Genomic DNA, 57,671 nt, shown 5'->3' with positions numbered 1-57,671 from the left:
GCCAGAACTTGTTCATACATTAAATGGTTCAGGTTTAGCTGTTGGTCGTACATTAGTTGCTGTACTTGAAAACTATCAGCAAGCTGATGGCAGTGTTGAAATTCCAGAAGTACTGCAACCTTACATGAAAGGTTTAAAAAGCATAGGTTAGCTTTATATTAAGTAAATAATAAGCCACTTGGTATTACTGTGCTTTATCCCATGAAAATCCGATGTTTATCATCGGATTTTTTTATTCAAAATAAAATGAATGTTAAATACAAAAATCAGGTCATATAGCTATCAAAGCTTTTAATTATTTTTTGCTAATTTTATTAAGGACATTTCGTGATACGCAATCTGGCTATTCAAGTGGTTATATTTGTTGGAATTTTTAATCTTGTTTCATGGTTTAAAACAACGTCTATGTTGTCGACTGATACACAAATGGCAGAAGAGTCGTTGGTCCTAAATACCATTATGGATACGCCTATTGAGTTATTATCAAATAACAAAAAGACAGTGATTTATTTTTTTGCGCCTTGGTGTCAAATATGTCATTTGAGTATTGAAAATCTTGAAGAGTTTTATCTTGAGAATCAAGATGTTAATGTAGTGGCTGTGGCTTTAGATTATATGGATGTTGATCAAGTAAGAGGCTTCACACAAGAGCACCAATTAACATTTCCTATTGCCCTAGGTACCGAAAAAATCAAACATAAATTTAGCATAGGTGCTTATCCTAGTTATTATGTTTTTGATGAAAATAATAGAGTGATTAGCAAATCAGTAGGCTATTCAACTGAAGCTGGAATGTATTTACGAACGCTTTAGTACTTCTGATTTGCTGAATGATTGTGTACACTGATATTTTTAAATTTCCAAAAGCTTACATTCTATGCAAATAACCTCTAATTTCGACAGCGGAAATATCCATGTCGTAGATGCTTCTAACCCGTCAAATATTCAATTAGAAATCAAGCAAGATCATCAATCAGAATACTTTCAGTGGTTTCATTTTAAGTTACATAACACTAATCGTTGTGAACACGTTTTACATATAACCAATGCTGCTCAGTCTGCTTATGTTAAAGGCTGGGAAAACTACCAAGCCGTTGCATCTTACGATCGACAAGAATGGTTTCGTGTACCAACTACATTCGATGGTAAACAGTTAACCATTACGTTAACACCTGAATTTGATTCCGTTTACTTTGCTTACTTTTGCCCTTATAGCTACGAACGCCATCAAAATCTTTTACATTCAGCACAATTAAATACACATTGTCAGTTAGACGTTTTAGGTCAAACCTTAGATGGTCGTGATATGTCATTACTTGTCGTTGGTGAGCCAAGTGCTGATAAAAAGAATATTTGGCTAACAGCAAGGCAACATCCAGGTGAAACCATGGCAGAATGGTTTATGGAAGGCTTTATCGACCGATTACTTGATAACGATGATGGTGTTGCACGCGCTTTATTAAATAAAGCGGTATTTTATATTGTGCCTAACATGAATCCTGATGGTAGCGTTCGAGGTCACTTAAGAACAAATGCTGTGGGTGTTAACTTAAATAGAGAGTGGCAAACTCCGACTTTAGATAAAAGCCCTGAAGTATTTTTAGTTCGTGAGAAAATGCTAGAAATAGGTGTGGATCTATTTTTAGATGTACATGGTGATGAGGCATTACCTTACAACTTTTTAGCTGGTGGTGAAGGTATTCCATCATACGACGCACGCCTTAAAAATTTAGAAGACAAATTTAAAGCTATTCTTTTGGCTACAACACCTGAATTTCAAGACGACAAGGGGTATGAGAAAGATGCACCTGGTCAAGCAAACTTAACCCTTGCATCAAATTGGGTTGGTGAGCAATTCAAATGTTTAGCGTACACGATTGAAATGCCGTTCAAAGATAATGATTTATTACCAGATCCTGCGGTTGGTTGGTCTGATGAAAGAAGTAGTTTATTTGGACGCGACTTTTTAACCGCTATCTATCACGTGAGTGATGATATATAAAACCTCCATTAAAAAATAATAATAGAACAACTTAAAACATAATAAAGAAAAGATATCAGGGAACACAAGTCAGAGTTTTTTTGGGAAAAGCTCATTTTTCAATAAGCCTAAAGGTTTATTGAAAGTGACTTTAAAAGATTATCCATTATGTGAAACATGATGTTTAAATTAAAAAATAAGAACGATAAAAATAGGTAGGAGAATTTAGTGCAAGAATTAGTCAATACACTCAATGGTTTTATTTGGAGTCCGGCATTAATTTATTTATGTTTAGGAGCGGGCGTATTTTTTACTGTACTTACTCGATTTGTACAGTTACGTCAAATAAAAGAAATGTGGCGCTTATTAGTTTCAGGTAAAAGCTCAGCAAAAGGTATTTCATCTTTTCAAGCTTTAGCTGTGTCGTTATCTGGTCGTGTTGGTACAGGTAATATTGCTGGTGTTGCTGCTGCAATTGGTTTTGGTGGACCAGGCGCTGTATTTTGGATGTGGGTTGTTGCATTTTTCGGAGCGGCAACTGCTTATATTGAATCTGCAAATGCACAAATTTATAAAGAAGAAGACAACGGTATTTATCGTGGTGGTCCAGCTTATTATATTGAAAAAGCTATGGGGCAAAAATGGTATTCGTGGGTATTTGCTTTATCTACAATTTTAGCATGTGGTGCATTACTTCCAACTGTTCAATCAAATAGTATTGGTGAAGCTGTTGTGATGGTGTTTGGTACTGGCGATATCATTCATACAGCTATTGGTGATATTGCTCTAACTAAACTACTTACGGCGCTTGCTATAGTACTAATGCTTGGTTTTATTATTTTTGGTGGTATTAAACGTATCGCTAGCTTTACACAAGTTGTTGTGCCATTTATGGCGTTTGCTTATATCATTATTGCTTGTGTGATCCTTGGGTTACATATTGATCGCTTACCTGGCGTATTTATGCTGATTGTAAATGATGCTTTTTCTCCAATGGCTGGTGTTGGTGCTGCAATTGGTTGGGGTGTTAAACGTGGTATATATTCAAACGAAGCAGGTCAAGGCACAGGTCCTCATGCTGCAGCAGCAGCTGAAGTAGAACATCCTGCACAACAAGGTTTAGTACAAGCATTTTCAGTGTACATCGATACCTTATTTGTTTGTTCTGCAACAGCATTTATGATTTTAATTACAGAGTCGTATAATGTGCAGTTGGAAGGAACAACAAGCTTTATTGTGCAAAACATAGCAGGTGATATTGCAGCAAACAGTCCAGCCTTTACTCAAATTGCTGTAGACAGTATGTTTTCTGGTTTTGGTAAGCCGTTTATTGCCTTAGCATTATTCTTCTTTGCCTTTACTACTATTCTTGCTTATTACTTTATTGCTGAAAACAACGTTGCTTACATTCGTCGTACTGTAAAAATACCAGGTATGATGTTTGCTCTAAAAGTACTTATTATGGTTGCTACTTTTTATGGAACCGTAAAAGCAGCAGATATTGCATGGGGTATGGGCGATGTTGGCGTTGGTTTAATGGCTTGGTTAAATATTGTGGGAATTATCATTATATTCTTCATCGCTAAACCAGCAATTGCAGCATTAAGAGATTATGAAAAACAACAAAAAGCGGGTGTAGAGAAATACACATTCGATCCAGAATCTCTTGGAATTAAAAATGCAACATTTTGGGAAAAAAGATTTAAGAAAAATTCTTAAATTTTACCTAAAATCTTTAAATTAAACGCCCATCGAGGCGTTTTTTTTTGTAGAATACAGGGGAATTTATTGTGTGAGAAAATTATGGCCGTAATTAATTGTCCTAGCTGCAAAAAGAAAATATCTGATAAAGCAAAAACCTGTAATCATTGTGATGTTCAAATAGCTGGTATCGATCAAGACAAATTAGCGCTTATCAAGCAAACGAATGCTATCAAGCAACAACAAAGCTTAATGACACATTCTTTCATTGCCATGTTGCTATTCTGTGGTGGCTTTTTATTCTTTTATCTAAAAGATGCTCAGCCAGGCACTATTGAATATATCGCTTCAATCGCGAGCACTGTACTGGGTTTTATTTTATATCTTGTTACTCGTGTAAGACTTCTTCTATTAAAGCGTAGTAAATAACCTGACTTCGATATTAGGTGTTCATAGCTAATATCAATTTCTTAGAACTTAATCTGTACTAAACTTAGCACTAAATTGTTTATGTATATTACGTTCTAATATTAATAAAACACTAATACTCCTGGTAAAAAATATCGTTTATCAGGAGTTAATTAAAATCACTTTGACTCCTAAATATTAATGTAATTAACACTGGGTAGAGTACACGTATGAATATTATACAGCTTGTTGAGAATATGGATGAAAGCATGTATTTACGACTTAAACATGCAGCAGAAACAGGTAAATGGCCAGAAGGTACAAAAGTAGAACAAGCTCAGCGAGATTCAGCCTTGCAAATTGTAATGGCATATCAAGCTAAACACTTAAACTCAGATGAAATGTTAACAGTTGGTGCTGATGGTGAAATAGTCACTAAAACCAAACGTGAACTTAAAAAAGAGTTTTCCGATCAAAACAATATTGCTAGGTTTTCTGATTTATGATTTTTTCTAATTTTTTCAAAGCAAAATGGCAACACAAAGACAGCAATGTACGTATTACCGCTATAAATAATGACTTAGATGTAAATACACCTGAACACCTTGTGATTCTTAAAGATCTTCTACAACATGACGAAAGCGAACTTGTAAGACGTACCGCATTAATCAAATTAGCTGATTTTGATATTTTTTTAAACGAAAGCGAAAACAACACAAATAAAAAGATAAAAGAATTCTCACGAAAACAAGTCACTCAAATATTAACGGGTGAGCATAGTATTTCTTTATCAAACGATAAGAAGCTTCAATATATTCAAACAGCAAACAGCTTATTGGGTTTAGAAGCTTGGTTAACATCAGAAACTGATACAAGCTTGGTAATTGCATTATTTGATAAAATTAATAAACCTCAGTTATTAATGTCTGTATTTTCTCAAAAACCGCAAGCAGAAATTCAGCACCACTTATTAAAACAAGTGACTGAAAAATCTCAGCTTGAAAAACTGCTTAAAAAAGCTTGTAACGAAGACATTTCAGCAAAGATAACTGACAAAATAACTGAAATAGACCGTTTAATTGAATTACCGAAAACCATTAGTAAAAAAGCTCAACTTAATTTATCTAAGTTTTTAGCTTTAACTGATGTTGCTGATTATGGCGTAATGTTAAGTAAAAAAGTGCCATTAGTTGATGAATGGCAAAGCTTGTTACTTGAGTTTGATTATTTAGCCAAAGAAGATAGAGACATTTTCATTGCTAAACACAAAACCATCGAAGCGCAAGTAGAAAAACTTTTTGCACCTAAAGCTGAAGCTTACCAACAACAACTTATTGCTGAAAAACTTGAACAAGAGCAAAAAGAAGCAAAAGCGTTTTTTAATACTGAAATTGCTAAAATCAGTCAGTCATTAACTACTGCTATTTTTGAGCAAGCTGAAGTTGATGAAACACTGTTTGAATTAACTTTTACAAGTCTGATGCAGCAACTAAATGATTCCGTATTAAGCAATGCTGACAAAGGTTATCTTTCAAAAGCGTTAAAACAAGAACAACATAAACTAACAAAAATACCACTTATTGCTCAGTCAGTTACTGATGCAACCCAGTTAATCGCTAAAATATCTCAATTAGCTTTACCTACTAATAACCAAGAGTTTAACGAACGTCAGCCAATATTTAATGATTGGTTAGAGCAATGGCGTGCGGTAGAAAAGCAATCATCAGGTGTTTTGCCTGAATCTATAACCAATGCACAAAAAGAAATAGCCTCTTCATGGAATAAAGGTTTAGCGCCATTTGTAGCCGATCAAAAAGCTCAATTAAACCAAGCTCAAAAGAAAATTAACGAATTAAAACGTATTATTTCTAGTGGTAAATTTAATATTGCTTTTGGTGTATTTAAACGCATTGAAAAAATAGTTGAGCAACTGTCTGAAAAGCAAAAAATCAGGATCCAAAAAGACTTTGATGCTGTCAGTGAAAAGATGGCAGAACTGAGTGATTGGGAACACTACATTGCAACGCCTCGCAAACAAAAACTTATAGAAGATATACAGCAATTAGTTAAAGTGCCTCTTGATAATCCGAACGACCAAGCAGCTAAAGTTAAAGAATACCGTCAAATATGGAATTCTTTAGGTCATGCTGAAGATGATGTTGAGCGCCAGTTGAATAATGAATTTAATGAATATTGTGAGCAAGCTTTCGCTCCTTGTCGCTTGTTTTATAAAGAACAAGAGAAAATTAGAGAGCAACATTTAGCTGCTCGTTTAGCTGTTATTGAAGACGTTCGCGCGTTTAGTCAGTCTTATGCTCAAGAACCTATAGATTGGAAGCATGTAGATGTTCAACTCAATAAATTTCAACAAAAGTGGCAAAGCGCTGGTGAAGTTGAACGTACTAAATATAAAGAAATTCAAGCTCAATATAATGACCTTGTTCAGCCTATTAAAAAGTTATTACGTGCTTATAACGATGAAAATGCTGTTTTAAAGAAAGCTTTAGTGGCAAGTGCAATTGAAGCTTCTAAAAGCGACGATGTTTTTGCAGCCATACAAACAGTAAAAGGTTTGCAAAATCAGTGGAAAAACATTGGTTATAGTGGTGTTAAGCATGAAAATAAGCTTTGGAAAGAGTTTAGAGCCATAAACGATACTTTGTTTAGTAAACGTGATGAGTTAAATGAATCCAACAAGGCACAGCAACAAACTTTGTTAGATCAACTTAATACGCAATTAGACGATCTACAGAATATTGTAAAAACTAATGAAAGCATTAAAGAGTTAGATGTATCTAAATCGAATGCTCAAGCAATATTAGTTCAAGCCTTATCAATTAAACCAATTAATAAAAAGTTTGTTCATAAAATTGAAGCATGTATAAAAGAAATTGAACTGAAAGTTAGTTACATACATAGCAATAAAGATAAGCAAACTTGGCAGGCTATTTTTAGCGTTTTAGAAATCATAGCTAAAGATGAAGTGAATGTTGAAGAAATGCAAGAAACCGAAGCATTTATGCAATTATCAACGGCATGGAAGAAACGTCTAACGGATGTTGCACAACAATCTAAAACTGTTGATAGGCAGGAAGAAACATTAAAGCTTGAGATCTTTGCTGGACAAGAATCTCCTGAATCATTCAAATCGCAAAGAATGCAAGTTCAAGTGCAATTAATGCAAGAGCAAATGGTTTCAGGTAACAGTGTTGATTTGCAAGCTGGCTTTATCTCATGGTTACAGAAGGGCAGTATTAACTCTACCGATTTAAGCTTAATTGAACGTATAAAGCCTATTTATTGCTAACTTTTAGAGTGAATGATGTCTTTTAAACCAACACAATTGAGTTGGTTTTTTTTACTTTGTTTTATAGCGATATTTAAGCGTTTTTAATAGGTAACATTTACCTTATGGCAAATAATTATAATTGTAGGTTATGTGTAAGTTAGTTATATTATTTTTAAGTATTGGATTTACTTCTTCAAGTATTTACAAGATTTTTAACTTCACTTTTTTATAAAAGGAATTATGTTTTGCGTATATCAGCTTCTATTCTGTTCATTGCTTTTTGTTTCATATCATCCTCTTCTTTTGCTCAACAGACCAAAGAAGAACGAGAACTATCGAATATACTCACCCAAACGGCTAAAGTTGTCACTGAAAAACTACCTATGATAATTGATAGTGATACTCGATTAGATTCTGTTGCTACAGTAGGAAATCAATTTATCTATACCAACACATTAACTCAATATATTGCAGAGCAAATGGATGCTGAACAGTTGGATATAGTTATTCAAGAAAATGTTATTGATACTATATGTTTAAATAAGGATATGAAAGGCTTTATCGATTTAGGTGTAGTATTGATTTATCGATATTTAGGAAAAGAAGGTAAATTTATTACTGAATTATCTCTTGATACTTCTACATGTAAAAAAGCTTAATAAATGATCATTTAATCGGTTTAATTCTATTTAACCTCAACTTGGGGTGATGGATTTAATAACGCATTGATTCATTTAAGTATCGTTTAGCGTTATTTGGATTAAGATCATAAAAAGCTTTAATTTTTTCTACATGATTAAATTTGTGTGATTTTCAAAGTTTTTATATAAACCAATAGCTAACTACTGGGCGTATAAAGACGTGGTTTTTATTCCCGATAAAAACCAGATGCCTGCATTCATGCAGGTAATATAGATAGGCGATTAAATAGCATTGTTGAGTAAAACATCCTAATCCGAGCTGAGGTTATTTATATGTAATTGTCTTATTATGTAACAGTTTTTATTTTCCCCTTTAAGCCCATATTTACTCGTCTCATTAGGTGCTTCAAATATATTACGAAGCAAAATAACTTAATCTATTCTCAGGTTAAGTTATCATTCATACATAAAGCAGTGATTAGACCACTGCTTAGATTTCTTAAGAAAATCACCTTTTAATCATCGTTGAAGCAAAGCTTTGCACAACAGATATAACGACATCTTGGAAAAATTAATGGAACAATTAGATACTCATACAGTAGGCTCATATTTAGACAAGCAATTAGACTTTATTATTGAATTAGATAGGCTTAAAGGTGTTTACAGACAAGCATTGGTGAAGTCTGATAAGAATAGGTTTGAAAATAGTGCTGAGCACAGTTGGCATATCACATTAACCTCTCACATCTTGCATGAATATGCGGTAGAAGAGGTAAACATCTCGCGTGTTATGTGCATGTTATTGGTTCATGATATTGTTGAAATTGATGCAGGAGATCTTTTCGCTTTTTCAGATGAAAAATCTCTTGCTGAACAAGCTAATAAAGAAATTGCAGCAGCAGAACGTATTTTTGGTTTGCTACCGGATAAACAATTTCAAATGTTTAACCAATTATGGCTAGAGTTTGAAGAAGCACAAACGGTAGATGCTCGATTTGCTAAAGCCATAGATAGTGTTTTACCTCTTCTACAAAACATGAGAAATGAAGGTGGAAGTTGGGCAAGACACAAAGTAAAAAAATCTCAAGTGCTTAAACGTAACCGTTTTCTTGAAGGTTTAGCACCTAAATTATGGCTGTATGTAAATAGTCAAATTGAACATGCAGTTAGCCAAGGCTGGTTGCTTGATGACTAGTACCCATTTGAATAGTAAATAGAGTGGGGTCCAATAGCGAGGTTAAAGTTTTACTTCTAGCGTTATGATATTGCAAGGTTGATACAGATAAAGCTGATAACTTACACTCAGGAGCTATGAAGCTTTAAATATAGGCCGTTTAATTCTAGCTAAGCGTTAATTAAGCAACTTGGTATTTTTTCTAATAATTTATAAACTGCAATAAAGATTTGAACGATTGTTTCTAGTTTACATTTTTTATTTTCAGCTATTTAAACACTTATAGAGATAACTATTTATGAGATTTAATCTTAAAACACATTTTGTGAAGTGCAGCCCTTACTTTCTTATCTTTATTGTTGCTTTAGCTTTTAGCTTTAATGTAAACGCTCAAACACTATCCGATAAAATAAAAGGGCAAGAACAACTGCTTGGCTCACGAATTGGTGTATCAGTTTTCGATGTTTCTGCTAATAACTTATGGGATCATAACGGAGATATTCGTTTTCCGTTAATGAGTACTTTCAAAGTACTTGCTTGTGCAAAATTATTATCTGATGCGGAGAAAGGTTTGCAGTCTTTAGAGTCAACTACTGTGATTTCTGCAGCTTCTTTGATTGAATGGTCTCCAATTACTAAAAATAAGATAGGAGAAAAAATCACTTTAAAACAGGCGTGCGAAGCCGCGATGACGATGAGTGATAATACAGCTAGTAACATTATACTTGCGGGCATTGATGGTCCTAAAGGTTTAACGCAATTTATGCGTTCAATAGGCGATAACATTACGCGTTTAGACAGAATAGAACCTGAGTTAAATGAAGCACTTGACGGTGATAATCGAGATACATCAACACCTAATGCTATGGTAAAAAGTTTACATACTTTATTATTTGGTGATGTATTATCACAACGTGCCAAATCTCAACTAAAGCAGTGGATGCTAGATAATAAAATTACAGGTGATTTGTTCCGTTCTGTTCTTCCTAATGGATGGTTAATAGCAGATCGTTCAGGTTCTGGTGGCTTTGGCTCAAGAGCTTTAATGGCTGTGGTATGGAGTGAAACGAGATCACCATTGATTATCAGTATTTATTTAACACAAACAAAAGCCACTTTGCCTGAACGTAATAAAGCTATTGCTGAAATAGGAAAAGAAATATTTGCCCTTTATGAGAATTAACAGAAATTTGATACATTATGGCTTTTGATCGAGGTTTAGAAGAACGACTATATGAATACTTCGAAACGAGGAATGATTTAGTCGTTAAGAAGATGTTTGGAGGTTTATGTTACATTCTTTCTGAACATATGTGTTGTGCGATAATTGGTGATAAAATTATGGCGCGTGTTGGGCCTTATCATTATTCTGATTGTTTAGATAAACCTCATGTCACTGAAATGGACTTTACAGGAAAGCCTGTAAAAGGTTTAGTTTATATATTACCTGACGGTTTTGAGTCTGATGCTGAATTAAAGTATTGGATAAATCTTTGCGTAAGTTTTGTCGACTCATTGCCACCAAAACCACCTAAGAAAAGCAAGCGAAAAAAGCTCCCTAAAATTAAAGAAATAGAGTCATGAAGTTGAATCTTATAGGTTGAGTTTAGAATTAATTAAAGAGTGTTTTATGGATTTAAGTACATGGTTATTGTACATCAGTGTTATCAGTGTTTTGCTCTTAAGCCCTGGACCTTCAGGTTTATTATGTTTATCTGACGGCTTAAAATTTGGCCACAGAAAAGCAATCCCAACGGTTTTAGGCGGTGCAACTTCAGCGCTTCTACTTATGACTATTTCTGCGATTGGGATCGGAACTGTCTTAGCTGCATCAACAACTCTTTTTCTTGTTATTAAACTGCTTGGTGCAGCCTATTTAATTTACTTAGGTTTGATGGCTTGGAAAGAGGGGGGAATAAAGTTAGAAGTTAACAACGAAAATATTAAGCCAAAAATTAACTATTCTGCTTTTAAGCGTTACCAAAAAGGTTTTATGGTTGGTATAAGTAACCCAAAAGATTTATTGTTTTTCATCGCTTTATTTCCAAGCTTTATGAATGCCGAACTACCTGCTTTAGAGCAATATATTATTTTGGCCAGTACTTGGTTTGTGCTTGAGTGTATATCTATGTTTATGTACGTTTGTTTAGGTTCAAAAATCAGTCCTTTTCTCTCTAAGTCGTCTAACATTAAATGTGTTAATCGCTTGCTAGGTAGTGTGTTTATATTTTTAGGCGGCGCTTTAACTTTATCGACGGTTATCGGAGAAGAAAGCTAATCAAGATTAAGATAGCAATATTTAGAGGTATTCAATAAGTTAATCACTATTTATCTTGCTCTATGAGACAATAGCTTACATTGAAATATTTATAATAAAAACTAAGGGTGTTTATGCATTCCGATCAATTAATAAAATCGTTATCAAAAACAGGTGCTGAAGATCTAGCGTCTTCATTGCAATGGATTAATCCTCTTCCAGATGATGCAGCTGAGTTATTAAAGAAAATAAACATAGCATTAGGTATTGTGAAATTTTCACAGTCTAGACGAGCGGAGGAGAAAGGCTCTAAATCCTCTAATACTCATCTAGATGCTTTAACACGTTTGAAAACTGAAATAGAAAGTATTTTAGGTAAAAATTAAGGTATGGGTTTTGTCATAAGGTAGTTAAACTGAATGCTGTTTTAGCTACTTTATTCAACCAAAATATCTAAATAATAAACAAAGTCGGCTCAACATATCTTCATACTTAGCTATTTTAAATATCATACTGTTAATAAATACTTCTAATTCCTAATCCTTTAGCTCAAGCTTTTTTATGTCTTCGTTCGTAAGGCTAAATACCTTATTTCAATTGTTTTTATCGAATGTGATAGAAATGTTATAAATTTAGGATAATTAACCTCCTTTATTATTGATGATTCTCGTATATTATTTGTAATACTGTTTTTATTCTTGGATCAAATAATGCGTGTTCTTTTATTTTATGTTTTAACTTTCTATACAAGTTTCTCGAATGCTACTTCCATTGACTGGAAGGTTAATTCGATACGATTTACTTTTTCAAAGCCACAAACCTTTCATTCACTTATTTACTCACAGTCCGATCCAACTAGAGAGAAAGTGAATTTTGAATTAGAACCTGTTAACAACGAAAGATTCGGCGTTTTTGTTGACTTAAACGGTATTGAAATTGGATATGCAACAGACTTTATTAACGATAGAACTCAAACTGAAACGGAAGATTTTCTATTTTCATATAAAGGCTTTAAGAACTCTAAAATCACCTTAAACTACCAAACACTTGAAGGTTTTAACACGAATGCACTCAATCTTTTGAATGAGTCGCAGCGTGAGACTCGTTTTTCTTCTAATATAGAATCAACTAAATTTGAGTTATTTGGTGTACACGATTTATATACATTTTTTGGTGAGTCACTCTTTGACCATTTCTTTTTAAATCGTCCTAAATTGAGCCAATCGACTGAATTTGGTCTGAGTTTAATTAGTAGTTGGTCATATAAAAATTTGTTGTTAGAAAGTGATGAAAATTTAATTTTTCAGCCAGACTATTTAGATAATATAGGAACAGTAAAGAAAATTAGAGCTGAATCATTAGATTTTTCTATTGGGCCACTTTTATCTGTAAATTTAAAAAATAATATACATATGTTTGCTGAAGCTAAATTTGGTAAAGGCTACTTTCGCAATTTAGAAGAAAATGAACAACTCAAACGTTCAGGAAATGAAGATGTTTATTCCCTTGGTGGAGGCATTTCTTGGACAATGAAATCTAAGAAAACTGTATTTCTTTTAAGAGGCTGGCAAAAGAAAGGAAGGCATGTAGAAACTTTCTTTGGTGATCTTTCTGCTGTTCATTACTTTTAGCTAAAGGCTTAAGCAATAAATACATAAAGAAATTGGCATTAAAAAAGCAGCCTTTATTTGGATATAGGCTGCTTTGACGTATTTACGCATGTTTTCAATAAACTCAAAAGGATGATGAACTAGCCTTTAAGCACTTCAAGAACAACTTCGTGATGGTTTTTGGTTTTAAACTTATTAAATACATAGCTTATGTTGCCATCTAAGCCAACTAAAAAGCTTAAACGATGAATACCGTCATATTCTTTGCCCATAAATTTCTTTAGCCCCCAAACCCCAAAGTCGTCAGCAACTTTATGTTCTGGATCTGAAAGTAGTGTGAAGTTTAATTCATCACGAACACAGAACTTGGCTAAACGTTTAGGTTCATCAGGGCTTATACCAAAAACTACAGTGTTTAAAGCTTCAAGGTCTGCTTTACTGTCTCTCAAGCCTTGCGCTTGAACCGTGCAACCCGGTGTCATAGCTTTAGGGTAAAAATAAACGAGAACTTGTTTTTTACCTATGTAAGAAGCTAAAGATACTTCTTTTTCGTTTTCATCCAGTAAAGTAAAAAGTGGTGCTTTATCACCTACAGTAAGTGTGTTCATAATAAACCTTATATACAGTTAAAATGTAAAACGTGTCACGCTTATTTACATCTAAATTAAGAAGAAAAATATTTTAGTAGATTTTGGTTTGCTGGTTTAATACAGCCTTGCACGCCTATTTGAGCACATAACTCGATAAAATCACTTTCAATTGTGTCGATACTAGTATCTTCGGTTAAGGCGATTAAGATAGTTGCATTAGTGGTATTATCTTTTGGATTGATTTTAGATTTTAAAGAAGAAATATCGATTTTACGTGCTGTTAGGAATGCTGTAATTGATTTAAGTATACCTGGTTGATCTATGCCAGCGTATTCAACTTCGTAATGATGAGTAAAATCTAGCGACTTATAACCTGAAGTACGCTTCATCATAGTGATTAACTCTAATTTTTGAGACACGATAGGAAATTTTGACTCAATTAAGTTAATCGACTTAGCACTGCCTTCAAGCAGCATGATTAACGTAAATTCTTCACCAAAAATAGCCATTCTACTGTCAATAATATTACAGCCACATTTGCTCGCTAGTTTTATGATTTCGCTAACGCTACCTGTACGATCTGAGCCCATAGCGTTTAGCACTAAATATTGAGACATTAATGAAGTAACCTTTTAATATTTGATGGTTTAATCGTTTTTCAGGAGGCTATTGTATCTCATATTATTTTTATTAAACACTAGGGAGGATACATTAAAGGGAGGTTTTTTCGTCTATTAGTTTTATATTTATTCAGTTAGTGCTTGATGAATTATCATTTATATAATTATAGGGCTTTTTGTAAGATAAATAAGCTAACAATTATACTTTTGTTATTTCTAACTAAATAGACCGAATTATGTACTTTAACAGCAATTATATGTGAAAAAGTGACAACTCCGTGAGAATATTTAACATTTATTAATATGGTTTCTTGTGTTTGTAAAAACAGGCAAGTACCATGTTGTATTATTTTGGCGGCTAGTAGTAGATTGAGTTTTGTTTGAACTTAATTCTTTATTTGTTATCAAAGCCATAGTTCAAAAAATTAATTATTAAATAATAAGTCAGTTTAAATAAATGCTTACTTAACTTACTTATCAACATGTATTTCTCATCGGTTAACATCATATTATCTAATTAGCCGTGATAGAAAAGATTCAGATGGTATCCGCAGGAGTTTTAATGAATCGTAAATTATTTTGTTTATCGCTATTAAGTTTAACTATAACAGCGTGTAGTAATGACATTAGCAGGACCCAAGCTGAAGGGAATTTTGATTACGCCACCAGAGACGAAGCTAAACCTTTAACAACGCCTGCTGGCTTAGTTGAACCTAGACAAAAGCATGAATTTTTTATTCCTCAAGTTCCAGATACTAATTCACCTGTTGGTGAAGAAATGGATATTAGAGCTCCTTCTTTAGTTATACCTATGGCTGCTTCTTCAAGAATTGAAGGTAATGAAGGAAACCCTCAAGTTTGGTTTGACCAAGTTATTGATGATCAAGTTCTATTAGACTTCATAAGAGATGCCGTTAAATCTCAACTCAAAACTGATGGTGTAGGACTGAAGCCTGTTGATGATAACAACCTTGTATTTGAGTCTGATTGGTACGTGAAAGAAAAAGAGGGTGGTTATTGGTTCTTTAAAAGTGTTGTAGAAACTGAATCTAAACGTTTTAGATACACACTTGAAGAGAAGTCACACGGTAGAAGTGTGGCAATTAGTGTTGAATTAATTGATTACAAGAAAACTGATTTATTAAACTCTACCACTGATATTAATTCAATTGAAAAGCATCGCGCAGAAATGGCGATGTTAAACACCTTGATTGGTGAAGTTGATTACCAATACCGTATTTATTCTCATAAATTACTGCAAACTAAAGCGAAGCAAATTGATGCTTCTTTAACTACTAATGGCGATAACGAACCTGCTATTTTAGTTAATATGGATTTAGATTCTGTGTGGACTAATGTTCCAACTTTCTTCAGAGAAAATCATTTTGAAGTAACAGATTTAAATGAAAGTAAAAATATTTACTTCACAACTTATAAACGTCCTGAACCTAGTTTCTGGGATAATTTGTGGAGTGATGAAGAAGCAACACTTAACATTCCTGATGGTAAGTACAAGTTCTTATTTAAAGAGTCTGAAGAGAAAACGATAGTAACGATATTAGACGAAGATGGTGAGGCACTAACATCAGATACTTTAGATATTATCCTACCTGCTATTAAAACAGGCTTATCTTTTGATAGTTTATTCTAAAGATTAATATAAAAGTTAGGTTAATTATGTATGTAAAGCTCTACCTCGGTAGAGCTTTTTTGTTTCTTGTGTTTACTCGTGTAAATTAACCTTAACTCGGCTTAAATTGAATAATGATAGGAAGAAATAGTTATAAATATAGGTGCTAAAAATAAAATAAAGAAGAGCTTATTTTTTATAAGGTGAGCTAGGTTTGTTTTCAACAGTTTGTAATTTATGTTCTGTTTTATTATTACGCGGTAACGTTTCTTTTAAATCGTTTAAGCCTTTTTTGCGTAAAGGTGTTTTCGCATTTTTTTGTAAGGTACTTAAGTTACCGATATAAAACAACACCACACCGATAATTACGATAGGAATAAGCCATTCACCCATTTTACGTTCCTTTATTTATGTTTTGTACATACTGCGAAAAGATATTCGGTAATTTACTTAAAATTGCCTGTTTACCTAGTATATCTGCTTGTGTGATGGTTTGCGCTAATGTTTCTACTGAAATATCACATAAACAAGATTGCGCTATAGGTGCAAAGGATAAGTGCCAAGGTTCTATTGCGACGCCACCTCGATCTTTATCATATGGATGAAAAAAACCAAATGATGCAGCATCTTTTTCTAACCATAGGCTGAGCTGTTCAAATGGTCCACCTTGTTGGTATTCCCAAGGCTCTAATTGAAGTTTTTTATCGTTAGCTAATAAGTTATCAGCGTAAATATCTATATCGCTACCCCAATGGTGCCGGCTGGTTCCTGGCAATGCGGAATAGGTTAATATAGCATCAACTTTTTCATCATCAGACAGTTCACTTAAATTAACCACTTCATTGTTTATATTTTTAGTAGCAAGTTCTCCATTAAACTTTCTATTCCAAATGGATAATTGCCTGTCAAAGCTGCGATAACCACTGGCAATTTTTAACTCGAAACCTTTTGTTAACGCAGCATCACTTAATGACTGCCACGCTAATTTCATTTCTTTATGAATACCAATGCGATCTGAAAGCCAAGTGATATGTGAATCACTCAGCCCGCAAAGTTGTTGGTGATCAAGTGACATACTGTTTATTTACCTAAAACATTGACTAGTGTTTGATAATAAATATCAACTAGGTTGTTTAAGTCATCACACGAAACACTTTCATTAACCTGATGTATTGTTGCGTTACATGGCCCTAACTCTATAACTTTAGCGCCTGTAGGTGCAATAAATCGTCCATCAGATGTACCACCAGCAGTCGATAGTTCAGTAGGTTTACCCATAGTACTTTCAATTGCATCTGTAACAGCATCTAACCATGGACCTGGCTCTGTGATGAAAGGTTTACCGTTAAAAGTCCAGTCAATCGTGTATTCAAAGTCATATTTATCAAGTATCGAATGAACCTTATCTACAATCTTTTGGTCGGTTAGCTCAGTACTGTAACGTAAGTTGAATAATGCGGTAATATGGCCTGGAACTACGTTAGTAGCACCTGTGCCTGAATTGATGTTTGAAATTTGAAAGCTTGTAGCAGGGAAGAAGTCGTTACCATTATCCCACTCGCATTGGCTCAGTTCAGCTAAAGCTGGCATAGCACTATGAATTGGGTTTTTTACATGTTCAGGGTAAGCCACGTGACCTTGTTTACCATGAATTGTTAATTCACCAGATATAGAGCCTCTTCGGCCATTTTTAATAATATCGCCTACGAGATCGGTACTTGATGGTTCACCAACAATACAATAAGTGATTTTTTCATCTCGTGCTTCTAAAGTATCGATAACACGTGTTGTACCATTAATAAATGGGCCTTCTTCATCACTGGTAATAAGGTAAGTAATTGAACCTTTGTGATTTGGATAGTCAGCTACAAATCTTTCTGTTGCTATGATCATGGCAGCTAAACTACCTTTCATATCAGCAGCACCACGACCATATAACATTCCGTCTATAATGGTTGGTTCATAAGGGGGGGTATCCCATAAGTCTAAATTACCAGCAGGAACAACGTCGGTATGACCAGCAAAACAAAATACAGGATCTTGTGTACCTTTTCTTGACCACAAATTTGTCGTGTCTTCAAAAACCATTGTTTCGTTATTAAAGCCTAAAGCGCCTAAACGGCTAGATATCAAATCTTGGCAACCAGCATCTTCAGGTGTTACTGATTTTCTTGAAATAAGGTCTTTAGTTAGTTCAATAACGGGTGTGCTATTACTCATAATAAGTTTTCCTGATATAAATCGTCTTTAAAGCCAACACACGTTACGTCATTTCTGATCAGTATAGGGCGCTTTAATAATGTAGGTTGTTCTAATACTGCTTTAAACATAACGTCATCAGTTAAGTTGTCTTTTATTTCAGCAGGTAAGTTTCTAAATGTGGTACTGCGTTTGTTTAGTAATACATTCCAATCACTGCGCTCTACAAAAGAAGAAAGTAACTCTGGTGTTAAACCATCTACTCTAAAATCATGAAATGTAAATTCTATATTGTTTTTTTCTAACCATTTAAGTGATTTTTTTACCGTATCACAGTTTTTTATGCCGTAGATGGTTGTCATCATTAACCCTTGCTTTGTATTTTAAAATTTAAATGAAGTTATTAACTCTTTATTTAATAAAATTATTTTAGCATTAAAGCTTTATCAAAGGGTAGAGCACTAATGTGTTAAGAAGGATCTAAAAGATATAAAGGGATCGGTTTTGTGTATAAAATTAAGGAATTTACTGGTGAAATGATCCTGTTATTCATTAATATAGCAATGATATCCACAAAACCTGTGGATATCATTGTTAGCAAGTCTTTATATTGCTAATAACCTGCTGTTTTTAATTGATTTAACCTAGTTGTGTTGTTTTTGAACGGTTATTTTTTTGTTGTTTTTATCCACAGATTTTGTATTCATTATCTTCTAAATTTAAGGTGACTTAATTAAATTGTGGATGAAATGACTTTATTTATTGTAAATGTGTATAAATCTACATTTGTTTACCTTAAATTTTATTGATATTCAGATCGAATTAGATAAATTTTGGATCCTTTTAGCTCTTTTTTTATCTACAATAAATTGTAATTTTATCGTTATTTTACCTGATAAATCTTTTATTCTGTTTTTATAGTGCAAAAGGAAAATAATATTTAATAACAAAGTACTAAGAAGTCGTTATAATATATATAATTGATAAAAACTATATCCTTACATGTTGTTTATTTTTTAACTTAATTTAGTTTAATTGAATAAGCTATTGTGAACCTATTGATGAAGTTTGGAGAACTCATGGACAAAAAAGTTAGCTCGCGCAGTACTATCAACAAAGCCTTACGTCTTAATCTTGATGAAAAGAAATACGGTACTATTGTAGAAATAGGTGCTGGACAAGAAGTTGCTAGGCAATTCTTTTTAGCAGGAGCAGCTGCAGGTACTATCGCTAAAACGATGTCTGCTTATGATATGAAGTTTTCGGATGCTATATATGGTGTACAAGAAGATAGACGTTATGTAAGTAAAGCTCGTGTAAAAGCAATGATGACTCAAGAGTTTGATTTGGTTGTTGATCGAGTTGGTGATATTCGTTCTAAATCATCTCGTTATTTTTCATATGCAGCAACGGTAGCAGCAAAAAGTTTTAATCGTAAAAACGAATGTCATGCTTGGTGTGGTGTTCGAGTTCAAATGTACCCAGGTGCAGAGCCGTCAAATATCACCATTCATGTTCGTATGCATGATGAAAATGCTGAACTACAGCAGGCAGCGTTGGGAGACTTAGGTGTAAATCTAATTTATGCCGCTTATTATTATTTTGAAAATCCTAAAAACATTATCGATTCGTTAACAGATAATATTGGCAAAGATCGTATAGAAATTGATGCCATTGAGTTTGAAGGGCCATATTTTGAAGATATAGATAACCGTGCTATTAATCTTCACTTAATTCGTAGTTGGAAAACACGTGCCATTATGTTCAAGCCTGATGGTTCAGTAACTGTTCCTGCAGATATGTTGTACAAAAAGAATGTATTAACTATTCGTGGGTCGTTTAAGCCTGTTACTAAATTAAATGTCGACATGATCGAGCAAGGTAAAAACTCTTTTAATGCACTTAATAATTTAGATGGAAAAACTACAATAGCTATTGCTGAAATATCGTTAAATGATCCATATGGTAATGATGCTAAGGTCCCAGAGGCTGATATTATTGCCCGAGTTAGATTACTTAACTCATTAGGTTATAGCGTAATGATTTCAGATTATACACGTTACTTTTCTTTACGTGCCTACTTCCGTCAATACACACAATTACAAATTGGTATTGTGGTAGGTATGATGAATATGCGACAAATATTTGATGAGCAATATTACCGTGGGGTTGAAGGTGGAATACTTGAAGCTTTTGGTAAGCTATTTCCAGATAACACGCGCATGTTTGTTTACCCTGAGCTTGACGAAGCAGGTGAGTTAACTGACTTCTCTAAAGTGAGAGTGCCAGATCACTTACGTTATTTATATAAACATTTATTAGAGAATAACTTTATTTCTGGTATCGAATGTAGCGATACTGATTTATGTCGCATTTATTCTAGAGAAGTATTAAAACAATTAATGGCTGGAACACCAGGATGGGAAAGTTCCGTTCCTGAAGCTGCTGTTGAAGAGATTAAAGCTAACAAATTGTTTGGTTGCAAATAGGTAGGTTTATCTTACTACCTCTGTAATCAGGTTTGTAGCTTGTTATTATAAAAATGCTCAACTACCAAGTAGTTGAGCATTTTTTTATATCTTTATTTATTGTTACTTTTACGATTCTCATGAAAAAGTAGTATTAATTACCTTAATGAAAACTCTATTTCACTTTAAAAGAACTTAGCTTCTGTAATAAATTCTCTCCCATGTCATTTAATTCAGACGAACGTTGTGCGGCTGAATCTGTTCCTTCAAGAGATTCGTGTGATAAGTTTGAAATACGTTGCACACTTTCATTAATTTCATTGGCAGATAATGATTGTTCTTCAGCTGCAGTGGCTATTTGCATATTCATGTCGTTAATTCGTTGGATAACTTCTGAAATTTTATCCAACGAATCATTAGCTTGGTTAACATGAGTGGTTGTTTCAATAGCTTTTGTTGCACTTGATTCTATAACGGATACAGCTGAACTACTGCCTTGTTGAAGTTTATAAATCATTTTTTGTATTTCTTCCGTAGATTGTCCTGTTCTGCTTGCTAATGTTCTTACTTCATCTGCAACCACAGCAAAACCTCTACCATGTTCACCGGCTCTTGCTGCTTCTATCGCGGCATTAAGTGCAAGCAAATTAGTTTGGTCGGCTATACTTCTTATAACATCAAGCACTGTTCCTATGTTTTCTGTTTCATCAGCAAGGGTTTTAATGACTTCAGAAGCTTCTTGTACATTCACAGATAACGCTTCAATTTCTTTTACAGTATTAATTACTATATTCTGGCCTTCATCGACTAACGCTTTACCTTGATTTGTTTCATGTGCTGCTGATTCAGCATTTTTAGCTATTTCGTTGATGGTCGCTTGCATCTCCTGCATTGAATTTTCTAATTGTCCTGTTTGATCATTTTGCTGCTCAGCTAAGTACTTAGCTTTTTGATTTAGGTTATCTAATGACTTTGCATTATCCTTAACTTGTGTAGCACTTGAGTCTACGTCAATCACTAAGCGTGATATTTTTTCAGAATACTTATTAAAGCCACGCGTTAAACTGGTTAGTTCGTCATTTCCTTTAACTTGTAAACGCTTGGTTAAATCACCTTCACCTTCACTAATGTCAGTGATCATATCAACGGTTTCATTAAGAGGTCTAAGGATAGAGCGTTGAATAAACACAGTGAAAATAATAAAAATAATAAATGCAATAGCACCAATACTTGAGGTGAGTATTGCCATAGACGCAAATTCAGCATCTACATCATCAAGATAAATGCCTGAACCTACAATCCAGCCCCATTCATTAAAACCTTTAACATAACTTATTTTAGCTACGGGTATTTCGCCTGCTTGCTTAGCCCAGTAATATGGAACAAAACCTTCTTTTTGTTTTTTCACGATATCAACCATTTCTTGAAACAGTTTTAAACCGTTTGGGTCTTTAAATTCAGACAGATCCTTGCCGATTAATGCTGGTTTGATGGGATGCATTACCATGGTTGCAGAGTAATCATTAATCCAATAGTAATTGGTTTTATCGTAGCGAAGTGCATTGATGGCATTTTTAGCTGATTTTTGTGCTTGCTCTGTGCTTATACCTTCGACTTTTATTCGATTAAAATTATGGTGAATAATTTCGTAGGCGACTTCAACTAAGTTTTGAGTTTTTTCGTATTTTTGTTGTAAGAGTGATGTTTTAAATGCATTTAAAGTAAGCAGTATTGAAATGAAGAACGATATAAATACAATCACTAAATTTAGCTGTAAACGACGTTTAATTTTTATGTTTCTGATGTTCATATCAAGCCCCAATTATTTAGAACAGCTTTTTAGCTGATTACATGTAAATATAAGTCATGAAATGTGTTTTAGCCATTTTATAGGACGTTTGACAAAGAGAAGTCTTTAACTTTATATATTGAATATATAAAGTTAAAGAAGCAGTTAACCTCAACAAGGATTAACTGCTTAAATTAGTACTAGGACAGATTGTTAGTTTTTACGAAATATCTTTGATGAGTACAGAGGTATCACAGCGATTAAAACCTTGTTTTTGTAAACGTTCATAAGAAGCATCTACCATTTTAGCTACGGGTAAATTTACACTTAATTTTTCAGCTTGCTCTAAACATATGGCTAAATCTTTTCTCATCCAATCTATAGCAAAGCCAAAATCAAACTCATCTGCAGCCATAGTATGAGCTCGTTGTTCTAATTGCCAAGATTGTGCTGCGCCGTGCTTAAGCACATCTCTGACTGTAACTAAATCTAAACCTGATTTCTTTGCTAAGGTTAATCCTTCACTCAAGCCTTGTAATATACCTGCAATACATAATTGATTGACCATTTTACAGGTTTGTCCTGAGCCAACGTTACCTAATAGGGTAACTTGTTTAGCGTAGATATTAAGTGTACTTTCAATCTGTTGAAATTTTTCTTCATTACCACCAACCATTATGGTTAATGCACCGTTTTTTGCCCCAATTTCGCCACCAGACACTGGCGCATCTAAAAATACATTACTTTGTTTGAGACAAGCTTCAGATATTTCTTTGGCAACTTCAGCTGATGTGGTTGTATGATCAACTAAAATAGCACCAGACTCTAATCCGGCTAATATTCCATTTTCACTCAAACAAACATCGCGTAAATCATTGTCGTTACCAACACAGCACATAACTAATTTTGCACCTTTTACTGCATCTTTAAGTGAAGATGCAGTAGTACCGTTATATTCGTTTTTCCACGCTAGAGCTTTTGCTTGTGTTCTATTATAAACGGTAACCTGTAAGCCATTTTTTTGTAAATGACCTGCCATATAATATCCCATAGTACCTAAACCAATAAATGCTACTTTCATTGAATTCTCTCCGTTAAAAAACTTATTAAAGCAATAGAATTATTTAACCAGTAAGTACTTAAATATGCGATGAGTTTTGTGTTATTTCATCACTTTTGAATAAACAATCGTTAAAACAGTAAATATTATACCGCTTCAAGTAGTACAATGGGGTGATTGTACTACTTGAGTTATTGGTATTCTTTATTTACTAAGGGGAAGGGATGATTGAATCGTTGAAATGGTTAGAAGGCTTTGATCATAAAAAAACTAACTTTAGTCTACATCAAGCGCTTCTTTTACAAATTAGCTCGGCTATCGAGCAAGGTGAATTAAAGGCGGGTGAAAAACTTCCTACTCATAGACAACTTGCTTCACTATTAGGTATTGCTGTAGCTACCGTAACTAAAGTGTATAAAGAAGCTGAACGAAAAGGTTTAATTATTGGAAAAGTTGGTAAAGGGAGCTTTATATCATCTTGTCCTATATTGCCTCATGCTATTAAAGCGAATGATCTTAAAAGTATTAACCTTTCTATTATTAAGCCACAAGTTAATATATCCAATAAACAACTTACCGATCAGATAAAGCAATTGAGTGAACAATCTCAGTTATCAGACTTAATGGATTACAACATGGCTGGTGGCAGTTTAACTGACCATCAAGCAGCGATTCATTGGCTTAGTACTCAAAGCGTTTTGCTCGAGGGTAAGAAGGTTTCAATATGCAGTGGAGCACAGCACGGTTTGATGGTACTCATTAATACTTTAACTGAGTATGGTGACTGTATTGCTGTTGAAGAGTTTTGTTATCCAGGGATCATTTCTTTAGCTGAACAATTTGGCAGAAAACTTATTCCTGTGGCTATGGATGATGAAGGAATGAATCCTAAATCATTAGAAAATGCGATTGCACAGTATGATATTAGATTAATTATTGTTGTTGCTTCTCATCAAAACCCAACAGCATCTGTCATGTCTATTAAACGTAGAAAGGCTATTGCTGACATAGTGATTAAACACGACATTTGGCTGGTTGATGATGATGTGTATGGTTTTTTGAGTCCTGAGTTACCAGCCATGTCTAACCTTGCACCAGTACATGGTTTTTATTTAAGCAGTTTATCTAAATGTATATTTCCTGGGTTACGTGTTGGTTTTATTGTGTTCCCTGAGGCTTTTAAACAGCGAATTGAAGCAACGATACGAAATACAATATGGATGCCAGTGCCACTTACTCTAGCGATAGCAGCTAAACTTATATTTTCAGGACAGGCATTAGCTATTCAACATCAGCAAAGAGATATCGCTTGTAAACGGCAAGTCATTGCTCGACATATATTTAATGATGATGAATTATTGGTAAACATAAGCTCGCAAATGAATAGCTTCCATCTGTGGTTAATTTTACCTGAATATTGGAGAAGTGAAGACTTCAGTAAAGTTTTAGAAGAAAGGGGGGTACTAGTTTCAAATGCTGATTATTTTAAAGTTAAAAGTACAGCAATTAACTCTAAAGCGACTAAAGTTCTTAATAGTTTTACACCTCACTCCGCTGTAAGAATTTCATTAATGGCAGCCAAATCAGAAGATGAGTTAAAATTCGCATTACACCTAATTAAAAAGCTTTTAAAAGAGAGAGCTAAAAATTTACCAAACATTCGTTAAGAGCGATTACTTGTTCTTTAAAAATTTAATATTCGATTGAAAGGTCGATCTCACATCAAAATTTGAATATTATAAACATATCTTCAATTAAATTATTGAATTAGGAATTTTCATGAAAAAATTATTACTGGGTGCTGTTGTCGCTCAATTGTTACTAAGTGCTTGTAGTACATCTTCTTCAGGAAGAAACCAGATTATGCTTTATTCAAATACAGAATTAAGCAAAATGGGAGCAACATCTTTCGAACAAATGAAAGCAGAAATTAAAATTAGTAAAGACCCTGCTACAAATCAATTTGTACAATGTGTTGCTGATGCCATTACCGTGAATGTTCCTAAATCAGCTCATGATGGTGATTGGGAAGTTGTTGTGTTCGATTCTCCACAAATAAACGCTTTTGCTTTACCTGGCGGTAAAATAGGTGTTTATACTGGTATTTTAAATGTTACTGAAAACCAAGATCAACTCGCAGCCATTATGGGGCACGAAGTAGGGCATGTTATTGAACATCACTCTAACGAGCGTTTGTCTTCTAATCAAGTGGCTCAAGGTGGCTTAGCATTAGCAGGTGTGGCGCTTGCTATTCAACAAAATGAAAATCAAGCACTTTGGATGGCTGGATTAGGCTTAGGCGTTCAATATGGTATTTTAATGCCATATGGAAGAACCCATGAAAGTGAGGCTGATATTGTAGGGCAAGACTTAATGGCTAAATCAGGCTTTGAACCGAGTGCTAGTATTCGACTTTGGGAAAATATGGCAAAAAATTCAACCTCATCTCAGCCTGAATTTTTGTCAACACATCCATCTAATGAAACGCGTATAAAACAGTTAACAGATCATTTGGCGGAATCTAAAAAACTGATGGTAGGCACTAAAGCTCCGTCTTGTGTAAAGCCAAGTTATATTCCAATTTCTGAAGTGGCTGAAGCAGCGAAAAGTTAAGATTACATATAATATTTTTAGACACAAAAAAGGCGTAAAACTTAAGGTTTTACGCCTTTTTATTATGCTAAATGATTTTATTTTACCGAGATCTAATTATTTAGTCGCTCGCCAGAATGCATAACCACCGACAAAAAATAATACCATAGGATAGAAAGAGCTAAGCACTACTTCAACCGGTGATATTTTCAGTGTAGCGCCTAATAATAAAGCTTGAGCGCCATAAGGCAAAAGACCTTGGCTGATACAAGCATATATATCTAAAATACTGGCTGAATGAGCTGGTGGTAAATCACCATCAGTAGCCAAGTTTTTAGCGGCTTCCCCTGTTACTATAATAGAAACCGTATTATTTGCAGTGAAGAAGTTACAAGCAAAAGCTAAACCAGCAATACCTATACCCGCTGAACGTTTTTTATTATTAGGACAAAGCTTATTCGCTAATGATTTTACGCCAGAAGTTAATGCAGCTAGCCCACCTTGTTGTTTAATTAATTCACTTAAACCACCAATAAACAAAGCTAATATCATGGTGTCTTGCATACCTGAAAAGCCAGCATTTATGTCATTAACCCAACTCGATATCTGGTAGTCATTACTTAGCATTCCAATAATAGCCGCTAAAATAATCCCTACTATTAATACAATAAATACATTAACACCAGATAAAGCTAAAACTAGAATGACCATGTAAGGTATAAGACCAATTAAAGAAATATCTTTAGCTTGTTCAAATGGAATATCTTCGCCAATAACAAAAAATATCACTAAACAAATTAGTGCAGCAGGGATAGCGAACTTAAAGTTAACCTTAAACTTATCGTTCATCTTTGCACCTTGGCTTCGGGTAGAGGCGATTGTGGTGTCAGAAATAAAAGATAAATTATCACCAAATATAGCACCAGAAATAATACAACCAGCAACTATACCCGCGTCTAAATTAGCAGTTTCAATAAAACCTAATGCAATTGGAGCAATCGCTGCGATGGTGCCCATTGATGTACCCATTGCAGTAGATAAAAATGCAGCAACAATAAATAAGCCAGGTAAGAGAAGATAATCAGGGAATACTGATAAGCCAAGCTGCACACTTGCATCAACACTACCTGTCGATTTAGCCACTGTGGCAAAAGCTCCAGCTAACAAGTAAATAACGCACATGGTAATGATATTGTTATGACCTGCACCATCAATAAACTGGTTAATTTGAGTGTTTATCGAGGCTTTACCCAGAAATATTGCAAATAAAATGGCAGGAATTATCGCAATACTGGCAGGCAGTTGGTAAAAAGCAAAGTCAACACCATTTAAAGTGAGAACAATTCCAGTCCCTAAAAATAATCCTAAAAATACGCCAAAGGGTAATAAACTAATTAAGCTTTTTTCTTCAGATGTTCGTGCATGTGAATTGGTGTTTGAAGTCATAATCTAATCTAATAAGAGTGCAGATTGGTATTATTAACTTTATTGTTCAAAGGCTCAAGTGTTAGGAAATGTATTCAAGCTTATATTCTCTCTATATTCAGCTTATGCTTATCTGATTTTTAAATAACGCAGAATTTTTAGATATAACGGTAAATGTTCAATTGAGAATAACTTCGCTTTATATATGGCGCTTTACGTTGAATTATTTGTTAACAATATCTCCGAAAATCTATCTTGTATTCAAGTCTAAATCGTCTATCTTCAAGTGGCTTGGATATATGTTCTATGCTATCATTTCGCGCGAAATTTATTTAAAGCTAATCGGTGTTTAAAAGTTAGCCAATTAACGTAAGTTAAGAGGGTTAATTAATTATTTAAACATGGAAAAGCCAAGCTAATATAAAAGAGACCCAATAATGTCTGAAAACAAATTTGAATCAATCGAAGCACGTGTAAGTTACGGTGTAGGTCGTCAATTAGGTGACCAATTACGTAACAACCCTTTTAAAGATTTCGACGTAACAGCGGTACAAGCTGGTATAGCTGACGCTATTGCAGACGTTGCAAGCCAAGTAAGCGAAGAAGACTTAAATGAAGCTTTTGGTATTGTCTCTAAAAAATTACAAGAGCAAGAGCAAGAAGCAGCTAAAGAATTAGCAGCTGAAGGCGAAGCATTTTTATTAGAAAATGCTAAGCGTGATGAAGTAACTGTTACTGAGTCAGGTTTACAATACGAAGTAATCGCAACAGGCGAAGGCGAAAAGCCAACAGCTCAAAGCACTGTTCGTGTGCATTACCATGGTTCATTAGTTAGCGGTGATGTTTTTGATAGCTCTGTAGATCGCGGTCAACCTGCTGAATTCCCAGTTGGCGGTGTTATCGCTGGTTGGACTGAAGCATTACAATTAATGACTGAAGGTTCTAAGTGGCGTTTATACATTCCATTTAACTTAGCATACGGCGAGCGTGGTTCTCAAGGAGCTATCCCTCCATACGCGACGTTGATATTTGAAGTTGAATTATTAGCTATTGTTAGCTAGTTATTATTTTAAAGCCCTCCGTTGAGGGCTTTTTTATATCTGTTTAATTTATATTAAGCACATTGTTATTAGGTATATTTTAGGTTAGTCGATTAATGAATGTAGAACACGAGTTAAATGAATTATTTACACGCTATGTTAATGCATTCAAGCAATACGATATGGCAGCAGCATTAAGTTGTTATCATTTACCTTGTACACTACATACACCTGAAAAAATTGCCTACTTAGAAAACGAAGAAAAATTTAAACAAGAATTTATAGATATATTTACTATTTTAAAGCATGCCAAAATTTCAAAGATAGTTGCCGATAAGGCCAGCTATCAATATTGTCAAAAGCATTCTTTAGATGTATGTATAAATTGGTTGTTTTATGATGAAAATGACGAACTCTTCACTGACTTTAGCGCCTTTTATCATATCGCTAATGATGAAAGTTCAGAAGGTATTGGCAAGATAATTAGTGTTGTTTCGCATGAGATACAAAATTCAATTGAATTAGCGCAACCTTTCAAAATAACGTAAGCATTTTAGATATTTGATTATAAGAAATAAAGAGATAAAGAATGAAAGTAAAAGTAGCCATATTAGGGTGTAGTGGTCGCATGGGCCGCAATTTAATTCAAGCAGCGATAGAACATGAATCCATTGAATTAGTTGGTGGTAGTGTAAGAGCTTCATCTTCGTTTGTTGATTTTGATTTAGGTGAACTAGCTGGTATTGGTGCTATAGGCTCTAAAACCTCAGTTGATCTAAATGAGCTACTTGAAGCTGATGTCTTTATTGATTTTACCTCAATAGAAACCACACTTGAGAATATAAAATGGTGTCAACAACATAATAAAGCTTTAGTTATTGGTACTACAGGCTTTAATGACCAACAAGTGGATGAAATTAAACAATCTGGTGAGCAAATCCCAGTGATACTTGCGCCTAATACAAGCGTAGGAGTTAACTTGTTATTCAAGCTTTTAGAGATCACCGCTAAAGCCATTGGCGATCATACTGATATTGAAATATTTGAAGCTCATCATAGATTTAAAAAAGATGCACCGTCTGGAACCGCAGTAAAAATGGGGCAGGTGATTGCTGACACTCTAGGTAGAGACCTAAATAAATGTGCTGTATATGGTCGTGAAGGTATCACTGGTGAACGTGATAAAGAAACCATTGGTTTTGCTACTGTAAGAGCTGGCGACATAGTAGGTGAACATACTGCATTTTTTGCTGATATTGGTGAGCGCTTAGAAATCACTCATAAGGCAAGTTCACGTATGACATTTGCTTTAGGTGCTATGCGTGCCGCATTTTGGTTGAGTGAAGCTGATAATGGCTATTATGATATGCAAGATGTATTAGGTTTAAAATAACGTATTTTTTAAGATAACTGCTACTTTTGGCGGTTTTGAATAAAAATTCAAATAAAAGCTTGTTTTTTACATTTTTAACTAGACGAAAATGCAATTCAAGCGTAAAATAAGTGGATTTTGTCAAAAATTCAGGTCTTTTAGTTTATAGGGCGATTTTTTGGCATTTTTTATATCTAACATTTAGTAAATATACTAGATGTTACCTTTATACTTAATAATAGAATTTATTTAGTTGTTTATTATTAAGTTTGTTTTCTTCTTTACGGAGGTTAAATTGACTAAATCTGCCATTTTAGTGCTTGAAGACGGCACTGTATTTAAAGGCACCGCTATCGGTGCAGATGGGGCGGCTGTTGGAGAAGTAGTATTTAATACTTCAATGACTGGTTACCAAGAAATTCTTACTGATCCATCATATGCAGAACAAATTGTTACGCTTACTTATCCACATGTTGGTAATACCGGTACTAACTCAGAAGACGAAGAGTCGGGTGATATTGTAGCAAAAGGTTTAGTTATTAGAGATTTACCTTTATTAGCAAGTAATTTTAGAAATGAAGAAAACCTAAGTGAATACTTAGCTCGCAATAATATTTTAGGTATTGCTGACATTGATACACGTAAGCTTACACGTATATTACGTGAAAAAGGCGCTCAAAACGGTTGTATTATTGCTGGCGACCTTGCTGAAGGCGAAGCACTAGACGAAGCCAGTGCACTTGCTCAAGCAAAAGCATTTCCAGGTCTTAAAGGTATGGATTTAGCTAAAGTTGTTTCTACTAAAGAACAATATGAATGGACAGAAGGTAGTTGGGTTTTAGGTCAAGGCTTTGTTACCCCAGCTGAAAAACCATATCATGTTGTTGCATACGATTTTGGTGCTAAACGTAATATTTTACGTATGTTAGTTGACCGTGGTTGTAAATTAACTGTTGTACCTGCTCAAACGCCTGCATCAGAAGTTTTAGCCATGAATCCAGATGGTGTGTTTTTATCTAATGGACCAGGTGACCCAGAGCCATGTACTTATGCTATTGAAGCTATTAAAGAAATTTTAGCTACTAACCTACCTGTTTTTGGCATTTGTTTAGGACATCAATTACTTGGTTTAGCAAACGGTGCATCTACTATTAAAATGAGTCATGGTCATCACGGTGCTAACCACCCAGTAAAAGATTTTAGCCGCGATGTTGTGATGATAACTTCACAAAACCACGGTTTTGCTATTGATGAATCAAACATGCCGGCAAACATAAAAGTAACGCATAAGTCGTTATTTGATGGCACTATTCAAGGTATTCATTTAACTGATAAGCCTGCATTTAGTTTCCAAGGCCATCCTGAAGCGAGCCCAGGTCCGCATGATGCGGCACCTTTATTTGACCACTTTATTGATTTAATCAAAGCTGCTAAAGCTTAAGCTAAGACAAGAGAGAGAAAAGAGAATGCCAAAACGTACCGATTTAAAAAGTATCTTGATCTTAGGCGCTGGACCAATTGTTATTGGTCAAGCATGTGAATTTGATTATTCAGGTGCACAAGCTTGTAAAGCGTTACGCGAAGAAGGTTACCGAGTTATTTTAGTTAACTCTAACCCAGCAACCATAATGACTGATCCTGAAATGGCAGATGCTACTTACATCGAGCCGATTCATTGGGAAGTTGTTCGTAAAATTATTGAAAAAGAACGTCCTTGTGCTGTATTACCAACAATGGGCGGTCAAACTGCGCTTAACTGTGCATTAGAATTAGAAGCTAAAGGTGTATTAGCTGAATTTAATGTTGAAATGATTGGCGCAACGGCTGATGCAATCGACAAAGCTGAAAACCGCGAACGTTTTGACCAAGCCATGAAAAATATTGGTCTTGATTGTCCTCGTGCTGAAATTGTTCACACAATTGATGAAGCGCATGCTGCAAGCAAAAACTTAGGTTTCCCTTGTATCATCCGTCCATCATTTACTATGGGTGGAACAGGTGGCGGTATTGCATACAACATCGAAGAATTTGATGAAATATGTACCCGTGGCTTAGATCTTTCTCCAACCTCTGAATTATTGATTGATGAATCATTAATTGGTTGGAAAGAGTATGAGATGGAAGTGGTTCGTGACAAAAATGATAACTGTATTATTATTTGTTCAATTGAAAACTTTGACCCTATGGGTATCCATACGGGTGACTCAATCACCGTTGCACCAGCTCAAACATTAACAGATAAAGAATACCAAATCATGCGTAACGCTTCTGTTGCGGTACTGCGTGAAATTGGTGTTGAAACAGGTGGTTCAAACGTTCAGTTTGGTATATGTCCAAATACTGGTCGTATGGTTATCATTGAAATGAACCCACGTGTTTCTCGTTCATCAGCATTAGCCTCTAAAGCTACAGGTTTCCCAATTGCTAAAATTGCAGCCAAGCTCGCTGTAGGTTATACCCTTGATGAATTACAAAACGATATTACGGGTGGTGCAACTCCAGCATCATTCGAACCAACAATCGATTATGTTGTTACTAAGATCCCACGTTTTAACTTTGAAAAATTTGCGGGCTCTGAAGACAGATTAACAACACAAATGAAATCTGTTGGTGAAGTTATGGCGATTGGTCGTAACCAGCAAGAATCATTGCAAAAAGCATTACGTGGACTAGAAGTAGGCGTAAATGGTTTTGATCCAATTGTTGATGTGACTAAACAAGGTGCTAAAACGAAAATAATGCATGAGCTGCAAGAAGCTGGTGCAGATCGTATTTGGTATGTTGCTGATGCATTCCGTTTAGGTTTAACTATCGAAGATGTTTTCAATGCAACTAAGATTGACCGCTGGTTCTTAGTACAAATTGAAGATTTAATTCTCGAAGAGAAGAGTGTTGCAGAAGGTGGCATGAAGTCATTAACACCTGAGCGCTTACGTAAACTTAAACGTAAAGGTTTTGCTGATTCTCGTCTTGCTGATGTTATTGGTGTTAACGAATCTGAAATTCGTAAAAAGCGTCATGCAGCTAATATATTCCCTGTATACAAACGTGTAGATACTTGTGCTGCTGAATTTAGTTCAGATACTGCTTACATGTATTCAACTTATGATGAAGAATGTGAAGCTAACCCAACAGATAATGACAAAATCATGATCTTAGGTGGCGGACCGAACAGAATCGGACAAGGTATTGAATTTGATTACTGTTGTGTTCACGCAGCATTGGCTTTACGTGAAGACGGCTACGAAACAATCATGGTTAACTGTAACCCTGAAACGGTTTCTACAGATTACGATACGTCTGATCGTTTATACTTTGAATCAATTACCTTCGAAGACGTGCTTGAAATTGTACGTATTGAAAAGCCAAAAGGCGTTATTGTTCAATACGGTGGTCAAACGCCTCTTAAACTAGCTCGTGCATTAGAAGCTGCTGGCGTACCAATTATTGGAACATCTCCAGATGCGATTGACCGCGCAGAAGACAGAGAGCGCTTCCAACAAGCTGTTGACCGTTTAGGTTTGCTACAACCTGAAAACGCAACAGTAACATCACTTGATGAAGCGATGGCTAAAGCTGAAGCGATTGGTTTCCCACTGGTTGTTCGTCCTTCATACGTATTAGGTGGTCGTGCAATGGAAATTGTTTATGACCTAGATGATTTACGTCGTTACATGACAGAAGCCGTGAGTGTTTCTAACGATTCTCCAGTATTACTTGATCACTTCTTAGATGATGCGATTGAAGTAGATATTGATGTAATTTGTGACGGTACGGATGTTGTTATTGGCGGTATTATGCAACACATTGAACAAGCGGGTGTTCACTCAGGTGATTCAGCATGTTCATTACCTGTTTATAGCTTAAGCCAAGAAGTGCAAGACGTAATGCGTAAGCAAGTAACAGATTTAGCTTTTGAGTTAGGTGTTATTGGCTTAATGAATACTCAAATGGCTGTTAAAGATGGCGAAGTTTACCTTATTGAAGTAAACCCTCGTGCTGCTCGTACGGTTCCATTTGTATCAAAAGCAACAGGTGTACCTTTAGCTAAAATTGGCGCACAAGTCATGGCAGGTAAAACCTTAAAAGAATTAGGTATTACGGAAGAAGTTATTCCACCGTACTTCTCTGTTAAAGAAGTTGTTATTCCATTTAACAAATTCCACGGAAGTGACCCATTAGTTGGACCAGAAATGCGTTCTACAGGTGAGGTTATGGGTGTTGGTGATACGTTTGAAGAAGCCTTTGCAAAAGCTAACTTAGGTGCTGGAGTATCGGTTCCTAAAGATGGTCGCGCCTTAATCTCTGTTCGTAACAGTGATAAAGGTCGTGTAGTTGATTTAGCTAAGAAAATGGTTGAATTAGGCTATGAGCTTGATGCTACTCACGGTACTGAAATTATTTTACGCGAAGCTGGTGTTCCTGTTCGTCGTGTAAATAAAGTACAAGAAGGGCGTCCACATATTCTTGATAGAATTAAAAATAGCGAGTATAGCTACATCATAAACACCACTGAAGGTCGTAAAGCGATTGAAGATTCTAAAGTGTTACGTGGTGGCGCATTACGCTATAAAGTTGCCTATACAACAACATTGAATGCAGCCTTTGCAGCTTGCCAAGCTCATGCCGCAGACGATAGAAATACGGTTAACTCTATTCAAGAATTACATCTACGTTGTAAGTAGTTATTACTAAGGTAATATCTAACTAGCTTTATTATGAGTAGTGATTTACTATGTTAAATCACTACTCTACATATCTTTTTTTATAAAGCCGTTGGGATTATAATTTCCCGTAGAGTAAAATTTATTTTTAAAAGTGGTGTTTCTAACGAAAGACCACTTTTTTATTTGTTATTAAAGATTAAGAAGAAATAAAATGACCAAATATCCAATGACACTTCTTGGTGCTGAACAGTTAAAAGAAGAGCTTAGAATTTTAAAAACAGAAAAACGTCCACGTATTGTTAAAGACATTGCTGACGCGCGCGAACATGGTGACTTAAAAGAAAATGCTGAGTACCATGCAGCAAAAGAAGAACAAGGTTTTTGTGAAGGTCGTATTCAAGATATTGAAGGGCGTCTTTGTAATGCTCAAATTATTGATGTAACAAAAATCCCTAATCACGGTAAAGTGATTTTTGGCGTAACGGTTACTTTATTAAATATTGAGACTGAAGTAGAAGTTAAATATCAAATTGTTGGTGATGACGAAGCAGATTTTAAAACGGGTCGTATCTCGTTAAACTCTCCAATAGCTCGTGGCTTAATTGGTAAAGAAGTGGATACTGAGATTGAAATAACAACCCCTGGTGGCGTTGTTGAGTATGAAATTATTGCTGTTGATCATATTTAATATTGTTAATAGCAATTTTAGATACTAAAAAAGGTGCTTTAAGCACCTTTTTTTATGGTTGGGATTTACTATTTTTACACCAATAACACTTAGCGTATGCTATCAAAAATTAGCCCTAGAGAAGCCAATAGAAGATATATATTACTCAGCTACAGCTACTAATGTAGAGTCTAAGTCGATTGAATTAAACTGTTCATCACTTTGAATAACAAGAATCTCTTGAGCAGATTTTTCAACATTTATTGTTAGTGCGCTCATATTCTTTAATGATTGTGCTAACTCAGTGTTTACATTGATTGCTAAAGCATTGTTATTTAAATCTTCTACTTGTACTAACTCGATAGCTTGTACTGAAGCTGATGCAGCTAAAGTTAGTGCTATTGTCGTTATTAACATTTTTACGTTTTTCATTTTGGACCCTTTTTAAAAAATAATACATTAATTTACGTATAGATTTTTTAGGACCTATTTTCTCAATATTAATTGTAATGTGTACTTTACAATTTTTTCTATAGCCCATCCAATTATGGGGTTGAGATGAAGTCCTTCATCTATGCTGTGTATAATAAGGTAATGTTGGCAACATTAAAAACGACTATTATTAATGTTAATCATTAGAAAAACTAATGGATACTTGTTGCTTGTTTAGCTAATATGACTATATTAAAAATAAGTTTGTCTACTTAACGATTATCAATTTAAGTGAAATAAAATAATGGCAAGTAAACTACCGCCTCTGAACGCTTTAAGGGTGTTTGAAGCGTCAGCGAGACACCTAAGTTTTACCCGTGCAGCAGAAGAGCTTTTTGTTACGCAGGCAGCGGTTAGTCATCAAATAAAAGCATTAGAAGAATTTATTGGTCTTAAGTTGTTCATGCGGAAAAATAGAGCGCTTCTTTTAACGGAAGAGGGACAGTCTTACTATTTAGATATTAAAGATGTTTTTAATAATATTCAGGAAGCAACTGAGAAACTATTTGCTCGAGGTGATAAAGGGGCAATTACCGTTAGTTTGCAGCCAAGTTTTGCTATTCAATGGTTAATTCCCCGATTAAATGCTTTTAGTCTCGAACATCCTGATATCGATGTAAGAATAAAAGCTGTAGAACAAACAGATAATTTATTAACTGAAGATGTCGATGTAGCTATCTATTATGGTCGTGGTGATTGGGGAGATTTACATACCGAAAAACTTCACCAAGAATATTTAATTCCGGTTTGCTCACCGCTTATATTCACTCATGGTAAACCACTGAAGAAAATTGAAGATTTAGCTAACCACACTTTATTACATGATACATCTCGTAAAGATTGGACCTTATGGTTTAAAAAAGTAAAAGTTAAAGGTGTGAATGTAAATCATGGACCTATCTTTAGTCATTCCGCTATGGTGGTTCAGGCAGCTATTCATGGACAAGGTGTGGCATTAGCAAACAGTGCTTTTGCTAAGCCAGATATTGATTCAGGGCGTTTGATTTGTCCATTCCATGAAGTGTTGGTGAGTAAAAATTCCCATTACATTGTTTGTCGTGAACATCAACGTGATTTAGGTAAAATAGCTGCCTTTAGAGAATGGGTGTTAGAAACTGTAGCATTAGAGCAAGAAGAAGACTTATATGACGATTAATACTAAAACTAACGTTATTGAAGCAATAAAAGTTGAACCATCAATTATTGAAAGTTTTGTTGAACAACCGAATGCTTTATTTATTTTTGCTCATGGTGCAGGTGCTGATAAAAGTCATCACTTTATGGAAAACTTTACCGCTGCATTAAATGAGAAAAATATTAACGTAGTGCGTTTTAACTTTCCTTACATGGATAAGCGTTTAGTTGATGGTAGAAAATACCCGCCTAACAGAATGCCATTGTTGCTTGAATGTTTTGAAGCTGTAGTAAAACATTACCTTAATAATAACCCAAATAACTTACCTATTTTTATTGGAGGTAAATCTATGGGGGGGCGAGTAGCTGCAACACTTTCTTCATCTGAGCTAGTTTATCAAGTAAACGAAAAAGCTTCAGCAGGCATCATGGGCGTAATTTGTATTGGCTATCCTTTTCATCCTCAAAAAAAGCCTGAAAAGCTTCGTTTAGAGCCTTTACAAGAAACTCTCTTACCTACACTTATTCTTCAAGGTGATAGAGATGCTTTAGGAGACCAAAGTGAAATAGAAAACTATGATATTTCACCTTTATGTAAGGTCTATTATTTTGAAGACGGTGATCATGATTTAAAGCCTAGAGTGAAATCGGGCTATACTCATGCTCAACACCTTAAAACCGCTGCTGAACAGTTAACTAGGTTTATTCATGAGAAGTCTTAACTTAATACGCTTATTATTGCTTTTTGTTGGTATAAGTGGTGCTTTTTCAGTATTATTCGGCGCTTGGTTTGCTCATGCTGGGCAAGCATTATCTGTGGTTGATAAAGTGCGAATTGAAAACGCGCAATTTTATCAGTTTATTCATACGCTTGCTTTATTTGTGTCGATTGTTTGGTACACAAGAACAGCCTCTAAATGGTTGCTTAGTTCGGCAGTATGTTTCAGTTTAGGTATTTTGTGCTTTAGTGGTAGCTTATATGTGAAAACATTTTTTGCTCTTACAAGTATCGGGGCTGTTATCGGAAAATTAGCACCTGTTGGTGGTATGTTATTAGCTTTAGCTTGGTTGTGTCTCATATTTGTGAGCAAGAAAGTACTTGAACCAAACAACTAAAATACAATATTCATGATCCCTTTTAGGTAAATTCCTAATTCATTAAAAGTAAATAAGAAAGTAAATATGGCCTCTATTATATTATATTGTCGCCCAGGCTTTGAAAAAGAGTGTGGTGCAGAAATTCAAGAAAAAGCAGCGTGGAATGAAGTTTACGGCTACTTAGAATTGAAAAAAAATCAGGGGCTCGTTTACTTTCACTTAAATGTGGCAGAAGAGGGCGATAAGCTTTTAAGTGAAATGCCACTGCGACGATTAATCTTTGCTCGCCAATGGTTTTTAAGTGTCGTAGAAAAACTTGATTTACCTGATTACAACCGTGTTGAAGCGATTACTGAAGCACTAGGTGCAGATTGGCAATATGCTGATTTACGTATGGAAATGACAGATACTAATGACGGTAAAGAGTTGTCTAAATTTTGTCGTAAACTTGCTGTACCGCTTAGACAAGCATTAAGAAAGTCAGGTGCTTTAACTGAAAAAGGCGATAACGATGGCGCTATTTTACATGCTTTATTTTTAAGTGGTAACGAAGTTATTTTAGGCTATTCGTATGCGCATAATAGCTCAGCACATGTTATGGGTATTCCGCGTTTAAAATTTCCAAATGCTGCGCCGAGTCGCTCTACACTTAAACTTGATGAAGCGTTTTTATACTTCATTCCAAGAGATGAATGGAATGAACGTTTAACATCAGGGTTAAAAGCTGTTGATTTAGGTTCTGCTCCTGGTGGTTGGACATATCAATTAGTTAGACGTGGCATGATGGTTACCGCTATTGATAATGGTCCAATGGCTGAATCTTTAATGGAAACAGGCCAAGTTAAACATAAAATGATGGATGGTTTTAAATACACGCCAATGAAGCAGAATAATTATTGGTTAGTGTGCGACATGATAGAAAAACCACAACGTGTAGCTAAACTTATGGCTGAGTGGTTATTGAAGGGTTACTGTAAAGAAGCTATGTTTAATTTAAAGCTTCCAATGAAAGGTCGTTACCAACAAGTTAATGAAGATCTGCAAACCATGAAAGATATGTTTAGCCATTACAATGTTAAATATGAGTTGTTTGCTAAACATTTATATTACGATCGTGAAGAAATTACAGTGCATGCAAGGCTGTTATCTCCGTTACCTGTAATTGACTAATTAACCTCAGTTCGGGTTAAGCTATTTTACTCAATAATGCTATTTAAGCGCCTATCTACGTTGCCTGTATGGATGCAGGTACTTGGTTTTTATCAGGAATAAAAAAACCGTATTTTTACGCCCAATAGCCAGCTATTGGTTTATAAAAATGCCTTGATAATCACATAAATTTCATCATTGAGAGAGAATTAAGGCCTTTTATGTTCTTAATCTTGATAAAGCTAAAATATACTTTAATAAATCAATGAGTTATTAAATTCATTAACCCGAGTTGAGGTTAATTATCCCGAATTCAGGTTAAGTATGATTTCGTTATAAAGCGAATCAACAAACATTAAACCCTAAGCTTTTGGCTTGGGGTTTTTAATTTATAGATTATTATTTTAAATACAGATATAAGACGTTGGTATAAATTACTGATAGCGAATATCTTTTAAATTAAAACCTAAAGGAATGTCATCTTTTAGAGTAAGTAATTTACTTGTCAATTCTATAGTGTCGGTATGTTCTTCAAGTTTTTTAGCTATGCTAGTTTTTAAATTTTGAGCGTTAGTAATGGCTGATAATGTTCCATATTCATTTAATAAGTTAGCCGCTGTAACTTGACCTATACCTGCAACACCTGGGATCTTATTGGTACTATCGCCAGTTAATGTCCAAAAGTCGATAAGTTGCTCTGGTGTAACGTTAAACTTTTCTGCCACATAAGCTTTATCTAAATAACGCTTATTAAAATAATCATAAACATGAATATGTTCATTTAACATCGACAGGAAACACTTATCTGTTGAAACAATAGTGACGTTTTTGCCTTTTAACGCCACTTTTTGAGTAAGAGTTGCGATAAGGTCGTCTGCTTCATCAGTTTCAGATATTAACGAGTCAACCCGCATTGTCATCAATTCGTCTTGAATAAAGGGTAACTGCTGAGCTAAGTGCTCAGGCATCTTCTTTCTTCCTTTTTTATAGTCAGGAAAAATTTCATAACGCCAACAAGGGTTTTTACTATCGAATACCGTTAGGATATGAGTAGGCTGCAAAAGCTCTATTATTTTCTTAACGGCATTGATGGTTGCTTGTTGTGTATTGAACAATACTTGTTGTTTTGTGCTGTCAGCTAATTCGTTATTAAGCAAAAATGGGCGCTCTTGTACCGCATAAATTCTTCTAATCAAGTTTAAAGCATCTATAAGTACAAGATGTGCGCTCATTCGTTATTCTCCGATAACTCTATAACAAGGTTGATATTTTGTGCCTGGTAGTTTCATGCGTTCTTGTTCGACAAAAGACTTTAAGAGTTTGTCCATTAGCGCCATTATCTTTGGATCGCCTTTAATATCAAATGGACCTTTTTCTCTCACTTCTTTTATACCTGAAGCTTTTACATTACCAGCAACAATACCTGAAAATATTCGTCGTAAATTTGCTGCAAGCGTTGATGTTTCTTGATCAAAGCTAATGTTTTGATTTGCCATACTTTCATGATCTGGCTCAAAAGGGCGCTGAAAGTCTGGCTCTATCACTAAAGACCAATTAAAGTGGTAAGAGTCACCTATTTCTTTTCTATAAGTGAGTACATCTTCTAATTTTACTTTGAGTGTTTTAGCTACTTTTTCTGAGTCACCAATAATTATCTCATACAGAGATTGAGCTTTCTCACCTAATGTAGCACCAATGAAGGCGTCAATCTCTTCAAAATAAGCTTTACTTTCAACTGGACCCGTTAAAATAATGGGTAACTTTTGCGCTTGATTTTTAGTGTTAAGCATTATGCCTAATAAGTAAAGTAGTTCTTCAGAGGTACCAGCACCGCCAGGGAAGATAATAATACCATGAGATATACGAACAAATGCTTCTAATCGTTTTTCAATATCAGGCATTATAACTAGTTCATTTACTATCGGGTTTGGTGGCTCGGCTGCAATAATACTTGGTTCAGTTAAACCTATATAACGACCAAAGTTATTACGTTGTTTAGCATGACTAATGGTTGCACCTTTCATTGGTCCTTTCATAGCACCAGGTCCGCAACCTGTGCAAATATTAAAACCTCTTAAACCTAATTGATAACCTACTTCTTTGGTGTATTTATATTCAATTTGGTTAATAGAGTGACCGCCCCAACAAGTGATTAAATTAGGATCTGTTTCTGGCTTAATGACATTGGCATTGCGCAAAATATCAAAGGTGACATGAGTGATTTCGCTCGAATCGTCGCTAATGTTGTTATATTTAGTATTGGTGAACAATATGTCTCTTAAAACCGCTGATAAATGCTCTTGAATCCCTTTAATTATGGTGCCATCGACAAAAGCATGTTCAGGTGGGTTTTGCAAATCTAATTTAATACCACGTTCGCGGCGGAGTATTTTTATTTGAAAATCTGGCGATAATTGGTAAATTTCTTCGGCATTATCCGTATGGCTACCCGCATTTAATACAGCCAAAGAACAATTACGGTAAAGCTTATATAAATCACTAGTGGCCGATTGTTGAAGTTTGTCTACTTCCATAGGAGAAAGTAGCTTCATATTTCCTACAGGGTCGAGTTGTGTATGCATATTAAATCCTTTTCGGATTGAGGGGATATCCTGACATAAAACCGTTTATTACAGGTTTTGATATCAAGGCATTGGAAGTTAAATGAAGTTATCTTGTGAAGAAAAACTATACATAAATGACTTGGTTTTTGCCTTCAGCTTTAGCCTTATACAAAGCTTCATCTGCTCGCTCGAATGCCGTATGAGTATTATCTTTAGGGGTGACGTGAGTTGCACCTATCGAAATGGTAATACTTACTTTATCGTTTTTAAATTTAAAAGGTAATCGAGTGATCTGTTTTCTTATAGCATCTAAACGTTGCTTAACATCTGCTTCGTTTACATGAGACATAATCAATACAAACTCTTCACCACCGTAGCGCGCTACAAAGGCATTTTCGCCTATATTCTTTTGTAATGTATTCGCTATGACTTGTAAGGTTTTATCTCCAGCAGTATGACCATAAGTGTCGTTTATACGTTTAAAGTCGTCTAAGTCGAGAACCACTATGACTAATTCAAAATTTTTGCTGTGATATTTCATTAATGATTTTGCATAGTAATCATCAAAGCAGGCTCTATTGGCTAACTTAGTTAACGCATCTTGCATACTGCGAGCTTGTTGCTCTTGAATACGCTTTTCAAAGGTTCTGCTTTCTTCTTGAAGCGCTTCAACTTTAGATGCCATATCTTTCATTTGAGATTGTAATAAACTATTTTGTTCAACTTCAAATTCAGACTTTTTCTGTAATGTGCTAGCAATGCGTTTTAATTTTTCATTAATGTCATTCTTTATGCTTGATAGGGAAGTAGCGTTGCTAATTTCTGTCGCCATTTCACCCACTTGCTTTTGTAGAATAATATTGAGTTTTTCGTGTTTTGAGCCTGATTCTGCACTAACAGCTAATGTGGTTTTAACTGCAGATTGAACTGTAGATAAGGTCTCACTTAGCGTTGATAAAAATACTTTTGCTGTGTTTCGTTCATTTTTTAAATCTTCAACAATCACATCAAACACTTCAAAGAAGCGGTCTAATAAATTGTCGTTAGACATATCAGGTTTTATCTTAGCTTTTACGGTCGATAGCTGTTTCGTATTAATATCTGATAAGGCTAATTCATTCAATATAATTGAAAATTTATCGATAAAGGCTTTATTTACAGGCTGTATCGTTGAAGTTTCGGCAGTGGAAATTGGTAACTCTTGAGTAGATTTATTCGTGCTTTTATCGGTGTTTTCACTAACTTTACTGGCTAGCGCCATGGTATAAAAAGCAATTAATTTATTTAAAATAGGGACGTATTGAACAACGGCATCTTTTTCATCTTCAGCGCTTTCTATTAACGCACGTAAATCTCGTCTTAAGTCCCCAGGTAAACCATTAATTTTTTGTAATGACTTTCCTGCTGATAAAAAATCTGTATGTAGAGATTTTATATTGGCAGCATTAGTGCTTGAATGTTTTTGAAGCAGTTGTGAAACAAGGGCTATTTCTTTTTCTATATCGGCTAAGGCTGCAGATTTTTTTAGTAAAGAGCGTAAATTAGCAAGTTTGTTATCAAGTGTTTTATCTTGTCCTTTACAGGTTTGAGTTAACTTTGCAATAAATTCGATTAGCATCGAAGATTGTGCTTTTAAATCATTTTCTAATAATGCACGAGAAGCAATAGCTGCTTCTAATTTACGTTTTAATTGAATAATTTGTGCATCAGGTGATGATTTATCGCTCATAAAAATAATTATTTCCTGCAAATATAATAATTACTACTTTATTTCTATTCTTAAAAATAAAGTAAATAAATTTTCAGATTGAGATGAATGTTTTTAACTTATATTAATTTGAGTATATATTAAAGTTAAACATATCACCGAATATTTCAAGCTAACTATAAAAGGTAAGTTGTTAGTTAATATTAATTTTTCATTAAACTTACCTTTTGTTTACAACATACTTTTTAATCCTAATTACTGGCGCAATGTACGAAGTGCTGGAGCAACGCTTGTTTCAGTAGAGCGGTAAGGGTTTATATCTAAACCACCTCTACGAGTATAACGAGCAAAAACACTCAGTTTATCTGGCTTACAAGTTGCCATAATATCGGTGAATATTCTTTCCACACATTGTTCGTGAAATTCGTTATGTTGTCTAAATGATATCAAGTAGCGTAATAATGCAGCTTCATCGATTTCAGATCCTGAATAAGTAATATATACACTTGCCCAGTCAGGCTGATTAGTGATCAAACAATTAGATTTTAACAAATGGCTGATTAATTTTTTATTTTCAACTTGTTGATTTGTATTTGAAAGGGCTAATAAGCTTGAATCAATCTCGTATGTTTCAATCGATACATCTAATTCATCAATACAGCTTGCTGAAATTGGCGCAATAGCTAAAGCCTCACATTCATCAACTTTAAATAAACTTACTTTTGCTTGTGTACCCGATGTTTGAGAAAGATCGTGCGTTAAGTGTTGTTCTACTTCATCCCAATTTGAGAATTTACTTTGATTAAAGCTATTTAAATATAGCTTAAAAGATTTAGATTCAACAATATTAGGGCTTGTACAATCAAACCTAAACTCTGCAACCGCTACAATAGGTTTGCCTTTGCTGTTAAGCCATGAAAGTTCATAACCGTACCAAACATCTTCACCTTTAAATTTAAGGTCATTCGCTTTTATTCCTAGACCATCACGGTTTAAAGAGCGAGGCACAGCTTGTAATAAAGATGGATTGTATTCACTACAATATTCGGTTGGTTTACCTAGAGATAAACCATTTAGTTCGATAGAATTTTTGTATAAAGTCATAAAGGGCTTGTTATCAAGTTTATGTTAACGTAATTTGCACGCTGAATATTTTAGCCATTTTAAAGGATCTTTCTCTGATATGACATTACCAAATACTCCTGTAAAGAATACTCTGCTTGCTTTTACTTCATCATACATTGAAAACTATCAGTTAACTCATCAACATTTACCTAGTGTTGAAGCCGATACCGACTGGATTTCGCCTTGTGAGAAAGGACAAGTTAATGATCATGAAATTTATTGGCAACCTGTGGTAATTGAAGATGAGTTAAATTTTGATAATGTAGGCAAAGCCCTAGGCCTTACTATTCATCAAGATATACAAGACTATTTCACTTGTATTTACAGCGAATCTCTTGATGCTGAATCCAAAGACGGTAATTTGTCGTTGTTATTACCTTGGAATAAAGATGATTTTGAAAGGTTACAACAAAACTTAATTGGTCACATCATGATGAAACAGAAGCTTAAACAAAATGTTACTCTGTTTTTTGCGGTTACTGATGAAGACGATATGATTATTTCATTAGATAATGAGTCTGGTGAGGTTTGGGTAGAGCAGGTGGGTTGTGTGCCTCATAAGAAACTAGCTAATAACCTTGTTGAGTTTTTAGAGAGTTTAACGCCTATTGCAAACTCTCTAAATGAAGATGTTTAACTAATCCTTTAAATACTTATATAAGTTCTTACGTATTTTGTTAGCTATTCGCCTGTTTTAATTGCTGTAGTTGTTTTTTTACTTCAGCCAATTCTTCTTTTACAGGCGATAATGCCGAATTTATTAAAGCATTAACTTGTTCTAGAGTTAATGTGTTGTCTTCGCTTTTTATTTTTTCTTCAACTTTACTTTCACCTGAACTTTCAATGGTTTTAACTTCAGGAAATACACAATTTTCGGGCTCATGATGCCAGCTTTTTAATGCGCCTATAATTTGTGGAAGTGGCACAGGATTAGGTAATTTTGCTTTAATTAACGCTATTGTTGGTTTTTTTCCTGCATTTGCTAGTTGATTAGCAATAATTGTAATTCTTTCAAAGTTAGTCATTTATATAAACCCAATAATTTATTCACTAAATTTTAGTGCATTTTACTAATTAAAAATATGTTTTTCTATTCATTTAAATATTAACTAAACAAAATCAATTAGTTAGTTTTCTGGTTTGATATTTGCTGTCTTAATAACGATGTTATAGCAAGTTGATCAATTAATTATTCAGCTTGGTACTAAATATCTTTTCATCAAAAATACATTTATAACTCTTTAAGGATAATTATGAAAAAATCATTACTCGCATTATTTATTGTCGCTCCAATCACATTTGGATTAACAGGTTGTGTTATAGCTATTGATGGAGATAAGGATGAGCATAGCTTTCAAAAGAAACATAGCAATGAGTTTGAAAATCGCAAAAATATTGAGAGTTTAGCTTTAAATAGTGAATACAGTCAGGCATCTACTTTATTAGGTGTTGCAGACTTTACTGAGTCTTATCAAGTAAAAGGTAAAGAGGTGAAAGTCATATATTATCGAACTCAACGCTTACATAAAGATGGCGTTACTAGTAAAGATGAATGTACATACTTACAGTTTGAGAACAATATTCTCACTGAAATAGGTTCTGGTGGAAGTTATCAACGTATAGAAGCGATTTAAAGAAAAATACACCTCATGCTCAATATTTGCTCACTATAAAATATGTTGATATTGTATATAGTCTATAGTTATCTAAAAACAAATAAGCGTTAATTTTAGTTATTTTAAAAATTAAACCTATAATAAAATATACAAGTTAAACTGAGGAAATTTGGATGAATGATACAATATCTGCAAAAACTGATTTAGAAGTACGGGCTGAGTATTTAGCGCCTGAAGATTTAAAACTTGCTGCTTCTTTATTGTATCAAGCCTACCACGATGACCCTGTTTTTTTAGACATTTTTAATGGTGATAAACCTGATTACGAGCAGAGATTAAGAACATCAATTCGTGAAGAACTTAATGCTTTCTGGAAAGCTCAACAACCTATGGTTGGGCTTTACTTAGGTGAAAGTATTGTTGGCGTTGCTTGCCTAAATAAACCAGATGTTGGCATGGGATCTGAAAGATTCTGGCATTGGCGTTTAAAAATGTTATTAGGTGCTGGTTATTACAGCACTAAGCAATTAATTGAAAAAGAAGAAAAAATACTTGCCGCAGTACCATTGAAAAAGTTTCATATGTTGTCATTCATTGCGATACATCCACTTCACCAACATCATGGTTTTGGTCATTATTTAGTTGCCGCAATTAATACTATTTTAGAAGAAGATGCTGAAAGTGAAGGTGTTGTGGTTTATGTAACGACTAAGAAATATCAAGACTTCTTCAACGATGTTGACTATCAAACATTTTCCGAAATTAGTGTTGGCAATGTTTCAGGTACATTAATGGTACATCGTCGCTAACAGCTACTTTATTTGTTTCAAAGCCTGTTGATGTTTAGTGGTTATTTTATTAAAAAATCTTTAAATATTTTAACGATTAAACTTCAATCAGCCTTAGAAACTTTAAATCACTATATGAGAATCTCTCATAAAAAAGTCTAATTTAAAATCCTCCCATGCTTATTGGTTTAAGTATCATTCGTCTAAAACATATCTAAATCTCGCTTCTAACAAATTAATTTATATTATTTTCTAATCGCCTATGATCAAAATTGATAGAGAAACTCCGCCTAGGTTAAACAAAATATATAGTATTGATTATTAAACTTAATCATTAAAAATCTTAGTTCTTGCCCTTAGATTTTCCTTTAGAAATATTCAGTAACATCATCTCTATTGAAATTTAAATAGCGAAGATACTGTCTTATAAAAAACTAAAGCAACTCAAAAAAAATAAAAATAAAGGAAAATCCTGTATGACTATGCGTCAAATCTTTATCACATTCATGTTCACATCTATCATTTTAATTATTGGACTATCAGCTATATCACCTACTTGGTTATGGGCTTTTGCTATTGTCGGTCCGGTAATTTTGATGGGGTTGTACGACATATTACAAATTAAACATTCTATCCGTCGTTTATATCCTATATTCGGGCGATTTCGTTATGTGTTAGAAGCTGTTAGACCTGAAATTCAACAATATTTTGTTGAATCTGATACCAGTGGAACTCCAATTTCTAGAGAATTTAGATCATTAGTTTATCAACGTGCTAAAGGTGATAGAGATACTCGTCCTTTCGGTACCATTTTTGATGTAAATCGTGCAGGATATGAATGGGTGAACCATTCAATGCAGCCTAAACATCTTACTGACTTTGATCCGCGTGTTAAGTTTGGTGGTCCTGACTGTACTAAACCTTATATGTCTTCTGTACTTAATATCTCTGCTATGAGTTATGGTGCATTAAGTAAAAATGCCATTATGTCACTTAATCGTGGCGCTAAAATTGGTGGTTTTTCACATAATACCGGTGAGGGCAGTATGAGTCCTTATCATTTAGAGCACGGTGGAGACATTGTATGGCAAATTGGAACGGGATATTTTGGTTGTCGTGATGACCAAGGTAACTTTAATCCTGAAACCTTCAAAACTAATGCAACAAAAGATGTTGTGAAAATGATAGAGATTAAGTTGTCTCAAGGTGCTAAACCAGGGCATGGAGGCATACTACCTGCCGCCAAATTAACTGAAGAAATAGCCGCTATTCGTCATGTTCCTATGGGAGCTGATGTGGTTTCACCACCTGCACATAGTGCTTTTTCAAATCCAACAGAATTATTGTTTTTTGTTAAACAGTTAAGAGAATTGTCAGGAGGCAAACCTATAGGTTTTAAGTTTTGTGTAGGTCGTCGTGACGAGTTTTTAGGTATTTGTAAAGGCATGATCGCAACAGGGATTACTCCTGACTTTATTACCGTTGATGGTGGTGAAGGCGGAACCGGTGCTGCACCTACTGAAATGACCAACTCTGTAGGAACACCTATAAAAGACGCTTTAATTTTTGTGAATAATGCTTTAATCGGTTTTGGCCTTAGAGACAAAATGCGCATTATTGCCTCAGGAAAAATGTTTTCAGCATTTCATATTTTAAGAGCCATGGCGTTAGGTGCAGACACGGTTAACTCGGCTCGTGGAATGATGCTTTCATTAGGCTGTATTCAAGCACGTACTTGTAATACCGATCACTGTCCTACAGGTATAGCGACGCAAAACCCTTCTCGTAATAAAGCGATTATTGTTACTGATAAATCACAACGTGTTGCTAACTTTCAACGTGAAACTGTTAAAAACTTAGTTGAGCTAATTGGAGCTGCTGGTTTAAATGGTGTTGAAGACCTTGAACCTAAACATCTGAATCGTAGGGTAGAAGGCATAAACATTAAAACCTACGAGCAACTTTACCCTACTATTAATGCAAATGTTTTGTTGGATGAAGTTGTAATACCAGAAGATTGGCGCTACGACATGGCTCAAGCCAATGCTACATCTTGGTAGTTTTGATCAGCAAGTCTGAGTGATAATAGCTATTTTAAAAGAGGCTAAATGTCTCTTTTTAATATAATTAACCTCAGAAATTTATGTATATTAATGAGTTTTCTTACACTCATTTTTAAACGTTTCATAAACATTGAATGTTATTCAGCATGGCGATACAGGACAATTTATGTTGTTTGTTAGCGTTTTTATATGTGTTTGCTTGCTAGGGTATTTAGCTCAAACAACTGGCCTATGTATGGTAAGAGGCGTGAATGAGTGGAAAGCAGGTAATAAAGAGTTCTTATTAGCGATTCTTTTGAGTGGTGTACTTGCTTGGGTGGCCGCATATTTTGCTTACCTTAGCGATATAAAATTTAATTTTTGGACGCATGCTTTAAGTGTTTGGTTTATTTTAGGTGGCTTTATTTTTGGCTTAGGTGCAGCACTGAACAAAAGTTGTGGAGTCTCTACATTAAGCCGGTTAGCGCGTGGTGATGCTAGAATGTTCGCGACTATATTAGGTTGGTTAGTGGGATGGGTGATCCTTGCTTGTTGGCCTCCTAAAATTGAAGTGGTAAGAAGTTCTTTACCTGGAGAGATCAGTTATGTACCACTTATTATAGTCACTGTCGCTATTAGTGTTTGGGCATTATTAGGAGATAAAAAAAGAATAAAACTTTGGTTTGGTATGATGGGTATAGGGTTTCTGTCTGGTTTTATTTATATTTATCAACCTCGCTGGCCGCCTAGCGCCTTATTACATCAAATAAGCCTTTCCTTAATTGACGGTAAACAAAATGCTTGGCCATCATCAGAACAATATCTATTTTTTATTGCACTACTTTTAGGAATGTTTTTGGCAGCATGGCGTACAAAAAGATTTATCTTTATTCCTGCTAGTTTTAAATATTTATCTGAGCATCTATTAGCTGGAACTTTAATGGGAGTGGGAGCATCGATAGCGATGGGCGGTAATAGTGTTCAACTACTATTAGCATTACCAACTCTTTCACCTTCAGGCTTTGGTGCTGTTGCAGGCATGTTACTCGGCATATGGGGTGGGCATTATATTATTAGATGCTTCAAGTGGGATTAATAAAAAATTACTTTTCATATGTGAATACCGGTTAACTTTTTAGCTTAAAAACTCATCTCTTTTATTCATTCTCGAACGATTTATTAATACATCGTTCGAGAAAACATATCATTACTCATTATTCGTATTACTTTTCATTAGAATATATGTAAAACCTACATTATTTTTCAATGAAATCGGGTAGAATCCAAACCTAGTTCACCTTAATAACTTGTTATAATTTCTATGAAAATACTGCACACCTCCGATTGGCATTTAGGGCAACACTTTTATGGTAAAAGTCGTGCTAAAGAACATCAACATTTCCTTAATTGGTTACTTACTCAAGTTAAAGATAATGATATAGATGCTGTGATTGTTGCTGGCGATATTTTTGATACAGGCACTCCACCAAGTTATGCGCGTGAAATGTATTTCGACTTTATTAGTCAAATGCATATCCTAAAGTGTCAGCTTGTTATTTTAGCGGGTAATCACGATTCAGTGGCCATGCTAGGTGAATCTAAAACTTTACTTAAAAGTTTATCAACCACTGTTATTCCAGCGGTCAGCGATAACATTGAAGAACAAGTATTTACCTTAAATAATAAGCAAGGCGAACCACAAGCAGTTATTTGCGCTATCCCTTTTATTCGTCCGCGTGATGTTATTAAAAGTAGTGCAGGGCAATCAGCTTCTGAAAAACAACAATCGTTACAACAAGCGATTAGCGGTCATTACCAAACTTTATTCGATCAAGCTCAAAACTTATCACAAGGTAAGTATCCAATTATAGCGACAGGGCATTTAACGACGGTTGGTGTAACTACGTCAGAATCTGTTCGTGATATTTATATTGGTACACTAGAAGCTTTTCCAGCAAATGCTTTTCCTGATGCGGATTATATTGCTTTAGGTCATATTCATCGAGCGCAAAAAGTCGCTAAAACTGAGCATATTCGTTACTGTGGATCTCCTATTCCGTTAAGTTTTGATGAAACCAGTCAAACCAAATGCATAATCATGGTTGAATTCTCGGCTTCTGAAAAAAGTGATAACTTTGAACGCGTTATTACTGAAATTGAAATACCGTGTTTTCAGCCTTTAGTGACCTTAAAAACAAATTTAGAATCATTGAACAAAGATATCGCTCCGTATTTATCTCTCGCTGAAGAACAAAAGCCAACTGACGATACTCAAGAGCTAATTCCAGAATCAAATAAAGAACCTATGAAAATTTGGTTAGATATTGAAGTAAACAGTGCAGAATATTTACAAGACTTATCGGCGCGTATTGAAACCCTTATTGAAGATTTTCCAGTAGAAGTACTTTTGATCAGACGTAGTAAAAAATCACGTGAATCAATGCCAAGTCATCAAAAGAAAATCACCTTAAATGAACTCTCGTTAGATGAAGTATTTGAAAGTCGTTTAGCGAATGAAAATTGGGAAACTGAAGAACAAAAAGAACGTAAAACCCGTATCACCCATTTATTTCAGCACGCTGTTGAATTAGCAAAAGAAGAACTTGATAGCAAAATAGTGAAAAATACGGAGAAAGCGCAATGAGAATTTTAAGTTTACGCTTTCAAAATATTAATTCATTAAAAGGTGAGTGGAAAATTGATTTCACCCAAAGCCCTTTTAAAGACAACGCCTTATTTGCTATTACAGGTCAAACGGGAGCCGGTAAAACTACAATTTTAGATGCAATATGTTTAGCTCTTTATCACCGAACTCCTCGATTAACCGTATCAGATAATCAAAATCAATTAATGACACGCCATACAGCAACGTGTTTAGCTGAAGTTGAGTTTGAAGTAAAAGGCAAAGGTTATCGTGCATTTTGGAGTCAGCGTAAAGCCAAAGGTAAAGTCGACGGTAACTTACAAGCAGCGAAAGCCGAATTAGCAACACTAGACGGCGAAATATTAGCTGAAAAACTACAAACTGTTCGAACCGAAATTGCCAAGGTAACAGGTTTAGATTTTCCTCGTTTTACAAAATCTATGATGTTATCGCAAGGTGACTTTGCTGCATTTTTAAATGCTCCAGCAAAAGATCGAGCTGAGTTATTAGAAGAGCTTACTGGCACAGAAATTTACGGTATTGTGTCGCAAAAAGTGTTTGAACAACACAAAGCGGAAAACGATGCCTTAAAGCTATTACAAGCAGAAAGTAAAGGCGTTACTTTGTTGTCAGACGATGAAATATCAGCGATTGAAAAAGACATTCAAGAAAGTAATAACAAAGAGTTTGTGCTTCAACAAAAATTCACTTTGTCTCAACAAGCTAAAACGTGGGCAACTAGCTTTAACGAAACCACTTTAAAATTAACAAAAGCTACAGAACTCTTTACTGAAAGTGAGGAAAAAGAAAAAAATTCACAAAATGAATTAGAACAATTAAAAGCCTCAGAGCCTGCAGAACGTTTAAGAACTGATTACGAGTTAAAAGAGCGTACAACTAAAAAAATTATTGCACAGAAAGCAGCTAAAGAAAAATTAAAACACCAACTCGCTTTTGCACAAAAAGATGCTAAATATACTGAAAGCCAACTTGAAGAATTAAAAATACTGCAACAAAAGTCAGAAGCTGAACGAGTAGCAACTGAAAGCTTAATTGTTGAAAAAATAATTCCTCTTGATAGCGAAATAGCACAAATCACTAAACAACGTGAAAACCTGAGTAAAAACCTTGAAGAGTCTAGTGTTAATCTCAGTAAGCAAAACAGCGAACGTCAAACACACGAGACTCAAGTCGCCGCTTTTAAAGAAAGCATTAGCGCATCAACACAGTTTATTGAAGAAAATTCATCATTAAGCACTTTGCCTGAAAAGCTTCCGTTATGGAAAAATCAATTTCAGCATATTAATGGTTTAAACCAAACTATTGCAGACTTGACTCAACAACAGAAAAAACAAGCTGAACAAGCACAACAACTTTTAATACAAAAAGACAATCAAGTACAAACTAACCAGCAAGCAACTAATCAATATAACGAGGTTAGAAGTAAGCTTGAACACGTTATACAAAATAAGTTTGAACTGTTACAGCAAAATTCAAGCACACAAGAAGCGGTAACCAACAGCGATAATCCGATTGAAGAGGGCGAACGCCTTTTAAATGAAAGGTTAGTTTTTTTACAGAATAATCAAAATGTTCAAGCGCAAATTATGCAATGTGCGCAGCGATATTCTGTATTGCAACAAGGTATTGAACAAGCACTTCAAACAACACAAAACTTTAAGCAATCTATTGTAAATTTTGATGCTCAGCTAGCTCAGTTAAGAATTGAATATAAAACCATAAACCAACAGTTTAAAGATGTTGAAACGATATTAAATCAACATAAAAAAATTGTTGAATTAACAGAACATCGAAATAACCTACAGGCGGGTGAAGCTTGTCCTTTGTGTGGTTCATTTGATCACCCTGCGATAGATCAATATAAAAGTATTGAGCAGAACGAAACACAAGAACGCTTTAATCAATTAAAACAGGCTTTAGAAAAAGTAAAAGATAAAGGTACACAACTTAATTTAGAGAAAGCGAAAGTTGAAACTAACTTAGCATCATCTGAAAAAGATATTACCGATAAAGTCACAGAGCAAAATACCTTAATTGATCAATGGTCTAAACAACGTATGGCTATTGGTTTGATGTGTGAGTTAAAAGAGTATCAAGTGATTGAGCAAACTCTTAATAATAATGATGCTGAATTACACCACATCAATCAGTTAGTTAATCAGCTTAGTGGGCTTACGCAATCCTTTAACTTAATTCAGAACGAATTACATACGTTAGAGAAACAACAGCTTGAAGGTTCTAGCGCTTTAACGGCTTTAGAAAAGCAAATAGTTGATAACAATGAAAATCAAACAAGTATTAACCAACAAATATCTCAACAAAACGACAAGATAAATCAAAGCTTACAAGCTTTAAGTGTCGACTTTAATTCAGTTGGTTTAACATTACCACCAATTGAACAAGTAGAAGCTTGGTTAATTGCACAATCAGAACAAATTACTGTTTATCAACAACATGTGCTGCAAATCAATCAAACAAAAGAACAATTGAGTGAATGTGAAAAACAAATCGCTATTGTGAATAGTCAGCAGCAACAAACAGAACAAGAGCTTGCTCAATTAACCGCTCAAAAAGCAGCTCTTGAAGAAGAGTTTACAAAAACAACAACAGAAAGATCCGCCTTATTCGCAGATAAGTTAGTTAGCCAAGTTAGAGATGAAATAGCAGAACAACGTAAGCTTGAACAAGCTGCTTTAACCGAACTGCAAACTAAATATAACGACTTCGTTAAAAAGTTTCAGAGTATTGAGGGCGAATATAAAGCCAGCAATGATCAATATTCGTTATTAGACATGGAGCAAAAAACAGCGATAGAAACCTTCGAATTAGCCCTTGAAAAAAGTATGTTTGATGATGAAACTGCTTTTAAAAATGCGTTAATGACAGAAGAACAACGTAAATCCTTAGTTGAACTTAAAGAAACATTACAACGAAATAAGCAACAGTCGCAAATCTTAATGAGTCAACATAACGAAACGCTAGAAGAGTTGAATAAGCAAAAAGCACAATTGTTAGAAAAGGGCATTGAAGACTTTGATAACGAAAAGCTAGAGCAAGAGCTTGTTTTGTTATCAGAGCAGTTAAAGCAAACGCAGCTTTTATTAGGTCAAAAAACTGAGCATTTGGCACAAGATAAAAAACTTAAAATTAAACAACAAGCTTTACTTGATAGCATTGTAGAAAAACAAAAAACGGTTGACGATTTAGCTCATTTGAACGGTTTAATTGGCTCAAGAGATGGCGGTAAGTTCAGAAGCTTCGCTCAAGGTTTAACATTGGCTCACTTGGTTTATTTAGCTAATCAACAACTTGTTAAACTTCACGGACGTTACCAGTTACAACGACAAGAGCAAGATACCTTAGCCCTCGAAGTAATTGATACATGGCAAGCAGATACCGTGCGCGATACAAAAACTTTATCAGGCGGCGAAAGCTTTTTAGTGAGTTTAGCTTTAGCTTTGGCTTTATCTGACTTAGTTAGCGCAAAAACCAGTATTGATTCACTATTTTTAGATGAAGGCTTTGGTACTTTAGATAATGACACCTTAGAAATGGCACTAGATGCTTTAGATAACTTAAATGCCAGTGGTAAAACCATAGGTGTGATCAGCCATATTGAAACATTAAAGCAACGTATCGCCGTGCAAATTGAAGTGAAAAAGGTTAGTGGTTTAGGTATTAGTGAGTTAGATGCTAAGTTTAAGTTTACGGCAAGTTAGGTCTTGTTAACTTTTAAGCTAAATGATCAACAATAAGATACATCTAAATTCTTCTCTTGGTAGCCAACTAATCACAAGTGTTGAAATGAAGTATGACGATGTATTAAATATTTAAATAAATTCATAATTACACTGTTTTTATATACAGCTTGCAATTAATCCTCTTTTCTACAAGAAAGGAGGATGCAATCCTCCTTTCACACATCAACCAGTTAATGTATTATTTTTAACTAATTGATCTATAATTAACAATCGCGTAATGTTGATGTTAATTATTAATTAAAGGGGATTAATAGTCTTTGTAGAAAGGCGGATTGTATCCTCATAATAAACTGTTATGCAACTAGGGATGATTCGCAGTAAATATGAATAATATACAAGATGTAATTAAACAACACGAAGATAATATCGCGAAAGAAGAGCGTTACTTACAAGGTCGTTATAGCGCTACTTATTTACCAGTATGGTTTTTGGTGCCTGTCGCGTTGCTATTTTTAATATCGTGGCTGTCCCCTCAAATAGAATTTAATTTTATCTACAATACTCTAAATATCACTTTTGGTTCTTTGTTCGGTTTGTTTTGTTGGTGGGTTTGGAGAAGTTCAAGCAAATCAAGTATTCAGTATAATAAGCGCCAACTTTTGGTAATAGGCTCAAATAAAATAACTGAAAATTTAAAAGATGATTTCTTCACCAAGCTAGTAGAAATTAATTTTAAATACATAGATCGCTACTATGATAGGACCGAAAGTCAGGCTAAAAGTGCTTTTTCTATTACTGTTTTTGTAGCTGTAGTATCATTTTTATTCATTTTGGCTGGCGTAGTCATGTCATTTTTAGATAAGCAATCGACAGCAAATTTAGCAACAATTAGTGGGATTTTAGGGGAGTTTATAGCTGGTGTTTTTTTCTATTTATATAATAGTACAGTTAAAAAGATGAGTGAATATCACTCTAAACTCGTTTTAACTCAAAATATAGGTATTGCGCTCAAAGTAAGTGAGACATTGCCTGAAGCCGAACGTTCGAAAGTTCAAACAAATCTTGTTGAGACATTAACTGATAAAATAAATAACCATTTGACGAATGTAAAAGTTGCATAACAAGTGACTATGGTGTCAAATCTTAATTATTGATTCATTTTTGGATCCCAATATACACCATCTCTGACCATCGAATTTAAGATCACAATCATCTTTCTTACACAGGCAATAATCGCGATTTTCTTTGGTTTTCCGGCGGCAACAAGCCGCTGGTATGTTGCCTTAAAAACGGGATTACATTGCATCGCTGACATCATGGACATAAACATCGCAGTCCGTATTTGATGACGTCCGCCACGTATCATTCGTTTCCCTTTATATATGCCACTTTCTCGGTTAATTGGCGCTACTCCAACGAGGGCCGCGGCTTCTTTATTGGTGATATAGCCAAGCTCAGGCATGTTACTTAGCAGGCTAAATGCAACGACATTTCCTACGCCAGGAACACTCTGAATAATGTCATTTTTTATTTGATATTCCTCACATTGCTCAATGAGTTTAACCATTTTATTGTCTATTTTTGTGAGTTGATTATTAATAACGGTGAGCATGGGATTTATCGTACTTTCTAGTGATTTTGTTAATATTTGAAGACGATTTTTCTCCATTGTGCGTATTTCCATTAACTGGCAACGTCTGGATAATAAGTCACTCATCTTTCTTAAAGTTTCTGGCTTAAGCGTAGATAGCTTGGGCTTTATCGCTTCGCTATAATAGGCAATCAACTTAGCATCAAGCTTGTCTGTTTTCGCTAATTGCCCTACAGAGCCTGCAAATTTTTTAATGCGGACAGGGTTGGCAACAACAAACGGTAATTTTTCGTTTGCACAAGCGATAATAAAGGCTTGCTCAAGTCGTCCTGTTGCTTCAATCACAATGCGTGTTGGTTTGTGTTTTTTAATTTCTTTTATGGCTTTATTGATACCTTTTTCATCGTTGGATACGGTGAAGTAAATATCTAAAGGGCGTATGTAAATGTCGAGTTGAGTTTTACCTGTATCGACCCCGACGTTAATTTCATTTTGATTATTTTTGCAATTCATAATAAGCTGACTCCGCCTTGCTAATTCGGGCTCGAGGCCCCGTTGACTATTCGAGTTTAGTGCTTGGAGTTTTATACGACGTTCTTACTTGTTATCGGTCTCTCAACAGAGGAGCCATCATTCAATCGAACTATCGTATAAAAAGGCTTTGGTTGCAGCCAAAGCTTGGGCCTCACTTTACCTAAACTGGTTTGGAAAAAGAACATGGATGTGGGTGTTATTATCCATAATCGGGTAGCCGGAGGTATCTAACCTCCAGCCCCCACACCACCCTGCATGCGGCTCCGCACAGGGCGGTTCATTAA

General features: G+C 34.7%; 51 protein-coding genes and 1 pseudogene (1 of these 52 running past the window's edge). 36 read left to right on the top strand and 16 right to left on the bottom strand.

Features of this window, described 5'->3' with window-relative positions:
- The 14 genes from serS to Q5N69_RS06915 all read left to right on the top strand — a co-directional run.
- A protein-coding gene (serS, locus tag Q5N69_RS06980) for a serine--tRNA ligase (RefSeq protein ID WP_304368143.1) crosses the window boundary here: on the top strand, positions 1-151 show its 3' end. 1,130 nt of this gene lie to the left of the window's left edge; the window shows 151 of its 1,281 coding nt (coding positions 1,131-1,281); its start codon lies beyond the left edge, outside the window; it ends in the stop codon at positions 149-151.
- Between the two features lie 176 nt (positions 152-327).
- Complete coding sequence (locus Q5N69_RS06975; RefSeq protein ID WP_304368142.1) at positions 328-813, top strand: TlpA disulfide reductase family protein; 486 nt, start codon at positions 328-330, stop codon at positions 811-813.
- A 64-nt stretch (positions 814-877) separates the two neighbouring features.
- A complete protein-coding gene (locus tag Q5N69_RS06970; protein WP_304368141.1) occupies positions 878-2,002 on the top strand; it encodes a M14-type cytosolic carboxypeptidase in 1,125 nt (374 codons plus the stop codon).
- Between the two features lie 207 nt (positions 2,003-2,209).
- The gene (locus Q5N69_RS06965) at positions 2,210-3,700 is read left to right on the top strand and encodes a sodium:alanine symporter family protein (protein WP_304368140.1); all 1,491 of its coding nucleotides are present in this window, start codon (positions 2,210-2,212) and stop codon (positions 3,698-3,700) included.
- Positions 3,701-3,784: 84 nt separating this feature from the next.
- A complete protein-coding gene (locus tag Q5N69_RS06960) occupies positions 3,785-4,111 on the top strand; it encodes a hypothetical protein (RefSeq protein WP_304368139.1) in 327 nt (108 codons plus the stop codon).
- Between the two features lie 209 nt (positions 4,112-4,320).
- Positions 4,321-4,596, top strand: a complete 276-nt coding sequence (locus tag Q5N69_RS06955) for a YeaC family protein (RefSeq protein ID WP_304368138.1) — start codon at positions 4,321-4,323, stop codon at positions 4,594-4,596.
- Positions 4,593-7,397: a DUF349 domain-containing protein gene (locus Q5N69_RS06950; RefSeq protein ID WP_304368137.1), complete on the top strand. Its 2,805-nt coding sequence runs from the start codon at positions 4,593-4,595 to the stop codon at positions 7,395-7,397. The genes Q5N69_RS06955 and Q5N69_RS06950 overlap by 4 nt, the downstream gene beginning before the upstream one ends.
- Positions 7,398-7,624: 227 nt before the next feature.
- Positions 7,625-8,038: a PA3611 family quorum-sensing-regulated virulence factor gene (locus Q5N69_RS06945; RefSeq protein WP_304368136.1), complete on the top strand. Its 414-nt coding sequence runs from the start codon at positions 7,625-7,627 to the stop codon at positions 8,036-8,038.
- Positions 8,039-8,594: 556 nt separating this feature from the next.
- Positions 8,595-9,215, top strand: a complete 621-nt coding sequence (locus Q5N69_RS06940) for an HD family hydrolase (RefSeq protein ID WP_304368135.1) — start codon at positions 8,595-8,597, stop codon at positions 9,213-9,215.
- A gap of 277 nt (positions 9,216-9,492) precedes the next feature.
- The gene (gene bla, locus Q5N69_RS06935; protein ID WP_304368134.1) at positions 9,493-10,377 is read left to right on the top strand and encodes a class A beta-lactamase; all 885 of its coding nucleotides are present in this window, start codon (positions 9,493-9,495) and stop codon (positions 10,375-10,377) included.
- A 17-nt stretch (positions 10,378-10,394) separates the two neighbouring features.
- Positions 10,395-10,778 carry a TfoX/Sxy family protein gene (locus tag Q5N69_RS06930; RefSeq protein ID WP_304368133.1) on the top strand — a complete coding sequence of 128 codons (384 nt, stop codon included), beginning with the start codon at positions 10,395-10,397 and terminating at the stop codon, positions 10,776-10,778.
- A gap of 46 nt (positions 10,779-10,824) precedes the next feature.
- Positions 10,825-11,472: a LysE family translocator gene (locus Q5N69_RS06925; protein ID WP_304368132.1), complete on the top strand. Its 648-nt coding sequence runs from the start codon at positions 10,825-10,827 to the stop codon at positions 11,470-11,472.
- Positions 11,473-11,585: 113 nt separating this feature from the next.
- A complete protein-coding gene (locus Q5N69_RS06920) occupies positions 11,586-11,837 on the top strand; it encodes a hypothetical protein (RefSeq protein ID WP_304368131.1) in 252 nt (83 codons plus the stop codon).
- Between the two features lie 324 nt (positions 11,838-12,161).
- Complete coding sequence (locus tag Q5N69_RS06915; RefSeq protein WP_304368130.1) at positions 12,162-13,082, top strand: hypothetical protein; 921 nt, start codon at positions 12,162-12,164, stop codon at positions 13,080-13,082.
- A gap of 119 nt (positions 13,083-13,201) precedes the next feature.
- On the opposite strand, the gene bcp is transcribed toward Q5N69_RS06915, so the two are convergent.
- Positions 13,202-13,669, bottom strand: coding sequence for a thioredoxin-dependent thiol peroxidase (gene bcp / locus Q5N69_RS06910; RefSeq protein WP_304368129.1), 468 nt, complete (start codon positions 13,667-13,669; stop codon positions 13,202-13,204).
- 56 nt (positions 13,670-13,725) lie between these two features.
- Positions 13,726-14,268, bottom strand: a complete 543-nt coding sequence (locus Q5N69_RS06905; protein WP_304368128.1) for a glycine cleavage system protein R — start codon at positions 14,266-14,268, stop codon at positions 13,726-13,728.
- Positions 14,269-14,833: 565 nt separating this feature from the next.
- Between Q5N69_RS06905 and bamC the strand changes: the two genes are divergently transcribed.
- The gene (bamC, locus tag Q5N69_RS06900) at positions 14,834-15,922 is read left to right on the top strand and encodes an outer membrane protein assembly factor BamC (protein ID WP_304368127.1); all 1,089 of its coding nucleotides are present in this window, start codon (positions 14,834-14,836) and stop codon (positions 15,920-15,922) included.
- A gap of 168 nt (positions 15,923-16,090) precedes the next feature.
- Here bamC and Q5N69_RS06895 read toward each other — a convergent pair whose 3' ends face one another.
- From Q5N69_RS06895 to Q5N69_RS06880, 4 genes are read right to left on the bottom strand one after another with little or no spacing between them, the layout of a single operon-like run.
- Positions 16,091-16,294, bottom strand: coding sequence for a hypothetical protein (locus Q5N69_RS06895; protein ID WP_304368126.1), 204 nt, complete (start codon positions 16,292-16,294; stop codon positions 16,091-16,093).
- Position 16,295: 1 nt separating this feature from the next.
- Positions 16,296-16,976, bottom strand: a complete 681-nt coding sequence (locus Q5N69_RS06890) for a M15 family metallopeptidase (RefSeq protein WP_304368125.1) — start codon at positions 16,974-16,976, stop codon at positions 16,296-16,298.
- A 5-nt stretch (positions 16,977-16,981) separates the two neighbouring features.
- Positions 16,982-18,121, bottom strand: coding sequence for a succinyl-diaminopimelate desuccinylase (dapE, locus tag Q5N69_RS06885; protein ID WP_304368124.1), 1,140 nt, complete (start codon positions 18,119-18,121; stop codon positions 16,982-16,984).
- Positions 18,118-18,462, bottom strand: a complete 345-nt coding sequence (locus Q5N69_RS06880) for an ArsC family reductase (protein WP_304368123.1) — start codon at positions 18,460-18,462, stop codon at positions 18,118-18,120. The genes dapE and Q5N69_RS06880 overlap by 4 nt, the downstream gene beginning before the upstream one ends.
- Before the next feature lie 717 nt (positions 18,463-19,179).
- Between Q5N69_RS06880 and Q5N69_RS06875 the strand changes: the two genes are divergently transcribed.
- On the top strand, positions 19,180-20,589 hold the full coding sequence (locus tag Q5N69_RS06875) for a TonB-dependent receptor (protein WP_304368122.1): 1,410 nt from the start codon (positions 19,180-19,182) through the stop codon (positions 20,587-20,589).
- A gap of 154 nt (positions 20,590-20,743) precedes the next feature.
- Here the strand turns inward: Q5N69_RS06875 and Q5N69_RS06870 are convergent, their stop codons facing one another.
- Both Q5N69_RS06870 and Q5N69_RS06865 read right to left on the bottom strand, forming a co-directional pair.
- Entirely contained in the window at positions 20,744-22,378 is a 1,635-nt protein-coding gene (locus Q5N69_RS06870; protein WP_304368121.1) for a methyl-accepting chemotaxis protein, read from the bottom strand.
- Between the two features lie 199 nt (positions 22,379-22,577).
- Positions 22,578-23,444: pseudogene (locus Q5N69_RS06865) on the bottom strand (NAD(P)-dependent oxidoreductase); the annotation flags it as partial.
- A 197-nt stretch (positions 23,445-23,641) separates the two neighbouring features.
- Here Q5N69_RS06865 and Q5N69_RS06860 point away from each other — a divergent pair.
- Both Q5N69_RS06860 and Q5N69_RS06855 read left to right on the top strand, forming a co-directional pair.
- Positions 23,642-25,084 (top strand): PLP-dependent aminotransferase family protein, encoded by a 1,443-nt coding sequence (locus Q5N69_RS06860; protein ID WP_304368120.1) that lies wholly within the window; start codon positions 23,642-23,644, stop codon positions 25,082-25,084.
- A 112-nt stretch (positions 25,085-25,196) separates the two neighbouring features.
- On the top strand, positions 25,197-26,030 hold the full coding sequence (locus Q5N69_RS06855; protein ID WP_304368119.1) for a M48 family metallopeptidase: 834 nt from the start codon (positions 25,197-25,199) through the stop codon (positions 26,028-26,030).
- A 96-nt stretch (positions 26,031-26,126) separates the two neighbouring features.
- Here Q5N69_RS06855 and Q5N69_RS06850 read toward each other — a convergent pair whose 3' ends face one another.
- A complete protein-coding gene (locus Q5N69_RS06850) occupies positions 26,127-27,455 on the bottom strand; it encodes a Na+/H+ antiporter NhaC family protein (RefSeq protein ID WP_304368118.1) in 1,329 nt (442 codons plus the stop codon).
- 416 nt (positions 27,456-27,871) lie between these two features.
- Between Q5N69_RS06850 and Q5N69_RS06845 the strand changes: the two genes are divergently transcribed.
- The 6 genes from Q5N69_RS06845 to greA all read left to right on the top strand — a co-directional run bounded on the left by Q5N69_RS06845 (position 27,872) and on the right by greA (position 35,201).
- Entirely contained in the window at positions 27,872-28,495 is a 624-nt protein-coding gene (locus tag Q5N69_RS06845; protein ID WP_304368117.1) for an FKBP-type peptidyl-prolyl cis-trans isomerase, read from the top strand.
- A 95-nt stretch (positions 28,496-28,590) separates the two neighbouring features.
- Positions 28,591-29,022 (top strand): hypothetical protein, encoded by a 432-nt coding sequence (locus Q5N69_RS06840; RefSeq protein ID WP_304368116.1) that lies wholly within the window; start codon positions 28,591-28,593, stop codon positions 29,020-29,022.
- A 41-nt stretch (positions 29,023-29,063) separates the two neighbouring features.
- Positions 29,064-29,867: a 4-hydroxy-tetrahydrodipicolinate reductase gene (dapB, locus tag Q5N69_RS06835; protein WP_304368115.1), complete on the top strand. Its 804-nt coding sequence runs from the start codon at positions 29,064-29,066 to the stop codon at positions 29,865-29,867.
- 274 nt (positions 29,868-30,141) lie between these two features.
- On the top strand, positions 30,142-31,287 hold the full coding sequence (carA, locus tag Q5N69_RS06830; protein WP_304368114.1) for a glutamine-hydrolyzing carbamoyl-phosphate synthase small subunit: 1,146 nt from the start codon (positions 30,142-30,144) through the stop codon (positions 31,285-31,287).
- Positions 31,288-31,312: 25 nt separating this feature from the next.
- A complete protein-coding gene (carB, locus tag Q5N69_RS06825; protein ID WP_304368113.1) occupies positions 31,313-34,531 on the top strand; it encodes a carbamoyl-phosphate synthase large subunit in 3,219 nt (1,072 codons plus the stop codon).
- A gap of 193 nt (positions 34,532-34,724) precedes the next feature.
- Positions 34,725-35,201: a transcription elongation factor GreA gene (greA, locus tag Q5N69_RS06820; protein WP_304368112.1), complete on the top strand. Its 477-nt coding sequence runs from the start codon at positions 34,725-34,727 to the stop codon at positions 35,199-35,201.
- A gap of 141 nt (positions 35,202-35,342) precedes the next feature.
- Here the strand turns inward: greA and Q5N69_RS06815 are convergent, their stop codons facing one another.
- On the bottom strand, positions 35,343-35,612 hold the full coding sequence (locus Q5N69_RS06815; RefSeq protein WP_304368111.1) for a hypothetical protein: 270 nt from the start codon (positions 35,610-35,612) through the stop codon (positions 35,343-35,345).
- A gap of 304 nt (positions 35,613-35,916) precedes the next feature.
- Here Q5N69_RS06815 and Q5N69_RS06810 point away from each other — a divergent pair, with 304 nt between their 5' ends.
- From Q5N69_RS06810 to rlmM, 4 genes are all read left to right on the top strand, one after another.
- A complete protein-coding gene (locus Q5N69_RS06810; protein WP_304368110.1) occupies positions 35,917-36,828 on the top strand; it encodes a transcriptional regulator GcvA in 912 nt (303 codons plus the stop codon).
- Positions 36,818-37,528: an alpha/beta family hydrolase gene (locus Q5N69_RS06805; RefSeq protein WP_304368109.1), complete on the top strand. Its 711-nt coding sequence runs from the start codon at positions 36,818-36,820 to the stop codon at positions 37,526-37,528. Before Q5N69_RS06810 ends, Q5N69_RS06805 begins: the two co-directional genes overlap by 11 nt.
- Positions 37,515-37,922 carry a DUF423 domain-containing protein gene (locus Q5N69_RS06800; protein WP_304368108.1) on the top strand — a complete coding sequence of 136 codons (408 nt, stop codon included), beginning with the start codon at positions 37,515-37,517 and terminating at the stop codon, positions 37,920-37,922. Before Q5N69_RS06805 ends, Q5N69_RS06800 begins: the two co-directional genes overlap by 14 nt.
- A 66-nt stretch (positions 37,923-37,988) precedes the next feature.
- The gene (gene rlmM, locus Q5N69_RS06795) at positions 37,989-39,074 is read left to right on the top strand and encodes a 23S rRNA (cytidine(2498)-2'-O)-methyltransferase RlmM (RefSeq protein WP_304368107.1); all 1,086 of its coding nucleotides are present in this window, start codon (positions 37,989-37,991) and stop codon (positions 39,072-39,074) included.
- Positions 39,075-39,487: 413 nt separating this feature from the next.
- On the opposite strand, the gene xni is transcribed toward rlmM, so the two are convergent.
- The 4 genes from xni to queF form a co-directional block, all read right to left on the bottom strand.
- Complete coding sequence (xni, locus tag Q5N69_RS06790; RefSeq protein WP_304368106.1) at positions 39,488-40,285, bottom strand: flap endonuclease Xni; 798 nt, start codon at positions 40,283-40,285, stop codon at positions 39,488-39,490.
- A gap of 3 nt (positions 40,286-40,288) precedes the next feature.
- Positions 40,289-41,635 carry a nucleotide 5'-monophosphate nucleosidase PpnN gene (gene ppnN / locus Q5N69_RS06785; RefSeq protein WP_304368105.1) on the bottom strand — a complete coding sequence of 449 codons (1,347 nt, stop codon included), beginning with the start codon at positions 41,633-41,635 and terminating at the stop codon, positions 40,289-40,291.
- Between the two features lie 106 nt (positions 41,636-41,741).
- The gene (locus tag Q5N69_RS06780) at positions 41,742-43,346 is read right to left on the bottom strand and encodes a diguanylate cyclase (RefSeq protein ID WP_304368104.1); all 1,605 of its coding nucleotides are present in this window, start codon (positions 43,344-43,346) and stop codon (positions 41,742-41,744) included.
- Positions 43,347-43,580: 234 nt separating this feature from the next.
- On the bottom strand, positions 43,581-44,429 hold the full coding sequence (gene queF / locus Q5N69_RS06775; RefSeq protein WP_304368103.1) for an NADPH-dependent 7-cyano-7-deazaguanine reductase QueF: 849 nt from the start codon (positions 44,427-44,429) through the stop codon (positions 43,581-43,583).
- A 79-nt stretch (positions 44,430-44,508) separates the two neighbouring features.
- Here queF and syd point away from each other — a divergent pair, with 79 nt between their 5' ends.
- Complete coding sequence (gene syd, locus Q5N69_RS06770; protein ID WP_304368102.1) at positions 44,509-45,087, top strand: SecY-interacting protein; 579 nt, start codon at positions 44,509-44,511, stop codon at positions 45,085-45,087.
- 40 nt (positions 45,088-45,127) lie between these two features.
- Here the strand turns inward: syd and Q5N69_RS06765 are convergent, their stop codons facing one another.
- Positions 45,128-45,475 carry a hypothetical protein gene (locus Q5N69_RS06765; RefSeq protein WP_304368101.1) on the bottom strand — a complete coding sequence of 116 codons (348 nt, stop codon included), beginning with the start codon at positions 45,473-45,475 and terminating at the stop codon, positions 45,128-45,130.
- A gap of 228 nt (positions 45,476-45,703) precedes the next feature.
- Between Q5N69_RS06765 and Q5N69_RS06760 the strand changes: the two genes are divergently transcribed.
- The 7 genes from Q5N69_RS06760 (at position 45,704) to Q5N69_RS06730 (ending at position 56,383) form a co-directional block, all read left to right on the top strand.
- The gene (locus tag Q5N69_RS06760; RefSeq protein ID WP_304368100.1) at positions 45,704-46,084 is read left to right on the top strand and encodes a DUF3192 domain-containing protein; all 381 of its coding nucleotides are present in this window, start codon (positions 45,704-45,706) and stop codon (positions 46,082-46,084) included.
- Between the two features lie 155 nt (positions 46,085-46,239).
- Entirely contained in the window at positions 46,240-46,875 is a 636-nt protein-coding gene (locus Q5N69_RS06755; protein WP_304368099.1) for a GNAT family N-acetyltransferase, read from the top strand.
- A gap of 455 nt (positions 46,876-47,330) precedes the next feature.
- On the top strand, positions 47,331-48,914 hold the full coding sequence (locus tag Q5N69_RS06750; protein WP_304368098.1) for an FMN-binding glutamate synthase family protein: 1,584 nt from the start codon (positions 47,331-47,333) through the stop codon (positions 48,912-48,914).
- 250 nt (positions 48,915-49,164) lie between these two features.
- Positions 49,165-49,992 (top strand): YeeE/YedE thiosulfate transporter family protein, encoded by an 828-nt coding sequence (locus Q5N69_RS06745; protein WP_304368097.1) that lies wholly within the window; start codon positions 49,165-49,167, stop codon positions 49,990-49,992.
- Between the two features lie 225 nt (positions 49,993-50,217).
- Positions 50,218-51,540, top strand: coding sequence for an exonuclease subunit SbcD (gene sbcD, locus Q5N69_RS06740; RefSeq protein ID WP_304368096.1), 1,323 nt, complete (start codon positions 50,218-50,220; stop codon positions 51,538-51,540).
- Positions 51,537-55,280, top strand: a complete 3,744-nt coding sequence (locus Q5N69_RS06735) for an AAA family ATPase (protein ID WP_304368095.1) — start codon at positions 51,537-51,539, stop codon at positions 55,278-55,280. The genes sbcD and Q5N69_RS06735 overlap by 4 nt, the downstream gene beginning before the upstream one ends.
- A gap of 365 nt (positions 55,281-55,645) precedes the next feature.
- On the top strand, positions 55,646-56,383 hold the full coding sequence (locus tag Q5N69_RS06730; protein ID WP_304368094.1) for a hypothetical protein: 738 nt from the start codon (positions 55,646-55,648) through the stop codon (positions 56,381-56,383).
- Positions 56,384-56,409: 26 nt separating this feature from the next.
- On the opposite strand, the gene Q5N69_RS06725 is transcribed toward Q5N69_RS06730, so the two are convergent.
- Positions 56,410-57,366, bottom strand: coding sequence for an IS110 family transposase (locus Q5N69_RS06725; RefSeq protein ID WP_304368093.1), 957 nt, complete (start codon positions 57,364-57,366; stop codon positions 56,410-56,412).
- Positions 57,367-57,671 lie beyond the last annotated feature (305 nt).

The sequence above is a fragment of the Pseudocolwellia sp. AS88 genome (assembly GCF_030551755.1).
Classification (GTDB): domain Bacteria; phylum Pseudomonadota; class Gammaproteobacteria; order Enterobacterales; family Alteromonadaceae; genus Pseudocolwellia.
This window is presented reverse-complemented; position numbering and strand designations above follow the sequence as displayed.

Coding starts and splice junctions, on each gene's coding strand:
- Q5N69_RS06970 (WP_304368141.1), top strand. CDS start 878: ATGCAAATAACCTCTAATTTCGACAGCGGAAATATCCATGTCGTAGAT.
- Q5N69_RS06960 (WP_304368139.1), top strand. CDS start 3,785: ATGGCCGTAATTAATTGTCCTAGCTGCAAAAAGAAAATATCTGATAAA.
- Q5N69_RS06955 (WP_304368138.1), top strand. CDS start 4,321: ATGAATATTATACAGCTTGTTGAGAATATGGATGAAAGCATGTATTTA.
- Q5N69_RS06950 (WP_304368137.1), top strand. CDS start 4,593: ATGATTTTTTCTAATTTTTTCAAAGCAAAATGGCAACACAAAGACAGC.
- Q5N69_RS06940 (WP_304368135.1), top strand. CDS start 8,595: ATGGAACAATTAGATACTCATACAGTAGGCTCATATTTAGACAAGCAA.
- bla (WP_304368134.1), top strand. CDS start 9,493: ATGAGATTTAATCTTAAAACACATTTTGTGAAGTGCAGCCCTTACTTT.
- Q5N69_RS06930 (WP_304368133.1), top strand. CDS start 10,395: ATGGCTTTTGATCGAGGTTTAGAAGAACGACTATATGAATACTTCGAA.
- Q5N69_RS06925 (WP_304368132.1), top strand. CDS start 10,825: ATGGATTTAAGTACATGGTTATTGTACATCAGTGTTATCAGTGTTTTG.
- Q5N69_RS06920 (WP_304368131.1), top strand. CDS start 11,586: ATGCATTCCGATCAATTAATAAAATCGTTATCAAAAACAGGTGCTGAA.
- Q5N69_RS06915 (WP_304368130.1), top strand. CDS start 12,162: ATGCGTGTTCTTTTATTTTATGTTTTAACTTTCTATACAAGTTTCTCG.
- bcp (WP_304368129.1), bottom strand. CDS start 13,669: ATGAACACACTTACTGTAGGTGATAAAGCACCACTTTTTACTTTACTG.
- Q5N69_RS06905 (WP_304368128.1), bottom strand. CDS start 14,268: ATGTCTCAATATTTAGTGCTAAACGCTATGGGCTCAGATCGTACAGGT.
- bamC (WP_304368127.1), top strand. CDS start 14,834: ATGAATCGTAAATTATTTTGTTTATCGCTATTAAGTTTAACTATAACA.
- Q5N69_RS06895 (WP_304368126.1), bottom strand. CDS start 16,294: ATGGGTGAATGGCTTATTCCTATCGTAATTATCGGTGTGGTGTTGTTT.
- Q5N69_RS06890 (WP_304368125.1), bottom strand. CDS start 16,976: ATGTCACTTGATCACCAACAACTTTGCGGGCTGAGTGATTCACATATC.
- dapE (WP_304368124.1), bottom strand. CDS start 18,121: ATGAGTAATAGCACACCCGTTATTGAACTAACTAAAGACCTTATTTCA.
- Q5N69_RS06880 (WP_304368123.1), bottom strand. CDS start 18,462: ATGACAACCATCTACGGCATAAAAAACTGTGATACGGTAAAAAAATCA.
- Q5N69_RS06875 (WP_304368122.1), top strand. CDS start 19,180: ATGGACAAAAAAGTTAGCTCGCGCAGTACTATCAACAAAGCCTTACGT.
- Q5N69_RS06870 (WP_304368121.1), bottom strand. CDS start 22,378: ATGAACATCAGAAACATAAAAATTAAACGTCGTTTACAGCTAAATTTA.
- Q5N69_RS06860 (WP_304368120.1), top strand. CDS start 23,642: ATGATTGAATCGTTGAAATGGTTAGAAGGCTTTGATCATAAAAAAACT.
- Q5N69_RS06855 (WP_304368119.1), top strand. CDS start 25,197: ATGAAAAAATTATTACTGGGTGCTGTTGTCGCTCAATTGTTACTAAGT.
- Q5N69_RS06850 (WP_304368118.1), bottom strand. CDS start 27,455: ATGACTTCAAACACCAATTCACATGCACGAACATCTGAAGAAAAAAGC.
- Q5N69_RS06845 (WP_304368117.1), top strand. CDS start 27,872: ATGTCTGAAAACAAATTTGAATCAATCGAAGCACGTGTAAGTTACGGT.
- Q5N69_RS06840 (WP_304368116.1), top strand. CDS start 28,591: ATGAATGTAGAACACGAGTTAAATGAATTATTTACACGCTATGTTAAT.
- dapB (WP_304368115.1), top strand. CDS start 29,064: ATGAAAGTAAAAGTAGCCATATTAGGGTGTAGTGGTCGCATGGGCCGC.
- carB (WP_304368113.1), top strand. CDS start 31,313: ATGCCAAAACGTACCGATTTAAAAAGTATCTTGATCTTAGGCGCTGGA.
- greA (WP_304368112.1), top strand. CDS start 34,725: ATGACCAAATATCCAATGACACTTCTTGGTGCTGAACAGTTAAAAGAA.
- Q5N69_RS06815 (WP_304368111.1), bottom strand. CDS start 35,612: ATGAAAAACGTAAAAATGTTAATAACGACAATAGCACTAACTTTAGCT.
- Q5N69_RS06810 (WP_304368110.1), top strand. CDS start 35,917: ATGGCAAGTAAACTACCGCCTCTGAACGCTTTAAGGGTGTTTGAAGCG.
- Q5N69_RS06805 (WP_304368109.1), top strand. CDS start 36,818: ATGACGATTAATACTAAAACTAACGTTATTGAAGCAATAAAAGTTGAA.
- Q5N69_RS06800 (WP_304368108.1), top strand. CDS start 37,515: ATGAGAAGTCTTAACTTAATACGCTTATTATTGCTTTTTGTTGGTATA.
- rlmM (WP_304368107.1), top strand. CDS start 37,989: ATGGCCTCTATTATATTATATTGTCGCCCAGGCTTTGAAAAAGAGTGT.
- xni (WP_304368106.1), bottom strand. CDS start 40,285: ATGAGCGCACATCTTGTACTTATAGATGCTTTAAACTTGATTAGAAGA.
- ppnN (WP_304368105.1), bottom strand. CDS start 41,635: ATGCATACACAACTCGACCCTGTAGGAAATATGAAGCTACTTTCTCCT.
- Q5N69_RS06780 (WP_304368104.1), bottom strand. CDS start 43,346: ATGAGCGATAAATCATCACCTGATGCACAAATTATTCAATTAAAACGT.
- queF (WP_304368103.1), bottom strand. CDS start 44,429: ATGACTTTATACAAAAATTCTATCGAACTAAATGGTTTATCTCTAGGT.
- syd (WP_304368102.1), top strand. CDS start 44,509: ATGACATTACCAAATACTCCTGTAAAGAATACTCTGCTTGCTTTTACT.
- Q5N69_RS06765 (WP_304368101.1), bottom strand. CDS start 45,475: ATGACTAACTTTGAAAGAATTACAATTATTGCTAATCAACTAGCAAAT.
- Q5N69_RS06760 (WP_304368100.1), top strand. CDS start 45,704: ATGAAAAAATCATTACTCGCATTATTTATTGTCGCTCCAATCACATTT.
- Q5N69_RS06755 (WP_304368099.1), top strand. CDS start 46,240: ATGAATGATACAATATCTGCAAAAACTGATTTAGAAGTACGGGCTGAG.
- Q5N69_RS06750 (WP_304368098.1), top strand. CDS start 47,331: ATGACTATGCGTCAAATCTTTATCACATTCATGTTCACATCTATCATT.
- sbcD (WP_304368096.1), top strand. CDS start 50,218: ATGAAAATACTGCACACCTCCGATTGGCATTTAGGGCAACACTTTTAT.
- Q5N69_RS06735 (WP_304368095.1), top strand. CDS start 51,537: ATGAGAATTTTAAGTTTACGCTTTCAAAATATTAATTCATTAAAAGGT.
- Q5N69_RS06730 (WP_304368094.1), top strand. CDS start 55,646: ATGAATAATATACAAGATGTAATTAAACAACACGAAGATAATATCGCG.
- Q5N69_RS06725 (WP_304368093.1), bottom strand. CDS start 57,366: ATGAATTGCAAAAATAATCAAAATGAAATTAACGTCGGGGTCGATACA.